55 protein-coding genes and 1 tRNA gene (2 of these 56 only partly in view) are annotated in these 56491 nt (G+C 74.3%); 36 read left to right on the top strand and 20 right to left on the bottom strand.

Annotated features, from left to right (window positions below):
* Window positions 1–738, top strand: partial view of an SDR family NAD(P)-dependent oxidoreductase gene (locus OZ948_11045; protein MEB2345266.1) — the 3' portion only. Its footprint begins 141 nt before the window's first position; the window shows 738 of its 879 coding nt (coding positions 142–879); the start codon falls outside the window, past its left edge; the stop codon is at window positions 736–738.
* Window positions 739–789: 51 nt separating this feature from the next.
* On the opposite strand, the gene gyrA is transcribed toward OZ948_11045, so the two are convergent.
* From gyrA to dnaN, 3 genes are all read right to left on the bottom strand, one after another.
* Complete coding sequence (gyrA, locus tag OZ948_11050; GenBank protein ID MEB2345267.1) at window positions 790–3327, bottom strand: DNA gyrase subunit A; 2538 nt, start codon at window positions 3325–3327, stop codon at window positions 790–792.
* 10 nt (window positions 3328–3337) lie between these two features.
* Window positions 3338–5791 carry a DNA topoisomerase (ATP-hydrolyzing) subunit B gene (gene gyrB, locus OZ948_11055; protein ID MEB2345268.1) on the bottom strand — a complete coding sequence of 818 codons (2454 nt, stop codon included), beginning with the start codon at window positions 5789–5791 and terminating at the stop codon, window positions 3338–3340.
* Window positions 5792–5959: 168 nt separating this feature from the next.
* On the bottom strand, window positions 5960–7075 hold the full coding sequence (dnaN, locus tag OZ948_11060) for a DNA polymerase III subunit beta (GenBank protein MEB2345269.1): 1116 nt from the start codon (window positions 7073–7075) through the stop codon (window positions 5960–5962).
* Between the two features lie 363 nt (window positions 7076–7438).
* Here dnaN and rpmH point away from each other — a divergent pair, with 363 nt between their 5' ends.
* From rpmH to atpC, 15 genes are all read left to right on the top strand, one after another.
* Window positions 7439–7588, top strand: a complete 150-nt coding sequence (rpmH, locus tag OZ948_11065; GenBank protein MEB2345270.1) for a 50S ribosomal protein L34 — start codon at window positions 7439–7441, stop codon at window positions 7586–7588.
* Between the two features lie 376 nt (window positions 7589–7964).
* Complete coding sequence (yidD, locus tag OZ948_11070) at window positions 7965–8186, top strand: membrane protein insertion efficiency factor YidD (GenBank protein ID MEB2345271.1); 222 nt, start codon at window positions 7965–7967, stop codon at window positions 8184–8186.
* 9 nt (window positions 8187–8195) lie between these two features.
* Window positions 8196–9914: a membrane protein insertase YidC gene (gene yidC / locus OZ948_11075; protein ID MEB2345272.1), complete on the top strand. Its 1719-nt coding sequence runs from the start codon at window positions 8196–8198 to the stop codon at window positions 9912–9914.
* A 139-nt stretch (window positions 9915–10053) separates the two neighbouring features.
* The gene (locus OZ948_11080) at window positions 10054–11040 is read left to right on the top strand and encodes a hypothetical protein (GenBank protein ID MEB2345273.1); all 987 of its coding nucleotides are present in this window, start codon (window positions 10054–10056) and stop codon (window positions 11038–11040) included.
* Window positions 11041–11148: 108 nt separating this feature from the next.
* Entirely contained in the window at window positions 11149–11835 is a 687-nt protein-coding gene (locus tag OZ948_11085) for a class I SAM-dependent methyltransferase (protein MEB2345274.1), read from the top strand.
* A gap of 24 nt (window positions 11836–11859) precedes the next feature.
* On the top strand, window positions 11860–12654 hold the full coding sequence (locus OZ948_11090) for an AAA family ATPase (protein MEB2345275.1): 795 nt from the start codon (window positions 11860–11862) through the stop codon (window positions 12652–12654).
* Complete coding sequence (locus OZ948_11095) at window positions 12651–13574, top strand: ParB/RepB/Spo0J family partition protein (GenBank protein ID MEB2345276.1); 924 nt, start codon at window positions 12651–12653, stop codon at window positions 13572–13574. The genes OZ948_11090 and OZ948_11095 overlap by 4 nt, the downstream gene beginning before the upstream one ends.
* A gap of 20 nt (window positions 13575–13594) precedes the next feature.
* The gene (locus OZ948_11100; protein ID MEB2345277.1) at window positions 13595–14017 is read left to right on the top strand and encodes a polymer-forming cytoskeletal protein; all 423 of its coding nucleotides are present in this window, start codon (window positions 13595–13597) and stop codon (window positions 14015–14017) included.
* Window positions 14018–14158: 141 nt separating this feature from the next.
* On the top strand, window positions 14159–14674 hold the full coding sequence (locus tag OZ948_11105) for a hypothetical protein (protein ID MEB2345278.1): 516 nt from the start codon (window positions 14159–14161) through the stop codon (window positions 14672–14674).
* Complete coding sequence (locus tag OZ948_11110) at window positions 14674–15267, top strand: ATP synthase F0 subunit B (GenBank protein MEB2345279.1); 594 nt, start codon at window positions 14674–14676, stop codon at window positions 15265–15267. The genes OZ948_11105 and OZ948_11110 overlap by 1 nt, the downstream gene beginning before the upstream one ends.
* 1 nt (window position 15268) lies before the next feature.
* Window positions 15269–15820 carry an ATP synthase F1 subunit delta gene (atpH, locus tag OZ948_11115; GenBank protein MEB2345280.1) on the top strand — a complete coding sequence of 184 codons (552 nt, stop codon included), beginning with the start codon at window positions 15269–15271 and terminating at the stop codon, window positions 15818–15820.
* Between the two features lie 9 nt (window positions 15821–15829).
* Window positions 15830–17374, top strand: coding sequence for a F0F1 ATP synthase subunit alpha (gene atpA / locus OZ948_11120; GenBank protein ID MEB2345281.1), 1545 nt, complete (start codon window positions 15830–15832; stop codon window positions 17372–17374).
* 3 nt (window positions 17375–17377) lie between these two features.
* Window positions 17378–18238, top strand: a complete 861-nt coding sequence (gene atpG / locus OZ948_11125) for an ATP synthase F1 subunit gamma (protein MEB2345282.1) — start codon at window positions 17378–17380, stop codon at window positions 18236–18238.
* A gap of 53 nt (window positions 18239–18291) precedes the next feature.
* The gene (gene atpD / locus OZ948_11130; GenBank protein ID MEB2345283.1) at window positions 18292–19719 is read left to right on the top strand and encodes a F0F1 ATP synthase subunit beta; all 1428 of its coding nucleotides are present in this window, start codon (window positions 18292–18294) and stop codon (window positions 19717–19719) included.
* 3 nt (window positions 19720–19722) lie between these two features.
* Window positions 19723–20151, top strand: a complete 429-nt coding sequence (gene atpC / locus OZ948_11135) for an ATP synthase F1 subunit epsilon (GenBank protein ID MEB2345284.1) — start codon at window positions 19723–19725, stop codon at window positions 20149–20151.
* A gap of 42 nt (window positions 20152–20193) precedes the next feature.
* Here atpC and OZ948_11140 read toward each other — a convergent pair whose 3' ends face one another.
* From OZ948_11140 to OZ948_11150, 3 genes are all read right to left on the bottom strand, one after another.
* Entirely contained in the window at window positions 20194–20595 is a 402-nt protein-coding gene (locus tag OZ948_11140) for a nitroreductase/quinone reductase family protein (protein ID MEB2345285.1), read from the bottom strand.
* An 87-nt stretch (window positions 20596–20682) separates the two neighbouring features.
* The gene (locus OZ948_11145) at window positions 20683–20985 is read right to left on the bottom strand and encodes a hypothetical protein (GenBank protein ID MEB2345286.1); all 303 of its coding nucleotides are present in this window, start codon (window positions 20983–20985) and stop codon (window positions 20683–20685) included.
* A 1-nt stretch (window position 20986) separates the two neighbouring features.
* Entirely contained in the window at window positions 20987–21730 is a 744-nt protein-coding gene (locus OZ948_11150; protein MEB2345287.1) for a hypothetical protein, read from the bottom strand.
* 157 nt (window positions 21731–21887) lie between these two features.
* On the opposite strand from OZ948_11150, the gene OZ948_11155 reads away from it, so the two are divergent.
* Window positions 21888–24116: an ATP-binding protein gene (locus OZ948_11155; protein MEB2345288.1), complete on the top strand. Its 2229-nt coding sequence runs from the start codon at window positions 21888–21890 to the stop codon at window positions 24114–24116.
* Here OZ948_11155 and OZ948_11160 read toward each other — a convergent pair.
* The 4 genes from OZ948_11160 to bioB all read right to left on the bottom strand — a co-directional run bounded on the left by OZ948_11160 (window position 24113) and on the right by bioB (window position 27827).
* On the bottom strand, window positions 24113–24721 hold the full coding sequence (locus tag OZ948_11160) for a hypothetical protein (protein ID MEB2345289.1): 609 nt from the start codon (window positions 24719–24721) through the stop codon (window positions 24113–24115). The genes OZ948_11155 and OZ948_11160 overlap by 4 nt on opposite strands.
* Window positions 24722–24822: 101 nt before the next feature.
* On the bottom strand, window positions 24823–25536 hold the full coding sequence (bioD, locus tag OZ948_11165; GenBank protein MEB2345290.1) for a dethiobiotin synthase: 714 nt from the start codon (window positions 25534–25536) through the stop codon (window positions 24823–24825).
* Entirely contained in the window at window positions 25533–26702 is a 1170-nt protein-coding gene (bioF, locus tag OZ948_11170) for an 8-amino-7-oxononanoate synthase (protein ID MEB2345291.1), read from the bottom strand. Before bioF ends, bioD begins: the two co-directional genes overlap by 4 nt.
* A gap of 3 nt (window positions 26703–26705) precedes the next feature.
* Window positions 26706–27827 (bottom strand): biotin synthase BioB, encoded by a 1122-nt coding sequence (gene bioB, locus OZ948_11175; GenBank protein MEB2345292.1) that lies wholly within the window; start codon window positions 27825–27827, stop codon window positions 26706–26708.
* 186 nt (window positions 27828–28013) lie between these two features.
* On the opposite strand from bioB, the gene radA reads away from it, so the two are divergent.
* The 10 genes from radA to OZ948_11225 all read left to right on the top strand — a co-directional run bounded on the left by radA (window position 28014) and on the right by OZ948_11225 (window position 38578).
* Window positions 28014–29387, top strand: a complete 1374-nt coding sequence (radA, locus tag OZ948_11180) for a DNA repair protein RadA (GenBank protein MEB2345293.1) — start codon at window positions 28014–28016, stop codon at window positions 29385–29387.
* A 101-nt stretch (window positions 29388–29488) separates the two neighbouring features.
* Window positions 29489–30532 (top strand): polyprenyl synthetase family protein, encoded by a 1044-nt coding sequence (locus tag OZ948_11185; protein MEB2345294.1) that lies wholly within the window; start codon window positions 29489–29491, stop codon window positions 30530–30532.
* Between the two features lie 51 nt (window positions 30533–30583).
* Window positions 30584–30889: a helix-hairpin-helix domain-containing protein gene (locus tag OZ948_11190; protein MEB2345295.1), complete on the top strand. Its 306-nt coding sequence runs from the start codon at window positions 30584–30586 to the stop codon at window positions 30887–30889.
* Between the two features lie 68 nt (window positions 30890–30957).
* Window positions 30958–31854 (top strand): helical backbone metal receptor, encoded by an 897-nt coding sequence (locus tag OZ948_11195; protein ID MEB2345296.1) that lies wholly within the window; start codon window positions 30958–30960, stop codon window positions 31852–31854.
* 32 nt (window positions 31855–31886) lie between these two features.
* Window positions 31887–32876 carry an iron ABC transporter permease gene (locus tag OZ948_11200; GenBank protein MEB2345297.1) on the top strand — a complete coding sequence of 330 codons (990 nt, stop codon included), beginning with the start codon at window positions 31887–31889 and terminating at the stop codon, window positions 32874–32876.
* Complete coding sequence (locus OZ948_11205) at window positions 32873–33649, top strand: ABC transporter ATP-binding protein (protein MEB2345298.1); 777 nt, start codon at window positions 32873–32875, stop codon at window positions 33647–33649. The genes OZ948_11200 and OZ948_11205 overlap by 4 nt, the downstream gene beginning before the upstream one ends.
* 33 nt (window positions 33650–33682) lie before the next feature.
* Window positions 33683–34978 (top strand): phosphopyruvate hydratase, encoded by a 1296-nt coding sequence (gene eno, locus OZ948_11210; GenBank protein MEB2345299.1) that lies wholly within the window; start codon window positions 33683–33685, stop codon window positions 34976–34978.
* Between the two features lie 31 nt (window positions 34979–35009).
* The gene (locus OZ948_11215; protein MEB2345300.1) at window positions 35010–35705 is read left to right on the top strand and encodes a hypothetical protein; all 696 of its coding nucleotides are present in this window, start codon (window positions 35010–35012) and stop codon (window positions 35703–35705) included.
* A gap of 45 nt (window positions 35706–35750) precedes the next feature.
* Window positions 35751–36956 (top strand): dihydrodipicolinate synthase family protein, encoded by a 1206-nt coding sequence (locus tag OZ948_11220; GenBank protein ID MEB2345301.1) that lies wholly within the window; start codon window positions 35751–35753, stop codon window positions 36954–36956.
* Complete coding sequence (locus tag OZ948_11225) at window positions 36953–38578, top strand: PfkB family carbohydrate kinase (GenBank protein MEB2345302.1); 1626 nt, start codon at window positions 36953–36955, stop codon at window positions 38576–38578. The genes OZ948_11220 and OZ948_11225 overlap by 4 nt, the downstream gene beginning before the upstream one ends.
* A gap of 48 nt (window positions 38579–38626) precedes the next feature.
* On the opposite strand, the gene OZ948_11230 is transcribed toward OZ948_11225, so the two are convergent.
* The gene (locus OZ948_11230; protein MEB2345303.1) at window positions 38627–39079 is read right to left on the bottom strand and encodes a universal stress protein; all 453 of its coding nucleotides are present in this window, start codon (window positions 39077–39079) and stop codon (window positions 38627–38629) included.
* 107 nt (window positions 39080–39186) lie between these two features.
* Between OZ948_11230 and OZ948_11235 the strand changes: the two genes are divergently transcribed.
* Both OZ948_11235 and OZ948_11240 read left to right on the top strand, forming a co-directional pair.
* Window positions 39187–39262 (top strand) — tRNA-Ala (locus OZ948_11235).
* Between the two features lie 235 nt (window positions 39263–39497).
* Complete coding sequence (locus OZ948_11240) at window positions 39498–39806, top strand: sigma factor (protein MEB2345304.1); 309 nt, start codon at window positions 39498–39500, stop codon at window positions 39804–39806.
* A 10-nt stretch (window positions 39807–39816) separates the two neighbouring features.
* Here OZ948_11240 and OZ948_11245 read toward each other — a convergent pair whose 3' ends face one another.
* Entirely contained in the window at window positions 39817–40317 is a 501-nt protein-coding gene (locus tag OZ948_11245; protein ID MEB2345305.1) for a ribonuclease HI, read from the bottom strand.
* Between the two features lie 26 nt (window positions 40318–40343).
* On the opposite strand from OZ948_11245, the gene OZ948_11250 reads away from it, so the two are divergent.
* Window positions 40344–41048 carry a hypothetical protein gene (locus tag OZ948_11250; GenBank protein MEB2345306.1) on the top strand — a complete coding sequence of 235 codons (705 nt, stop codon included), beginning with the start codon at window positions 40344–40346 and terminating at the stop codon, window positions 41046–41048.
* Window positions 41049–41058: 10 nt separating this feature from the next.
* Window positions 41059–42324 (top strand): MFS transporter, encoded by a 1266-nt coding sequence (locus OZ948_11255; protein MEB2345307.1) that lies wholly within the window; start codon window positions 41059–41061, stop codon window positions 42322–42324.
* Here the strand turns inward: OZ948_11255 and tgt are convergent.
* A complete protein-coding gene (gene tgt, locus OZ948_11260) occupies window positions 42234–43427 on the bottom strand; it encodes a tRNA guanosine(34) transglycosylase Tgt (protein ID MEB2345308.1) in 1194 nt (397 codons plus the stop codon). The two genes, OZ948_11255 and tgt, sit on opposite strands and share 91 nt — an antisense overlap.
* Before the next feature lie 9 nt (window positions 43428–43436).
* On the bottom strand, window positions 43437–43565 hold the full coding sequence (locus OZ948_11265) for a hypothetical protein (protein MEB2345309.1): 129 nt from the start codon (window positions 43563–43565) through the stop codon (window positions 43437–43439).
* Between the two features lie 96 nt (window positions 43566–43661).
* On the opposite strand from OZ948_11265, the gene OZ948_11270 reads away from it, so the two are divergent.
* Both OZ948_11270 and pyrE read left to right on the top strand, forming a co-directional pair.
* A complete protein-coding gene (locus OZ948_11270; GenBank protein ID MEB2345310.1) occupies window positions 43662–44840 on the top strand; it encodes an acyl-CoA dehydrogenase family protein in 1179 nt (392 codons plus the stop codon).
* Window positions 44837–45406: an orotate phosphoribosyltransferase gene (gene pyrE / locus OZ948_11275; protein ID MEB2345311.1), complete on the top strand. Its 570-nt coding sequence runs from the start codon at window positions 44837–44839 to the stop codon at window positions 45404–45406. Before OZ948_11270 ends, pyrE begins: the two co-directional genes overlap by 4 nt.
* Window positions 45407–45490: 84 nt before the next feature.
* On the opposite strand, the gene OZ948_11280 is transcribed toward pyrE, so the two are convergent.
* The 3 genes from OZ948_11280 to OZ948_11290 all read right to left on the bottom strand — a co-directional run bounded on the left by OZ948_11280 (window position 45491) and on the right by OZ948_11290 (window position 47712).
* On the bottom strand, window positions 45491–45739 hold the full coding sequence (locus OZ948_11280; GenBank protein MEB2345312.1) for a hypothetical protein: 249 nt from the start codon (window positions 45737–45739) through the stop codon (window positions 45491–45493).
* Between the two features lie 100 nt (window positions 45740–45839).
* A complete protein-coding gene (locus OZ948_11285) occupies window positions 45840–46718 on the bottom strand; it encodes a pirin family protein (protein ID MEB2345313.1) in 879 nt (292 codons plus the stop codon).
* Between the two features lie 10 nt (window positions 46719–46728).
* Window positions 46729–47712: a LysR family transcriptional regulator gene (locus OZ948_11290; GenBank protein ID MEB2345314.1), complete on the bottom strand. Its 984-nt coding sequence runs from the start codon at window positions 47710–47712 to the stop codon at window positions 46729–46731.
* Between the two features lie 122 nt (window positions 47713–47834).
* On the opposite strand from OZ948_11290, the gene OZ948_11295 reads away from it, so the two are divergent.
* Both OZ948_11295 and OZ948_11300 read left to right on the top strand, forming a co-directional pair.
* Window positions 47835–48689, top strand: coding sequence for a peptidyl-prolyl cis-trans isomerase (locus OZ948_11295; protein ID MEB2345315.1), 855 nt, complete (start codon window positions 47835–47837; stop codon window positions 48687–48689).
* Window positions 48686–49678: a HupE/UreJ family protein gene (locus OZ948_11300; GenBank protein MEB2345316.1), complete on the top strand. Its 993-nt coding sequence runs from the start codon at window positions 48686–48688 to the stop codon at window positions 49676–49678. The genes OZ948_11295 and OZ948_11300 overlap by 4 nt, the downstream gene beginning before the upstream one ends.
* 190 nt (window positions 49679–49868) lie before the next feature.
* Here OZ948_11300 and OZ948_11305 read toward each other — a convergent pair whose 3' ends face one another.
* From OZ948_11305 to OZ948_11315, 3 genes are all read right to left on the bottom strand, one after another.
* On the bottom strand, window positions 49869–51227 hold the full coding sequence (locus OZ948_11305) for a right-handed parallel beta-helix repeat-containing protein (GenBank protein MEB2345317.1): 1359 nt from the start codon (window positions 51225–51227) through the stop codon (window positions 49869–49871).
* A gap of 76 nt (window positions 51228–51303) precedes the next feature.
* On the bottom strand, window positions 51304–53985 hold the full coding sequence (locus OZ948_11310; protein MEB2345318.1) for a LuxR family transcriptional regulator: 2682 nt from the start codon (window positions 53983–53985) through the stop codon (window positions 51304–51306).
* 105 nt (window positions 53986–54090) lie between these two features.
* Window positions 54091–55428 (bottom strand): hypothetical protein, encoded by a 1338-nt coding sequence (locus tag OZ948_11315; GenBank protein MEB2345319.1) that lies wholly within the window; start codon window positions 55426–55428, stop codon window positions 54091–54093.
* A gap of 161 nt (window positions 55429–55589) precedes the next feature.
* Here OZ948_11315 and OZ948_11320 point away from each other — a divergent pair, with 161 nt between their 5' ends.
* Window positions 55590–56491 carry the 5' portion of a long-chain fatty acid--CoA ligase gene (locus tag OZ948_11320; protein ID MEB2345320.1) on the top strand. Its footprint extends 598 nt past the window's final position, so only the first 902 of its 1500 coding nucleotides appear in the window; the start codon lies at window positions 55590–55592; its stop codon lies beyond the right edge, outside the window.

Below are 56491 nucleotides of genomic sequence, written 5' to 3' on the forward strand. Positions count from 1 at the left end.
GGCGACCTCGTCCTGGTGGCGCGCCGGCGCGAGGAGCTCGAGCGGGTCGCCGGGGAGTGTCGCCGGCGCGGCGGCCGGGCCGAGGTGCGCCCGGCGGACCTAGCCGACATCGGCGCGGTCCGCGAGCTCACGGAAGCGCTCGGGCGCGAGGAGCGAGCGGTCGAGGTGCTCGTCAGCAACGCCGGTGTCTCGCTGCGCCGCCCGCTCGCCAGCCACCGGCCCGAGGACCTCGAGCGCCTGGCCGCCGTGAACTACCTGGGGCCGGCCGCGCTCACGCTCGGGCTCCTGCCCGCCATGCTCGCGCGGGGCGCCGGCCACGTCGTCCACGTCTCCACGATCGGCACCCAGACCGGGGCGCCGCTTTTCGCAGCCTACGTGGCGGCCAAGGCCGCCTGTGATCACTTCCTGCGGACGCTCCGCCTGGAGCTCGGCGAGCGCGGCATCGCCGTCACCGCGGTCCACATGCCGCTCGTGCGCACCCCGATGATGGCGCCCTCGCGCATCTACGAGCTCTTCCCCGCGCTCACCGCCGAGCGCGCCGCGCGACGCATCGGCTGGGCCGTCGTGAAGCGCCCGCTCCGGGTGGCGCCGCGCTGGGCCACCGCGCTCGAGCTCGGCCACGTGCTGGCCCCGCGCCTCGTGCAGCGGGCCTTCGCGTGGGGCCACGAGCCGCTCCACGGCTGGTTCGGGCGGCGCCTCGCGCGCCGCGACCGGCTCCGCGCGGGGCGCGATCGCTAGGAGGGCGGCCGGGACGGGAGGCAGCGGCGCGAGCCGGGCGAGCCCTGCGGTCTACTCGCCGCCGGCGTCGCGCTCCGCCAGGCGCGTGATCGACACGAGCTTCTCGCCCTCGGCGAGGTCCATGAGCGTGACCCCCTGGGTGGCGCGGCCCATGGTCGAGATGCCCGAGACGCGGCAGCGCAGCACCTTGCCGCCGTCGGTGATCAGCATGACCTCGTCGTCGTCGGTCACCTGCGCCACGCCGATCACCGGGCCGTTCCGCTCGCTGGTGCGGATCGTGATGATGCCCTGGCCGCCGCGCTTCTGGAGCCGGTAGTCGTCGAGCGGGGTGCGCTTGCCGTAGCCGTTCTGGGTCACCGACAGGATCGTGGCGCCCGGCGAGAGGATCTCCATGCCGACGACGAGGTCGTCGCCGACCAGGCTGACGCCGCGCACGCCCATCGCCGCGCGGCCCATCGGCCGCACGTCGGTCTCCTCGAAGCGCACCGACTTGCCGCTGCGGGTCGCGATCAGCACCTGGTTGCTGCCGCTCGTGCGGGCAGCGGCGATCAGCTCGTCCTCGGAGTCGAGGTGGATCGCGATGATGCCGCCGCGGCGCGGATTCGAGAACGCCGAGAGATCGGTCTTCTTGATCACGCCGTGGCGCGTGCAGAGCAGCACGTAGCCACCCTGCTGATCCGGAGGCCCCGCCGCCTCGCGGCCGGCGTCGTCGAAGCTGCGCACGGGCAGCGTCGCCTGCACGCGCTCACCCTCGGCGAGCGCCAGCAGGTTCGCGAGCGAGCGGCCCTTGGCCGCGCGCCCGAGCTGGGGCAGCTCCCAGACCTTCTTCCAGTGCACGCGCCCGCGGTTGGTGAAGAACAGCACGTAGGCGTGGGTCGAGGCCACGAAGAGCCGCGCGACGAAGTCCTCCTCGCGCGTCTCCATCCCGCGCAGGCCCTTGCCGCCGCGCCGCTGCGCCCGGTACTCGGTGATCGCGTTGCGCTTCACGTAGCCGAGGTGGGACACGGTGACGATCATGTCCTCCTCGGCGATCAGGTCCTCGGTGGCGATCACGTCGACGGCGCCCGTGATCTCGGTCCGGCGCGCGTCGCCGTAGGTCTCGCGGATCTCGGCCAGCTCCTCGAGCACCACCTCGAGCACGCGCGTGTCGCTGGCGAGCAGGCCGCGGAGGTCCTCGATCCGCGCGCGCACCTCCGCCAGCTCGTCCTGCACCCGCTGGCGCTCCATCGCGGTGAGCGCGCGCAGGCGCATCTCGAGGATCGCGTTCGCCTGGCGCTCGCTCAGCCCGAAGCGCTCCATGAGGGCCGCGCGCGCCCCGGCCGTGTCCTCGGCGGCGCGGATCAGCGCGATCACCTCGTCGAGGTTGTCGAGCACGAGGGCCAGGCCCTCGAGGATGTGCGCGCGCGCCTCGGCCTGGCGCAGGTCGTAGATCGCGCGCCGGATCACCACCTCGCGCCGGAACTCGAGGAAGTGGCGCAGCACCTCCTTGAGCGAGAGCGTCTCGGGGCGCCCGTTCACGAGCGCCAGCATGTTGACCCCGAAGGTGGTCTGGAGCGGCGTCTGCTTGTAGAGCTGGTTCAGCGTGACGTCGGGCGTGGCGTCGCGCTTGAGCTCGATGACCACCCGGATGCCCTGACGGTTGCTCTCGTCGCGCAGGTCGGAGATGCCGTCGATGCGGCCTTCGCGCACGTGCTCGGCGATGCGCTCCTGGAGCGAGGCCTTGTTCACCATGAACGGGATCTCGGTGATCACGATCCGCGCGCCGCGCTTGGTCTCCTCGACCTCGGCGCGGCCCCGCACGGTGACGAGTCCGCGGCCGGTCGCGTAGGCCTGGCGGATGCCGTCGGTGCCGCAGATCAGGGCGCCGGTCGGGAAGTCCGGGCCCGGCATCTTCTCGAGCAGCTCGTCGAGCGTGCAGTCGGGGTTGCGAGCCTCGAGCACCAGCGCGTCGACCAGCTCGCGCAGGTTGTGGGGCGGCACGTTGGTGGCCATGCCGACGGCGATCCCCGCCGAGCCGTTCGCGAGCAGGTTCGGAAGCCGCGTCGGGAGCACCAGCGGCTCGCTGGTCGAGCCGTCGAAGTTCGGCACGAAGTCGACGGTCTCGCGGTCGATGTCGCGCAGGAGCTCCTCGGCGACGCGCGCGAGCCGGCTCTCGGTGTAGCGGTAGGCCGCCGGGGGGTCGCCGTCGATCGAGCCGAAGTTGCCCTGCCCGTCGATCAGCGGATAGCGGAGCGAGAAGTCCTGCACCATCCGCACGAGCGCGTCGTAGACGGCGGTGTCGCCATGCGGGTGGTAGTGCTTCAGCACCTCGCCGACCACGCCCGCGCACTTCGAGTACGCACGCGTCGGGACCAGGCCCTCCTGCTGCATCGCGTACAGGATCCGGCGGTGGACCGGCTTCAGGCCGTCGCGCACGTCGGGCAGCGCGCGGCTGATGATCACCGACATCGAGTAGTCGAGGAAGGAGGAGCGGACCTCGTCCTCGATCGCGACCGGGACCGGCTCCGCGCCGGCTCCGCCGGATCCTCCCGGCGGGCCGGGAGGAGCGCCGGGGGTCGGCTCGTCCGGAGGCGGCGTCTCGTCGGCCATCGCCGGGCCCCTAGATGTCCAGGTTCTGGACGTTCAACGCGTTCTTCTCGATGAACTCCCGGCGCGGCTCGACGTCGTCACCCATCAGGGTCGAGAACACCAGGTCGGCCTCGACCCCGTCCTCGATCTTCACCTGCAGGAGCGTCCGCGAGCGGGACTCCATGGTGGTCTCGGCGAGCTGGTCGGGATTCATCTCGCCGAGGCCCTTGTAGCGCTGGATCGAGAGGCCCTTCTTGGCCAGCTCGAGCAGCCGCTCGAGCAGCCGCGTGGCGCTCGCCACCCGCTCCGGCTCGGACCCGGCGCCGTCCCCGGTCTCGATGCGATAGCCGCCCCGGCCGCCGATCGTGGCGATCTGCGCGGCCAGGGCGGTGAGGCGCGTCCAGTCCGCGGAGCGCAGGAAGGTGGCGTCGAAGGAGCTGCGGTGGGTCACACCCGCCCGCCGCGTCGTCGCCACCAGCCGGTGTCCGCCGTGCTCGGGATCGGCGGTCACGCTCCAGGCGATCTCGCGGGCCTCCGGGTCGGCCGCGCGGTAGCGCTCGGCGATGCGCGGGGCCACGCGCTCGCGCAGCGCCTCCTCGTCGCGCAGGTCGTCCTCGACGATCGCCTCGGTGGCCACCGCGGCGTCGATCACGCGGTCGTCGAGCCGGCGCCGGGCCAGCATGCGCAGGAGCTTGCCGTACTCGCTCGCGTGGCCCGCCAGCTCGCGCACCGCCTCGGGCGCCAGCGCCGCGCCCGCTGCGGCGTCCTCCGGCGCGACGCGAGCGGTCACCAGCGCGAGGTCGAGCAGATAGCTCTCGAGCGCCTTCTCGTCCTTGATGTAGCGCTCCGCCTTGCCCTTCTTGACCTTGTAGAGCGGCGGCTGCGCGATGTAGAGGAAGCCGCGGTCGAAGAGCGGCCGCATCTGGCGGTAGAAGAAGGTGAGCAGCAGGGTGCGGATGTGGCTTCCGTCCACGTCCGCGTCGGTCATGATGATGATCTTGTGGTAGCGCGCCTTGTCGGCGTCGAAGTCCTCGCCGATGCCGCAGCCGATCGCCGACACGATCGCCTGGATCTCGGTCGAGGAGAGCATCTTGTCGAGGCGCGCGCGCTCGACGTTCAGGATCTTGCCCCGGATCGGCAGGATCGCCTGGGTCTCGCGCGAGCGGCCCTGCTTCGCGGTGCCCCCGGCCGAGTCCCCTTCGACGATGAAGAGCTCGGAGCGTTCCGGAGCGCGCTCCTGGCAGTCCGCGAGCTTGCCCGGGAGGCTGAAGTCCGAGAGCGCACCCTTGCGGCGCGCGAGGTCGCGCGCCTTGCGGGCGGCCGCGCGGGCGCGCGCCGCGTCCACCACCTTCGCGACCACCAGCCGCGCGACGCCGGGGTTCTCCTCGAGGTGCGACGAGAGCTGCTCGTAGACGAGCTGCTCGACGAGGCCGCGGACCTCGCTGGTGCCGAGCTTGGTCTTGGTCTGGCCCTCGAACTCGGGCTGCGGGAGCTTCACCGAGATCACGGCGGTGAGCCCCTCGCGCACGTCGTCGCCGCTCACCGACTCGGCCTCGCCCTTGCCGTTCTTCTTCTGGGCCGTCAGGTACTTGTTGAGCGCGCGGGTGAGGGCGCCGCGGAAGCCGATCAGGTGCGTCCCCCCCTCGACCGTGTTGATGTTGTTCGCGAAGGAGAAGACGCTCTCGTTGTAGGTCTCGTTGTACTGGAGCGCGACCTCGATCGAGACCGGGGTCTCGCCGCCATGGCTCTCGAACTTGCGCTCGCCGGACACGAAGATCGGCGGCTGGTGGAGCGGCGTGCGCGCGCGGTTCAGGTGCTCGACGAAGGAGACGATCCCGCCCTCGTAGCAGAAGTCGTGGGACTTCTCGCTGCGCTCGTCCTGGATCTGGATGCGGATCCCGGCGTTCAGGAACGACAGCTCGCGCAGGCGCTGCGAGAGCACGTCGAAGCTGAAGTCGGTGGAGGCGAAGATCTCGCCGTCGGGCCGGAAGCTGACGACGGTGCCGGTGCGGTCGGTCGTGCCGATCGCCGCGATCGGGGCCGCGGGGACGCCGCGCACGTAGGTCTGGCGCCAGACCCGCCCGTCGCGCCGGATCTCGAGCTCGAGCTTCTCGGAGAGCGCGTTCACGACCGAGACGCCCACCCCGTGCAGGCCGCCCGAGACCTTGTAGGTGGACTCGTTGAACTTGCCGCCGGCGTGGAGCGTGGTCATCACGACCTCGGCGGCCGAGCGCTTCTCGCTCGGGTGCTCGTCGACCGGGATCCCGCGCCCGTCGTCCTCGACGGTGACGCTGTTGTCGGCGTGGATCGTGACCTGGATGCGCGTGCAGTAGCCCGCCAGTGCCTCGTCGATCGAGTTGTCCACGACCTCGTAGACGAGGTGGTGGAGGCCGTCGGGACCGGTGGTCCCGATGTACATCGCCGGGCGCTTTCGGACGGGCTCGAGGCCTTCGAGGACCTCGATCGCACTCGCGTCGTAGGACAACGCCTCTCCCTTGCCGCAAGCCACGGGGGCCGAGCCGGCGGCGGGCCGCCGGCTCGCCGGGAGGCCTGCGCGGGGGGTGGGGATCGCGGCACGCCCGGCTCGCGACGGACGGACTCTAGGCAATCCCTAAGTACCCGTAAAGGCTTCGGGATCGCTCCTGCTCGAGACTCAGAGGCGCATCGGCATCACGACCGCGAGGCTGTCGCCGTCCTCGATCGGGCGGACGAGCGCAGGTGCCAGCTCGTCCTCGAGGGCCAGCTCGACCTCCTTGGCCTTGAAGGCGGCGAGGCAGTCGGCGAGGTAGCGGGCGTTGAAGCCGATCGCGAGCGCGTCGCCCTGGTAGTCGACGTCGAGCTCCTCGAGCGCGTCGCCGAGGTCCGGGTTCGTGGACGAGATGCGCAGGACCCCCGGCTCGAGCTCGAGCCGGATCGCCTTGCTGCGTTCGATCGAGACCAGCGAGGCGCGCCGCACGGCCTGGGCGAGGGCATCGCTGGGGACCGCCACGCGATGGCGGTTGCCCTTCGGGAGCACCTGGCGGTAGTTCGGGAATTCGCCCTCGACGAGGCGCATCACGAGCGTGACCTCGCCCTTGCGCGCGAGCGCCGAGTTCCCCTCGAAGCCGAGGTCGATCTCGTCGGCGTCCTCCTCGTCGACGAGCTTCTTGAGCTCGGCGAGCGCCTTGCGCGGCAGGATGACACCGCTTGCAAGGCCGGCGGCCTCGGCGCCGACCGTACGCTCCGCGATGGCGAGGCGATGGCCATCGGTCGCCACCATCCGCAGCCGCGCAGAGTCCTCGAGCAGCTCGAAGTAGACCCCGTTCAGGTTGTAGCGGGTCTCGTCGGTGGAAGCCGCGTAGATGGTGCGTTCGATCATGCTCGAGAGCACGGCGGCCTGGAGACGCCCCATCGTTCCGGGTACGAGCGCCGGCATGGTCGGGAACTCCTCGGCGGCCGTGCCGGCGATCGTGAAGCGGCTGCGCGCGCACTTGAGCTCGAGGTAGGCATTCGCCGTGGCCGTCAGCTCGACGGGCTCCTCGGGAAGCTCGCGGGTGATCTCGAAGAGCTTGCGTGCGGAGACGGTGAGGGCGCCGGGCTTGGTCACCTGCGCCGGATGGACGCCACGGATGCCGATCTCGAGATCGGTCGCGGCGATCTCGAGCTTGCCGTCCTTGCTCGCCGTGAGGAGGGCATTGGCGAGAATCGGCATCGAGTTGCGCTTCTCGACGATCGACTGGATGCGACCCAGTCCGCGCACGAGCTCCGCTCGCGGGATCGACGCCTGCATCGTGTCGTCTCCTTGTGACGGTCTGGATCTCCTGCTTGCCTGCTCACCGGATGAGGAGATCGGGAAAGACATGGCAGGAGAGGGCGACGAGGCCGACGAACCCCCCGGAAGCCACCGTCGCGCCTGCGAAAGTCCTGTCGGAGCGAGCGCGGGAGAGCCAGCGGCCCGATCGCGCGCGCGCCGAGCGGTGGCATCTTACCACGCAGCGTGGTGCCGTCGGCGGTGCGAGGACGACAATCTTGCGCGCGGGTCGTGGCGGTTGCGGGGTGCGATCCGGCTGCTTGACATGGGGTTCCTCCGCTGGCTAGCCTGCGCCGCTCCCGTTCGGGCCCGTCAGGGGTCTCGAGGGACGGATCCCGAGCCATGAAGCGTACCTATCAACCGAGTCGCATCCGTCGCCGGCGGACCCATGGGTTCAGGTCTCGCATGAAGACCCAGGGCGGGCGGACGGTGCTCGCGCGGCGGCGGGCAAAGGGCCGCAAGCGCCTGGTGGTCTCGACGCCCTCGAAGTGACGGTCGCTGGTGGGAGCGAGCGCTTTCGCCGAGCCGACCGCCTCCGCTCCTCCAAGGACTTCCGCCGGGTCTCGCGAGAGGGGACGCGCATGGCGTCACGGTCGTTCGTGCTCCTCGTCGCGGATCAGGGCGGGAGGAGCGGTGGGGCAGCGACCCGCCTTGGGATCACCGTCAGCCGCCGCGTGGGTGGGGCCGTCGTGCGAGCGCGCGTGAGGCGTCGGCTGCGCGAATGGTTTCGGAAGAACAGGGTTGTTTTCCCCACAGGAAACGACTACGTCGTGATTGCTCGCCCGATGGCCGCCAGGATCACCGCCCAGGAGCTCGGTCGGGAGCTCGAGTCCATGCTGGCCCGTCTCCACGGGTCGAGCCCTGCCACGTGAGCACCCGACTCGCGTACTGGCTCCCGGCCCTGCTGCGCGGCTATCACCGCTGGCTCTCGCCCGCACTGCCTCCCGCGTGCCGCTACTGGCCGAGCTGCTCGGAGTACACCGCGAGCGCGATCGAACGCCATGGCCCGTGGCGGGGAGGCTGGCTTGGCCTCCGGCGCCTCGCCCGCTGCCATCCCGGCCATCCGGGCGGCCCCGATCCGGTTCCGTAGCGAGCCGCCGTGGACCGCAACGCCTTTCTTGCCTTCGCGCTCTCGTTCCTGGTCCTCAGCGCCTGGATGACCTGGGAGGCGAAGAACCGGCCGGAGCCGGCGCCCGAGCCTGCCATCGCCGAGCGCGGGGCAGCCAGCGCGCCGGTCCAGCAGGCGGAGCCCCCCGCGCTGCCCGCCGGGGGCGCGCCACCTCCCCCCGATGCTCCGGCGCAGGGACAGGCGCTGGTGCCGGACGGGTCGACGACGCCCGAGGCCCAGGGCGAGGAGCTGCACTTCGCGAGCCCGGACGTCCGCGCGACCCTCTCCTCGCGCGGCGCCGGCATCACGCGTTGGGAGCTGCTCGGGTACCTGACGCCGCCCGCGGAAGGCCGCCAGCCGGTTGCACTCATCGACACCACTGCGGGTGACGCGCCGGCCCTCGCGACACCCTTCCCCGAGCTCGGCCTCGGGGACCTCTCGACAGCCGTCTTCGAGGTGACCGAACGAGGGCCGCGCAGCTTCAGCTTCCAGCTCGCGCGCGGCGGGCTGATCGTGCGCAAGCGGATCGAGCTCGAGGAGGAGGGCTATCGCGGGCGCCTGCGGATCGAGGTCGAGAACGGCACCCGGGCGGCGCTCGAGCCCTCGTTCTCGGTGGCGCTCACGGAGCGCGTACGCGACGGCTCGGACTTCCGCGACCTCGCCCTGATCGCGCTCGCCGATGGCAGCGTGGAGCGCACGCCGGTCGCGTCGTTCGCAACGCCCGGGCTCGTGTCGTCGCTCTTCGGTGGCGGCGCCGAGCGCGAGCGCGCGTTCCCGGCGGCGGTCGAGTGGATCGGCGGCGACTCCAACTACTTCCTCGCAGCGATGATGCCCGACGTCTCGCGCGAGGCGCGGGGACTCTGGGTTGCGCTCGATCCGGGACACGTCGCTCTCGCGTCGCTCGCACGGCCCGCCTCGCTACCGCCGGGTACGACCCTCACGCGTGAGGTGCAGCTCTACCTGGGACCGAAGGAGCCCGATCGGCTCGAGGCGATCGGCGCGCAGCTCGAACGTTCGATCCAGCTCGGCTGGTCGTGGATGGCGCCGGTGACGCGCGCCTTCAGCAAGCTGCTCACCGCCAGCTACCAGATCGTCCCCAACTACGGCGTCGCGATCATCCTGCTCACGGTGCTCGTGCGGCTCGTGACGGCTCCGCTCACGCACAAGCAGATGGAGTCGATGAAGCGCCTCGGCACGATGCAGCCGCGCATGAAGGAGATCCAGGAGAAGTACAAGAACGACCGGGACCGCCAGTCGCAGGAGATGGCGAAGCTGATGCGCGAGACCGGCTGGAACCCGCTCGGGGGATGCCTGCCGATGCTGCTCCAGTTCCCGGTGATGATCGGCCTGTACTATGCGCTGCAGAGCTCGATCGCGTTGCGCCAGGCGCCGTTCATGCTCTGGATCGACGACCTGTCGCGTCCCGAGACGCTCTTCACGGTCCCTGGCTTCGAGCTGCCCGTGCGCTTGCTGCCGATCCTGATGGCGGCGAGCATGGTCATCCAGCAGAAGCTGACGCCGAGCACGAGCATGGACCCGACGCAGCAGCGGATGATGATGGTGATGATGCCGCTGATGTTCGGCTTCCTCTTCTACACCTTCCCGTCGGGTCTCGTGCTGTACTGGCTCGTGAGCAACCTCCTGGCGATCGCGCAGCAGCTCTGGATGAACCGCCGGAGCAAGCTCCAGACGCAGGCGGCAAAGTCGTGATCGAATGAACCGGAGGGCCAGGCGCTGCGCGCCATGCCCGATGACCCCAGAGGGCCAGGCGCTGCGCGCCATGCCCGATGACCCCAGAGGGCCAGGCGCTGCGCGCCATGCGTGTGGGCCCGATGAAGAAGGAGAGGCCGTGTACGACCCGATGTCGGAAGCCCATGAGTTCGTTGGAAGAGACCGCGGCGAGGCGGTCGCGAAGGCGACTGCGTTCTTCGACGCCGCGGAGGCGGATCTTGCGATCAGCGAGGTCGATGCAACACGGGCCTCGGGGATCGGCACCCGGTTCGTGCTGGTGGCCTATCTGCGCTCGGCCGGCGCACCTTCGCGCCGGCCGTCGAACGGCGAGGGCCGGCAGGGGCGCGAGGCGCGGGGTGATCGCGGGCATCGCGAAGCGCGGGGCGGACGGGATCGGGAGCGCGGGGGCAGGAATCGGGACAGGGACCGGGATTGGGATCGGGGGGATCGCCCGGAGCGTGGTGAACGAGGCGAGCGCGGAGACCGCAACGAGCGCGGGGGCCGTGGTCGCCCGCGCCGCGAGGAGGAGCCGCGGGGCGCACGCCAGCACGCGGCGCCCGCAGAAGCCTCGGGCCCGTCGACCGGGATCGCGACCGGTCCGCTTGGCGAGATCGGGCAGTTCGTCTCCGGCCTGATCGAGCGGATGGGGGCCGGACCCTTCGAGATCGCCGAGTCCAGCGAGGCGGAGGGACTGATCGTGGTCCAGATCCGTGGGCAGGCGGTGTCGCGGCTCGCGTCCGGCGACGGGCGCGCGGTCGACGCGATCCAGCTCCTGGCAAACCAGGCCTCGCTCCGGGCTGGTGGGGACGATGCCAAGCGGGTGGTGGTCGAGGTGGAGGGAAACACCGACCAGCGCACGGCATTCCTCGAGAAGATCGCCGACCGCGCGGCCGAGCGTGCGCGCGAGACCGGGCGGCCCGTCGCACTCGAGGCGATGAGTCCGAAGGAGCGACGCGTCGTCCACATGGCGCTGCGCGAGGTGGATGGCATCGCGACGATGAGCGTCGGCGAGGGGCGCTACCGGCAGGTTGTCGTGGTCCCCGAGAACGCTCCCGAGTACGAAGAAGCGAAGCGCTACGAGTCGCATTCTCGCGACCGCGACTGATCCCAGTTCCACGTGGAACGTTCCACGTGGAACGACGCGCCCAGGAGCCCCGGATGTTCCACGTGGAACATCGGCCCAGGGCGCGAAGCCTCACCGTCAGCGTTCCACGTGGAACACGTCGAGCAGACCCCTGCAGCCCGCACGGTCCTCGAGAGCGGCCTGCGCGAGCTGTCGCTGGACGAGGCGTTGGCCCCTCGGCTCGCAGCCCTGGCCCACCTGCTCGCTCGCTGGGCCTCGCGCATGAACCTGACCGGCCATCGGACACCGGAGGCCATCGCCCGGCGCCTGATCCTGGATGCCCTGGCGCTTGGAGCGGCCCTTCCGACGCAGCCCACCTCGCTCGCCGATCTCGGTAGCGGCGCAGGATTCCCGGGCCTTCCGATTGCGATCAGCCACCCGAGCTGCAAGGTCCTGCTCGTAGAGGCCCGCGAGCGCCGCCACCACTTCCAGCGCGCGGCAGTGCGAACGATCGGTCTCGTGAACGTCGAGGCACGGCGCGGGCGCATCGAGGAGATCGAGCCCACGGCCCACCAGGTGGTCGTCGCGCAGGCTCTCGCCCGGCCGATCGAGGCCGTGTCCATGATGCTGCGCTGGGTCGCCCCAGGCGGGTGGCTGGTGCTGCCGCGAGCGGCCGAGGCGGATCCCCTTCCAGCGATCCCGGGTCTGGAGGACGTTCGCACCACCCGGTACGAAGTTCCGGCCGGAGGCCCATCACGATCGCTGTGGGTGGCGCGCAGGCCGCTGGACGCATCGTCCGGGCCTGTGGTACGAACAGGGCGCCCCCCCGATCTCTAGTGTCCCCTTGGGGAAACCTCGCGGATGCGCCTTCGAAGCCGCGTCTTCGCCGTCGCCAACCAGAAGGGCGGCGTCGGCAAGACCACCACCGCCGTGAACCTGGCTGCGTCGTTCGCCGTCTCGGAGCGCCGCACCCTGCTCGTCGACATGGATCCGCAGGCCAACGCCTCGAGCGGCTTCGGGATCCACGCTCCGGCGACACACGTCTATGACGCGCTGATCGGATCGTGCGGGATCAAGGACGCGAGCCAGCCGAGCGAGCTCGAGTACCTCCGGATCGTGCCGGCCGGCCCGGACCTGGTCGGCGCCGAGCTCGAGCTGGTCGACGCCGAGGCGCGCGAGCACCGCCTCGAGCGGGCGCTCGCCGACGTGCGCGCCGACTTCGAGATCATCGTGATCGACTGCCCGCCCTCGCTCGGGCTGCTCACCTTGAACGCGCTGGTCGCCGCCGACGCGGTGATCGTGCCGCTCCAGTGCGAGTACTACGCGCTCGAAGGGCTCGCGCGCCTGCTCGACACGATCGAGCGCGTGCGCGAAGGACTGAACCCGCGCCTCACGCTGGAGGGTGTCATCCTGACGATGATGGACGCGCGCAACAACCTGAGCCGGCAGGTCGCCGACGAGGTGCGCGAGCACCTCGGCGCGCGCGTCTTCGAGACCGAGATCCCGCGCAACGTGCGCCTCTCCGAGGCGCCGAGCCACGGCCGGCCGGCGCTCCTCTACGACGTGCGCTCGAAGGGGGCGCTCGCGTACCTGCGCGTGGCCGAGGAGATCCTGCGCCGCCTGGAAGCCGGATCGGCGCCCGAAGGAGACCGATGAGCACTCCTCCCCGACGCGGCCTCGGCCGCGGCCTCGGTGCGCTGATCCCGGGCGCCGCGGTGGCGCCGCGTCCGACCAGCGCCGCGCCGGCCGATCCGCTTCCCGCTCCCGCTGGACCCCCCGAGGCTCCGGGCCCGGCCGTGATCGCGATCGAGCGCATCCGCCCGAACCCGGAGCAGCCACGCCGCGTCTTCGATCCCGGCGAGCTCGGACGCCTCGCGGCGTCGATCCGGCAGCACGGGATCCTGCAGCCCGTCGTGGTTCGCCAGGCCGACGGCGGCGACTACGAGCTGGTCGTCGGCGAGCGGCGCTGGCGCGCCGCTCGCCAGGCCGGTCTTCCCGCCATCCCGGCGGTCGTCGCCGACGTCGCGCCGCGCGATCGCCTCGCCGTCGCGCTCGTCGAGAACGTCCAGCGCCACGATCTCAACCCGATCGAGCTGGCGCACGCCTTCGAGGCGCTGGCGGCCCAGGGTGCGACGCAGGAGGAGATCGGGACGCGCGTCGGCTTCGAGCGCGCCACGATCGCAAACCACCTGCGGCTGCTCGAGCTCTCGCGCGAGCTCCAGCAGGACGTCGAGGGCGGCACGCTCACGCTCGGGCACGCGAAGGCACTGCTCTCGGTCGCGAGCCCCGAGCGACGCCGCACCCTGCGCGACCGCATCGTTGCCGAAGGGCTCTCGGTACGGCGCGCGGAGGAGGAGGCGCGCACGCTCGGCGCCGCGGTGCGCCCGGCGCGCAAGGCGCGTCGGGCAGCCGACGTCCTCGACGCCGACACCGCGCGCGTCGTCGACGCGCTGCGGACCCGGCTCCAGACCAAGGTGCAGCTGCGCGGCAACGCGGCGCGGGGGCGACTCGAGATCGAGTACTACGGCCCCGAGGAGCTGCACCGGCTCGTCGAGCGGATCCTGGGGGCGTCGTGAGGCCGCGGGAGCAGGGGGGCATGGTCCGCGAGGAGCCCGAGGTCGCGATCGAGCCCGACGGCCAGGGTTCCGGCGCGACGCCGGCCGGCCTGGTGGCCGTCTGCGCCGTGGGCGCCGGCGCGCACTTCGAAGGCCTGCTCTCGTTCTGGGGGGCGGCGCGCGTCGAGGGCGCGCTCGAGGGCGAGGTCGCCTCGCGCGGCACGCTCGAGGTGGGCCCGGCGGCATCCGTCACGGGGCGCGTCGAGGTCGACGTGCTGGTGGTCGAGGGCGCGGTGGCAGGGGAGGTCTTCGCCCGCGAGCGGGTCGAGGTCCTGCCCGGCGCACACGTGACGGCGACGATCCGCACCCCGCGCCTGGCGGTCGCCGAGGGAGCGCATTTCGAGGGCCGCCTCGACATGGTGAAGGCACCCGCTGCGGGGGCGCCCGCGGCCCCCGTTGCGTGAGCGGAGGCCCTTGATCCCCTCCCCGACTTTGTAAGAATCCCGCCGCCCTGCAGCCCGCCGGCCTGCCGCCGCGGCCCCGTGCAGCGGCACCATCGAGCCGCGCCCGGGGCCCGTTCCGTCCCTCTGGAGTGAGGCAGCGCCATGATCCGCCACCTCCGCGCTCCGGCCGTGCTGGGCGCCGTCGCCCTCGTGGCCGGGCCGGCGCGGGCGTCCGAGGGCGGCCTCACGCTCGTGCCCGAGCCGCAGCGGCTGATCTTCCTGCTGGTGCTCTTCCTGGTGCTGGTGCCGCTCCTGAACGCGCTGCTCTTCAAGCCCCTCCTCGCGGTGCTCGAGGAGCGCGCCCGAAGGATCGAGGGCGCGCGAGCCCGAGCGGCCGAGCTCTCCTCGCGCGCCGCCGCGCTGGTCGCGCAGCACGACGCCGCGGTGCACTCGGTTCGCCAGGCCGCCCAGCACGAGCGCGCGCAGTTCGTCGAGCAGGCGCGCCGCTCCCACCAGGGGGCGATCGGCGCCGCGCGCGGCGAAGCGGAGCGCCGGCTCCTCGCGACGCGCGCCGAGATCGACGCCGCCCTCGATGCCGCCCGCACGCAGCTTCGGGGTGCCGCCGCGCCGCTCGCACGCGAGGCAGCCGAGCGCTTGCTCGGCAGGAGCCTCTCCTGATGCGCGCCGCCCGCCTGCTCGCGCTCGCGCTCCTGGCCGCGCTGCTCCCGATCGCCGCCCGGGCCGCCGGGGACGGCGGCCACGGTGCCGGCGCCACCACGATCTTCTGGCACGCCTTCAACCTGCTCGTGCTGATCGGGGTGCTCGTCTACTTCGCGCGCGCACCGATCGCGAGCTACCTGGCCGAGCGCCGCTCCCAGATCGAGGAGGGCATCGAGAGCGCCGGCCGTGAGCTCGCCGAGGCCGAACGCCGGCTGGCGGCCTGTGAGCAGCGCGCCGCCTCGCTCGAGGGCGAGCTCGACGAGATCCGCCGGGTCGTACGCCAGCAAGCGGAAGGCGAACGCGATCGCCTGCTCGCCGAGGCCCAGGCGACCGCCGAGCGGATCGAGCGCGACGCGGTCGCCGCCGCCGAGCAGGAGGTGCGGCATGCCCGCGAGCGGCTGCGCGCCGAGACCGTCGATCTCGCGATCCAGATCGCCGGCGAGACCCTCCGCGGGCAGGTGACCGACGCCGATCGGGCCCGGCTGGTGGACGACTTCGTGCAGCGCATCGAAAGGTCCGGCTCCGGCACGGGCTCCCTGGCGAGGAGCTGAGATGGCCGCTCGTGGCTCCGCCGCCGCCGAACGCTACGCGCGCGCCCTCTTCGGGCTGGCCCGCGACCAGGACCGGGTCGACGCGGTGGGCCAGGAGCTCGCGACCGTGATCGAGGCGATGCGCCAGGTCCCGGCGCTGCGCGACGTGCTCCTGCGCCCGCTCCATCCGGCCACGGAGCGGCGCGCTGCGCTGCGCGCCGTGGGCGAGCGGCTCGGGCTCTCGCCGCTCCTCCAGCACTTCGGCTCCTTCCTGATCGACCAGCGCCGCACCCGCGACCTCGAGGCGATCCACGACTGCTACCAGCGCCTCGCCGAGGAGGCCGCCGGCCGGGTGCGCGGGGAGCTGGTGTCGGCGGCGCCGCTCGAGAGCGCGCAGCTCGAGCGGCTGCGCGCGGCGCTGGCGCAGCGCACCGGGCGGAGCGTGGATCTCGAGGTCCGGGTCGACCCGGCGCTGCTCGGCGGCGTCGTGGCCCGGGTCGGCGACCTGGTCTTCGACGGGAGCCTGCGAACCCAGCTCGCGCAGCTGCGCGCGAGCCTCACCGGAGAACGTTGAGCGATGCCCCTGGACATCAAGCCGGGCGAGATCACCGACATCCTGAAGCGCGAGATCGCGTCCTACGGGCGCGAGATCGACGTCGCCGAGACCGGCACCGTACTCTCGATCGGCGACGGCATCGCGCGCGTCTACGGGCTCGAGAAGGCGATGGCCGGCGAGCTGGTCGAGTTCCCGGGCGGCACCAACGGGATGGTCCTGAACCTCGAGGACGACAACGTCGGCATCGCCGTGATGGGCGAGTACGAGCACGTACGCGAGGGCGACCTCGTACGCCGCACCGGGCGCATCGTCGAGGTGCCGGTCGGGTTGGGGCTGCTCGGCCGCGTGGTCGACGCGCTCGGCAACCCGATCGACGGCAAGGGGCCGATCGAGGCCACGGAGACCCGCCGTGTCGAGGTGAAGGCGCCCGGCATCGTGACGCGCAAGAGCGTCAACGAGCCGATGGCCACCGGCATCAAGGCGATCGACGCCATGACGCCGATCGGGCGCGGCCAGCGCGAGCTGATCATCGGCGATCGCCAGACCGGCAAGACGGCGATCGCCATCGACACGATCATCAACCAGAAGGGCGGCGACGTCTTCTGCATCTACGTCGCCACCGGCCAGAAGCAGTCGACCGTGGCCCAGGTGGTCGAGAAGCTGACCCAGTTCGGCGCCATGGAGTACACGATCGTGGTGGCGGCGACGGCCAGCGAATCGGCGCCCCTCCAGTACATCTCGCCCTACTCGGGCTGCGCGATGGGGGAGTGGTTCCGCGACAACGGCAAGCACGCGCTCATCATCTACGACGACCTCTCGAAACAGGCCGTCGCCTATCGCCAGCTCTCGCTCCTGCTGCGCCGCCCGCCGGGCCGCGAGGCGTACCCGGGCGACGTCTTCTACGTCCACAGCCGGCTGCTCGAGCGCGCGGCCAAGATGAGCGACGAGCTCGGCGGCGGGAGCCTGACGGCGCTGCCGATCATCGAGACCCAGGCCGGCGACGTCTCGGCCTACATCCCGACCAACGTGATCTCGATCACGGACGGCCAGATCTTCCTCGAGACGGATCTCTTCAACTCGGGCATCCGGCCCGCCGTGAACGTCGGCATCTCGGTGTCACGCGTGGGCGGTGCGGCCCAGACCAAGGCCATGAAGACGGTGGCGGGCAAGCTCAAGCTGAACCTCGCCCAGTACCGCGAGATGGCCGCCTTCGCGCAGTTCGGCTCCGACCTCGACAAGGCCACCCAGGAGCAGCTCGCGAACGGCGAGCGGCTCACCGAGATGCTGAAGCAGCCCCAGTACCAGCCGATGCCCATGGAGGAGCAGGTCGTCTCGATCTTCTCGGCCACGCCGCCGGAGGGCCGGGCCTCCTGGGTGCGCGAGTACCCGGTCTCCGACATCGGCCGCTACGAGCGCGAGATGCTCGCCTACGTGCGCAGCGAGCACCCCGAGATCCTGGCCGCGATCAAGAGCAGCGGGAAGCTCGAGGACGACACCCGCAAGAAGCTCGAGCTGGCGCTCGATGCCTTCGGGAGGGTCTTCGCCCCGACCCGCCGCGAGGCCGCCGCGTAGCCGATGCCGAGCCTCAAGGACATCCGGCGCCGGATCACGAGCGTCAAGAAGACGCAGCAGATCACGCGCGCGATGCGGATGGTCGCGGCCGCGAAGCTGCGCCGCGCCCAGATCGCCATCGAGTCGGCGCGCCCCTACGCGGACCGGATGCGCGAGACGCTGCGCGAGGTGGCGGCTGCCGGCGCCGAGCACCCGCTGCTCGTGGCGCGCGAGCGCGTCGAGCGGGTCGACTTCGTCGTCGTGACCTCGGATCGTGGCCTGTGCGGAGCCTTCAACTCGAACGTGCTCAAGCGCGCGCAGGCCGAGGTGGCCGAGCGCGAGAGCGAGGCCCTGCGGGTCGCGATCCTGCCGGTCGGGCGCAAGGCGGCGGAGCTGTTCCGGCGCCGGCGGGCCGGGCAGGTCGCCAAGGCCTTCACCGGCATCACCCGCGTCGACTACACGCACGCGGCCGAGATCGCAGACCTCGTCGGCCGGCGCTTCCTCACCGGCGAGACCGACGAGGTCTGGCTGGTCCACAGCGAGTTCGTGACCACCATGACGCAGAGGCCCCGCGCGTCCCGGCTGCTGCCGATGGCACCCGAAGCCGACGGCACCGCCGGTGCCGACAAGCCCCCCTACGCGATCGAGCCCGACGCCGAGCGCCTGCTGCGCGTGTTGGTCCCGAAGGCCCTCCAGGTCGAGATCTTCCGGGCCCTTCTCGACAACCAGGCCGGTGAGCACGCCGCGCGCATGACCTCGATGGAGAGCGCGACGCGCAATACCGAGGAGATGATCGCCGCGCTGACACTTCAGTACAACAGGGCCCGGCAGGCGGCGATCACGAAGGAGCTGGTCGAGATCGTTTCGGGGGCAGAAGCCCTCTAGTCGAGACGACGGGACGCGGCGCAGGGAGCCGCAGGCGAACGGAGATCACGAGAATGGCAGGTGCCAACGGTCGCGTGGTGCAGGTGATGGGTCCGGTCGTGGACGTCGAGTTCCCGCCCGGCGAGCTGCCCGAGGTCTACACCGCGCTGCGGCTCACCAATCCCGCCCTCGACGAGCGCGAGAACAACCTCGTGATCGAGGTGGCCCAGCACCTCGGCGAGAACACCGTGCGTACGATCGCCATGGACTCGACCGAGGGCCTGACGCGCGGCCAGGCGGTGGTGAACACGGGCGACGGCATCCGCGTCCCGGTCGGTCCGGCCACGCTCGGCCGCATCATGAACGTGATCGGCGAGCCGGTCGACGAGCGCGGCGCGATCGGGACCCAGGAGAGCGCGCCGATCCACCGGCCGGCGCCGGCCTTCGTCGAGCAGGCCACCTCGGCCGAGCTGCTCGAGACCGGCATCAAGGTGGTCGACCTGCTGGCGCCCTACCCGAAGGGGGGCAAGATCGGCCTCTTCGGCGGCGCCGGCGTCGGCAAGACGGTCGTGATCCTCGAGCTCATCAACAACATCGCCAAGCAGCACGGCGGCTACTCCGTCTTCGGCGGGGTCGGCGAGCGCACCCGCGAGGGCAACGACCTCTGGCACGAGATGGCCGACGCCAAGCTCTCCGACGGCACCACCGTGCTCCAGAAGGCGGCGCTCGTCTTCGGCCAGATGAACGAGCCGCCGGGCGCGCGCGCGCGCGTCGGCCTCTCGGCCCTCACCGTCGCCGAGCACTTCCGCGACGCCGAGGGCAAGGACGTGCTGCTCTTCATCGACAACATCTTCCGCTTCACCCAGGCAGGCTCCGAGGTCTCGGCGCTGCTCGGCCGGATCCCCTCGGCGGTGGGCTACCAGCCGACGCTCTCCACCGACATGGGAGAGCTCCAGGAGCGGATCACCTCGACCAAGCGCGGCTCGATCACCTCGGTGCAGGCCATCTACGTCCCCGCCGACGACCTCACCGACCCGGCGCCGGCGACGGCCTTCTCCCACCTCGACGCCACGACCGTGCTCTCGCGGGCGATCTCCGAGCTCGGCATCTACCCGGCCGTCGACCCGCTCGACTCGACGAGCCGGATCCTCGACCCGCAGGTGCTCGGCGAGGATCACTACGCGGTGGCGCGCGGCGTCCAGCAGGTGCTCCAGAAGTACAAGGACCTGCAGGACATCATCGCGATCCTCGGCATGGACGAGCTCAGCGAGGAGGACAAGCTCACCGTCGCGCGCGCACGCAAGCTCCAGCGCTTCCTGTCCCAGCCCTTCAGCGTCGCCGAGCAGTTCACCGGCACGCCGGGCGTCTACGTCCGCCTCGAGGACACGATCCGCGGCTTCAAGGAAGTGCTCGAAGGCAAGCACGACGACCTGCCCGAGCAGGCCTTCTACATGGTCGGCACCATCGAGGACGCCATGGAGAAGGCCAAGCGGATGGCCTAGGCCGTGCCCGTCAATCTCACGATCGTGACGCCCGAGGGCGTCCGCTACGACGGCGGGGTCGACAGCGTCGTCGTGCCCGGCACCGAGGGTGACTTCGGCGTGCTGCCGGGCCACGAGCGCTTCCTCGCTCCGGTCCGCATCGGCGAGCTCGAGGTGCGCGGCGGCAACGACCCGGCGCGGCGCTGGGCCGCCGTCTCCGACGGCTTCGCCGACGTGAGCGCCGAACGCGTCGTGGTCCTCGTGGACACCTGCGAGTTCGCCCCCGACATCGACGAAGCGCGGGCGGAGCGTGCGCGTGCCCGAGCCGAGCGCGAGCTCGACCGCCTGCGACAGGACCGCAGCGAAGCGCTCGACTTCAAGCTCGAAGAGGCGGCGCTGCAGCGCGCGGTCATCCGGATCCAGGTGTCGAAGAAGCGGGGGATGGCGGCGTAGCGTACCCGAGCGCCGGGGCGGTCCCCCCGGCGCTCTCGACGCTCAGCCCGGATCGAGCCGCAGGAAGTGGCGCGGCGGGAAGCCGGTAAGGACCCGGAACACCAGTGGGTGTCCGTGCTCGGCCATCAGCCGGTCGTGCTCCGGGCCGCTGACGGGCACCGCCGTGTAGGGGCCGCTCCGGCCGTCGATCGCGACCTCGACCTTGGGGTGCGCGAGCGCCTGCTCGTACCAGGCGCGCGGCCAGTGGTTCGCCGAGACGTAGAGCCTGCCGTCGCTCCAGACGCTCGAGACGACCCGTGCGCTCCGGTGCCCCGCGTCGTCGGCGGTCGTGATCACGATCGTCCCCGCGCTGTCGGGCTGGAAGAAGCCGAGCAGCGACTCGAAGGCGATCACGATCCCGACGTAGACGGCGGCGACGACGAGCAGGATCCGGAGGACTCTCACGCGGCGCCCTCCTCGCGGGAAGCAGCCGCACCCATCCTACCAGAGCCGGCCGCGAATCCGGCCCGGCAAGGCGCCGGGGCCCGGCTCTCAGCCCCCGAGCCGCCCGAAGATCGCCTCGGGTGTGTCCCCCGAGCGGGCGCTCTCCTGGAGCCGCGCCGCCCCGCTGCGGATCTCGCCGCACAGCGTCTCGCCGTTCTCGATCCCGCGCGACGCCAGCGCCCCGGGCAGCAGGCGCTCGAGCACGACCTGCATCTCGCGCACGCTGACGCCCGCGCCCAGACCGGCCTCCTTGAGCGCGAGGCGCACGGTGCCCCGCGCTTCCAGGCGGCCCAGGGAGGTGCGGCGCTCGAGCTCTCCGCACACGAACTCGAAGACGGGGGAATCGGCCATCTCAGCTCTCCATGCCGGCCGCGCGGCGCACGCGCGCGAGGTAGGCGGCCGGCGGCACGAAGGCCAGCAGCAGACAGGCGCCCGCGACGGCGGCGATGGCGCCGGTCAGCGTCATCCCGACGACGGTGCCGGCCACGGGAACCCCGAGCGCCTGGCAGATCGCGAGCGTGGTCGCGCCGGCGACCGCGGCGCCCATGCAGAGCGCCCACAGGCGCATGCGATTCGTCACGACGGGATCAGCGAGCCCGAGCGCGCGCCGGCGCACCTGCATCCGGTCCTGACGCCACGCCTCGCAGGCAGCCCACAGGTAGGTCGCGACGCCGACCCACGAGGCCAGCACCCACGGCCCCTGCTCGCTGCGCGCGTAGTCGACCCAGCCCGCACCGCTTCCCTGGACGGCGAAGCAGGCGACGAGCGCCAGCACGAGGGCGCCCGTGAGCGCCGCCGCCCACGCCGCGTGGGGCCGGTAGACGCGCCAGTTGAAGAGCGCGAGGCTGCTCATCCCGGCGACGGCGCAGACGGCGCCTGCGGCGACGAGCGTGCCGCGGACCGGATCCGGGAGCCCCGGCGCCTGCCGCCCGATCGCCACCAGCGGGCTCCAGCAGCCGCCCGCGAGGAACAGCGTGAGCCCGAGCAGCAGCTCGGGGAGCTGGCGCGTACGCCGTGCGAGCAGCACGAGCCGCCCGCCGACGAACCAGCTCGTGAGGACCGAGAAGAGGCCGGCCAGGGCCGCAAGGATCACCATCGGAGCCCCTCGGAGGGGACCCCGCCTGCGGCCCCCCTGCCGCTCCTCTCGGCGGCCGGCTGCCACGGCTTGAGCGGGTCGCCGCGGCCCACGCCCGTCCCGAGCCGCCCCCCGCCCTGGGCTAGAGTCGGCGATCTCTCCCCGGGAGAGGTCGCTCGTGGCACGTCGTCGCCCCCGCATCCGGATCCGCACCCTGCTCGCGGTCCTGGTCTTCTCGGCCACGGTTCCGCTCGGGCTCTTCGGGGGCTGGCTGGTCTACCGCTCGGGGCAGCACCAGCAGACCCTCGCCGACCGCCAGAACAGCGAGACGGCGCGGGCGATCGCGGTCACCGTCGACAAGACCATCGAAGGCACGATGGCCGCGCTCCGCAGCCTCGCCGCGCTCGAGGAGGAGCTGGCGATCGCGCGCTTCGCCGGCTTTGCCGCGCGGGTGCTCCCGACCCAGCCCACCTGGCACGCGCTCTTCCTCAGCGATCGCTCGGGGCGCGACCTGGCAGGAACCGCACAGGGCTTCGGTGACGTGGAGGCGCGCCGGCGCTGGGCGAGCCGGATCGTGGACACGGGCCACGCCGCGGCATCGGATCTCGCCCGGGATCCGGCAACCGGCGTCTTCTACGTGACCGTGGGAGTTCCCGTGCCCGGCCCGGAGGGTGCGCAGCGGGTGCTCGGCGCGCGCATCCTCGCCAGCACCTTCAGCGCGCTCCTGCGCCAGCAGAACCCGCCGCCGAACGGTGTCGTGACCCTCCTCGACGCGCGGCGCCGGATCGTGGCGCGCACCCGCCACGAGGAGCGCTACCTGGGCGGTCCTCCGAGCCCGGGCTTCGAGGAGGCCGCGGAGCGTATGGCGGAGGGCAACTGGACCGAGATCCTCCTCGAGGGGATCCCCGTCCACGCCGCCCTGAGCCGCGCACCGCTCAGCGGCTGGACGGTGGGGCTCGGCCTCCCGCGCGCGGAGATCGACGCCCCGATCCGCCGCTCGCTCGCCGAGCTCATGGCCGTCGGGCTCCTGGTCCTCGGAGCCGCCACGCTCTCGGCGCTGGCCTTCGGCGGCCTGATCTTCCGCTCGCTCGCGCAGGCGTCGCGCGCAGCGCGGGCACTCGCACGTGGTGATCCGGTGGCGGTGCGGCGCTCCCGCGTCCAGGAGCTCGACCAGCTCTGGCACGGGCTCGGCGAGGCGTCCAGCGTGCTCCAGCGCCTGCTCGAGAAGGAGCGGACGGCGCGGGCCGAGGCCGAGGCCGTGAACCGCAGCAAGGACGAGTTCGTCGCCATCGTGTCGCACGAGCTGCGGACGCCGCTCGGTGCGATCACGGGATGGGCGCAGCTGCTCGAGAGCGGATCGCTCGACGAGGCCCAGAGCGCGCGGGCGCTCGAGATCATCACGCGCAATGCGCGGCTCCAGGCGCAGCTCCTGAACGACCTCCTCGACGTGTCGCGCATGGTGACGGGCAATCTGAGCATCGAGCTGGAGCCGGTCGAGATGGGGGCGGTGGTGGCCGCCGCGGTCGACGCGGTGCGTCCCGAGGCCGAGCGCCGCCAGGTGGCGATCCACTTCGCGCGGCAGCCGTCCGTCGGGCTCGTGGAGGGCGACCCGGATCGCCTCGAGCAGATCGTCTGGAACCTGCTCTCGAACGCGATCAAGTTCACGCCGGCGGACGGGCGCATCGACGTCGGGCTCGAACGCGCGGGCAAGGAGCTGGTGCTTTCCGTGAGCGACACGGGCGCGGGGATCGCGCCCGAGCTCCTGCCGCACGTCTTCGAGCGCTTCCGGCACGGCACCTCGTCCGTGTCGCGCAGCCAGGGCGGGCTCGGGATCGGGCTCGCGCTCGTGCAGCACCTGGCGGAGCTGCACGGCGGCCGGGTGGAGGCCGCGAGCGGGGGCGTGGGGTGCGGCGCACGCTTCACGGTGTTGCTGCCGGCCTGCGAGCCGGTGGCGGTCCGCAGCGGCCGGGCCGAGGGATCCGCGGCAGCAGCCGAGACCGGCCGCCTGCTGGCGGGCCTGAGCGTGCTCGTGGTGGACGACGACGACGACGCGCGCGAGCTCGTCGCCACCGTGCTCGCGCGTGGTGGCGCGCGGGTGGCGAGCGCCGCCTCGACGCCGGAGGCGCTGCTCCGCATCGACCAGCAGCGGCCGGACGTGCTGGTGAGCGACATCGCGATGCCGGGCGTGACCGGCCTCGACCTGATGGAGGAGGTCCGCTGCCGTCCCGGCCCGCCGCTACCTGCGATCGCCCTTTCGGCCCACGGGCGGATCGAGGACCGGGAGCGGGCGCTCCGCGCGGGCTTCGACCTGTACCTCGTGAAGCCGGTCGACACCGGTGCGCTGCTCGCCGCGGTGGGGAAGGCGGCGGCGCTGTCACATCCCGGCGAGGACCGCTCGCCCGGCTAGGACGCCTTCACGGGCGTCGCCTTGAGCTTCGCCTTGCCGGCCTCGACGACCACCCGGAAGCGCACGTCGTCGCAGCCGTACTTCTTCTGGATGGCGGCGCGTTGCTGCGCGACGAGCTGGTCGAGCTTCTCGCGCGTGAGGCCCGACGGGTCGTCGCCACACTCCCGCCGCGCCCGGCAGTAGGCCTCGAACAGGTCGGTCCCGCCGCCGGTCGTCTCGTCGCGACGCGCCTTCGCGTGGCTGCCAGCGCCCCCGGGCTCCTCCACGCCCCGCTCCCGCTCGTGCAGCTTCGCCTTGAACAGGTGCGGCTTGTAGGTGCCTTCCTCGATCTGTTTGAGGATCCCGTCCCACTGCCGCCGCAGCGCGTAGTAGCGCGCGCACAGGTTGTTGAACTTGAAGCGCAGGGCCGTGTTCTGGATGCCGGTGTTCGAGTAGCGCGTCACGATCTTCTGGACGTCGCCGCGTAGCATCACGGGCTCGCGCGGCCGGCCGCCCATGAAGTACTGCTCGTACTCGAACTTCAACTGCTTGATCTTGTTGTCGAGGACGACGAGCTCCTCGGAGATCGACTCCGTCGTGTGGGTCGTCGGCGGGGGGAGCGGCACGCCGGGGGGATCGGAGCTCCGCAGCGCACCCTTGAGGCGCCCGGGAGGGAGCGCCGGCAGCAGCCGTCCCTGACGCAGGACCCGTCTGCGTCATTCTCGCGTCATGATGACGCATCTCGACGCGCGGCTTGCACCGCCCGCTCCGCCGCGGCGAGCAGGCGGCCCAGGTCGAGCGCGCCGGGCGGGGTGCTCGCGCCGGGGTGGAGCGGGGGCAGCTCGCCGAGGAGCAGGGGGCCGAGCAGCCGCCGCAGGGCCCCGAGATTCGCGGCGTCGGCCGGCGACAGCGGGGTCGGACCGTGCGAGACGACGACGCCCGCGACCGGCAGCCCGCGCGCCGCCGCCACCTCGAGGGTGAGCCGCGTGTGGTTCACGGTCCCGAGCCGGCCCCGCGCCACGACGAGGAGCGGCAGGCCGAGCTCCCGGGCGAGCTCCGCCATCGAGTACCCGGCCGTGATCGGCACCAGGAGCCCGCCGGCGCCCTCGACGAGCAGCAGCGCGTGGCGCGCGCGCAGCGCCGCGAAGGCCGCGCGGATCGCCCCGAGGTCGATCGCGCGCGCCTCGGCGGCGGCCGCGACGTCCGGGGCCGCGGGCAGCGCGAGCCGCACCGGGCAGATCCGCGCGAGCGGGTCGTCGGCCCCGGCCGCCTCGGCGAGCGCGATCGCGTCGAGCGGCCCCTGCGGCCCCACCCCCGTCTCGATCGGCTTCATCACGCCGACGTCGACGCCGCGGGCCCGCAGCCGCTCGGCGAGCGCACAGGCGACGACCGTCTTGCCCACCCCCGTGTCGGTGCCCGTGACGAAGAGGCCGGGGATCATCGCGCCAGCGCGCCGGCCACGGCGGCGGCCAGCGCGTCGATCTCGGCCTCGGCGTGGGTCGCCATCGGCGTGATGCGCAAGCGCGCGCTGCCCTCCGGCACCGACGGGTGTCGGATCCCCTGCGCGTAGAAGCCCCGGGCGAGGAGCGCCTCGCAGGCCGCCATCGTAGACGCGTTGTCCCCGATCCGGACCGGGACGATGTGGGTGTCGCTCGGTGCGGTGGAGATGCCACGGGCAGCGAGCCCGTCGCGCAGGCGCGCGGCGTTGCGCTGGAGCTGCTCGCGGCGCCAGGGCTCGCGCCGGACCAGCGCGAGCGCCGCGCGCGCGGCCGCCACCTGCGGCGGCGCCAGCGCGCAGCTGAAGATGAAGCTGCGCGCCGCGTTCACGAGCAGCTCGCGGAGCGCCGCGGGCCCCGCCACGAACGCGCCGAAGGAGCCGAGCGCCTTGCCGAGCGTGCCGACCAGGACGTCGAGCGCGCCCGCCGCGACCCCCGCCGCCTCGGCGCTGCCGCGCCCGCCCGCGCCGAGGCAGCCGATCCCGTGCGCGTCGTCGAGCAGCACGAGCGCCCCGTGGTGGCGGGCCGCGGCGAGCATGGGCGCCAGCGGCGCGCGGTCGCCGTCCATGCTGTAGACCCCGTCGAGCACCACGAGCGTCCGGCGGTGCCCGGGGGCGACCCCGGCGAGCGCCTCGTCGAGCGCCGCCGGATCGCCGTGCGCGAAGACCCGCACCGCCGCTCGCGAGAGCCGGCAGCCGTCGATGATCGAGGCGTGCACGAGCGCGTCCGAGACGACCGCGTCGCCGGGCCCCACGAGCGCGGGGATCACGCCGAGGTTGGCCTGGTAGCCCGTCGCGAAGACCAGCGCGGCCTCGACGCCGAGGAACGCGGCCAGCTCCGCCTCGAGCGCCTCGTGGAGGGTCAGGTTGCCGTTGATGAGCCGCGAGCCACCGGCCGCGCAGCCCCAGTCGCGGGCGGCGCGCGCGGCGGCCTCGCTCACCTCGGGATGGGCCGCGAGGTCGAGGTAGTTGCTGCCCGCGAAGAGCAGCACCTCGCGGCCGTCCACCTCCATGCGCGGCCCCTGCGCGCCGGCCAGCACGCGCATGCGCCGGTGGGTACCGCGGGCGCGGATCGCCGCCAGCGCCTCGGCGGCGACCGCGGTGACGCCCACGCGCTAGGGCCGCGCCCCGCGCGGCGCCACGCCGCGCACCGGCGCGGCGATCTCGGGCTTCAGGATCCCGCCGCCACCGCCACCGCCACCGCCACCGCCGCCGAGGCGGAAGGCGGTGCCACGCTCGCGCTCCTCGGCGTCGTAGAGCGGATTGCCGCCGATCTCGAAGCCGGCGTCGGCGATCATGCGATAGGTCTCGTTCACCGCGTCGCCGCGGGTCGTGAGATAGCCCTCGACGAAGAGCGAGTTGGCGGGCCAGAGCACGAGTGCGCCGAGCGATCGCAGGTGGCCCTCGCGCCCGCCCGCGGCGCGCACCTCGGCGCGCGGGTTCACGAGCCGCATCAGCGCGAGCGCGCGCAGGCAGCGCTCGGGGGTGAGCGAGCCGTCGGACACCACCGGGTTGCCCTCGATCGGGACCAGGAAGTTCACCGGGATCGAGGGCACCTCGAGCGCGCGCAGCCGGAAGGCGACGTCGAGCACGTCCTCGCTCCGCTCCCCCATCCCGAGGATGAAGCCGCTGCAGGTCGCGATGCCGTGGCGATGGGCCGCCGAGAGCGTGGCGAGGCGGTCCGCGTAGCTGTGGGTCGAGCAGATCTCGGGGTAGTGGCGCTCGCTCGTGTTGAGGTTGTGGTTGAGCCGGTCGAGGCCCGCCTCGGCCAGGATGCGCGCCTGCTCGTCGTCGACGAGCCCGACCGACAGGCACACGGCGATCGGGAAGCGCTCCTTCACCTCGCGGATCAGCCGAGCGAGCTCGCGGGTGCGCTCGAGGGTGGGGCCCCGGCCGGAGAGCACCATGCAGTAGCGCGTGGCGCCGGCGCGGGCCGCGCGCTCGGCCTCGGCGAGGATCTCCTCGCGCGGCTTCATCGCGTACTTGCGGATCGGCGCCTCGGAGTCGCGCGACTGCGAGCAGTAGCCGCAGTCCTCGGGGCACAGGCCGTTCTGCACGTTGTTCAGCACCTGCACCTGCACGCGGCGCCCGAAGTGCTTCTCGCGGGGCAGGTAGGCGGCGTGGAGCAGCGGGAGCAGCGCCACGTCCGCGCCGTCGAGGATCCAGAGCGCCTCGTCGCGCGTCGGGGGCTCGTCCGCGAGGGCGCGCTCGGCGAGTCGGGCATAGCGGTCGAACACGGGGCACCTCCGGCTGGGCGCGGGCCCTGCCCTGGTGGGCGCTGACGCAGGCCCGGTGGGCGCGGGCCCTGCCCAGCGGGCGTTGACCCTGTCCCAGGGCCGGGAGGCTGTCAACCGCCGGAGACAGGACCGGTTGACGATCGCTCCGGCTAGATTCCCGCCTCCCGATCCAGGAGGGCCCGCGGCGTGGCGAAGGCGCGCTCGCACTACGCCTGCACGAGCTGCGGAGCCCGGTCTCCGCGCTGGGTCGGGCGCTGCCCGGACTGCGGGGCGTGGTCCACGATGGTGGAGGAGCCCGATGCCCCGAGCCGTGCCTCGCGCCCCACCCGTCCGGGGGTCGAGGCGCCGAGCGGCGCGATCCCGCTGCGCCACGTCCCCGCCGAGGCCCGCCCCCGCATGGCCACCGCCCTCCCCGAGCTCGACCGTGTCCTCGGCGGTGGCCTGGTCCCGGGCTCGGCGGTCCTGCTCGGCGGCGAGCCCGGGATCGGCAAGAGCACCCTCGCCCTCCAGGTCGCCGCCGCCCTCGCCGCGCCCGCGAAGCCCGCGGCGGGCCCCGTCCTCTACGTGAGCGGCGAGGAGAGCCCGGAGCAGATCCGCCTGCGCGCCGCGCGGCTGGCGGCGCTGCCCGACGCGCTGCTGGTGCTCGCCGAGACCCGCGTCGAGGCGATCGCCGACGCCTGGCGCGCGCACGCGCCCGCGCTGGTGCTGGTCGACTCGATCCAGACGCTCCAGAGCGAGCGCGTCGACTCCGCGCCGGGCTCCGTCGCGCAGGTGCGCGAGAGCGCCGCGGAGCTGATCGCGCTCGCCAAGCAGACCGGAGCCGTGCTGCTCCTGGTCGGCCACGTGACCAAGGAGGGGCTGCTCGCGGGCCCGCGCGTGCTCGAGCACCTGGTCGACGTGGTCCTCGCCTTCGAAGGCGACCGCGGCCACGCCTTCCGCCTGCTGCGCGCCACCAAGAACCGCTTCGGCTCGACCCTCGAGGTGGGGGTCTTCGCGATGGGCGAGCGCGGCCTCGCGGGGGTCGAGAACCCGAGCGAGCTCTTCCTCGCCGAGCGGCGCGGCGAGGCGCCCGGCTCGTGCGTGACCGCGGTGCTCGAGGGCACGCGGCCGCTGCTGCTCGAGGTGCAGGCGCTGGTGGCGCCGGCCGGCTACGGCACTGCGCGGCGCACCGCGATCGGATTCGACGACGGGCGGCTCGCCCTGCTGCTCGCGGTCCTGGCGCGGCGCGGCGGGATCGACGTGCTCGGCATGGACGTCTACCTGAACGTGACCGGCGGGATGCGCATCGGTGAGCCGGCCGCTGATCTCGCCGTGGTGTTGGCGCTGGCGTCGAGCCGGCTCGACCTGCCCCTGCCGCCGGGTGCGGTCGCGATCGGCGAGGTCGGGCTCGGCGGCGAGGTGCGCCGCGTCGGGCGGCTGGACGCGCGGGTGCAGGAGGCTGCGCGCCTCGGCTTCACGCGCGCGCTCGTCCCGCGCGGCCCGCACCACCCGCTCGAGCCCTTCGAGCGGGTGCCGGTCGAGGACGTCGCCGAGGCGGTGGGATGGCTGCGCAGGGGCTGATCCCGGCGCCTCGAGAGGCGCCGATTCACGTTTGATGTCGGGCGTTTCCGCGTGTTCTCGGGTTGACGGCCCCGGTCCGCCGTGGCTAGCCTGCGCGGCAAATGCGGCCCCCCTCCTCCTCGGCGCTGGCCTCCGCTCCCTCCTTCGCGCGCGCGCTCGAACGCATCACGCCGTCGCTCGAGCTCGTCGAGCGCAGCATGCGCGACCAGCTCGCCTCCGAGAGCGAGGTGATCGCGGCCGTCGGTGACCACGTGCTCGGCTCGGGGGGCAAGCGCGTGCGCCCGGCCCTGCTGCTCCTGTGTGCCGAGCTCTGCGGCTACACGGGACCGCGTCGGGTCCAGGTGGCCGCGGCGGTCGAGCTGCTCCACACGGCGACCCTGCTCCACGACGACGTCGTCGACTTCTCCGCGCTGCGCCGGGGCAAGCCGTCCGCGATGGCGCTGTGGGGCAACCGGCGCGCCGTGCTGGCGGGGGACTTCTTCTACGCGCGCGCCTCCTCGATGATCGTCGAGGACGGCGATCTCGACGTCCTGTGGGTGTTCTCGAACACGATCCGGCTGATGGCCGAGGGCGAGATCCTCCAGCTCCAGCGCAGCTTCGACCCCGAGGTGACCGAGGCCCAGTACTACGCCGTGATCGACCGCAAGAGCGCAGCGCTCCTGGCCGCGGCTTGCGAGGCCGGGGCGATCCTGGGCGGTGTCACGCGCGCCGAGCGGCGCCAGATCGCCGAGTTCGGTCGCGAGCTGGGTCTCGCCTTCCAGATCCGCGACGACGCCCTCGACTACGAGGCCGGCGCCGAGGTGCTCGGCAAGCCGCCCTGGACGGACCTGCGCGAGGGCAAGGTGACCTTGCCGCTGCTGCTCGCCCTCAAGCGCTCGACGCCGGCCGAGCGCGCCGCGGTCGCCGCCACGCTCAAGGGCCTGGCCCGGCGCGACGCGCAGGACGGCGAGGCCGGCCCCGTCACGCAGGAAGAGCTCCGGCCCGCGCTCGAGATCGTGGCGCGCTACCGCGGCGTCGAGGACGCCGTGCGGCGCGCCGGGGAGCACGTCGAGCGGGCGCGCAGCGCGGTGGCGCCCTTTCCCGACGGTCCGGCGAAGGAGGCGCTCGCCACCGCGGCCGATTTCGCGGTCGTGCGCGATCGCTAGGCGCGCACCGCACCGCTCCGGTTCACCCCACGGTCCCGTGGGAGTCTCTCGATGGATGGCAAGAAGCTCGTGGCCGCGCTGCTGCTCGGGGCGGCGTTCGGCGCAGGAGTGCCGGGCGCCGGCGTGGCCGAGGAGCGGCCGGGCGTCGTCGACCTGAACAGCGCGACGCTCGACCAGCTCGTGGCGCTGCCGGGCGTCGGCGAGAAGACCGCGCAGGCGATCCTCGACGCCCGCAAGGAGCGGGGCGGCTTCGAGAGCGTCGAGGAGCTGCTCGACGTGCGCGGGATCGGCGCCGCGAACCTCGAGAAGCTGCGGCCGCACCTGCGGCTGGGCGGCCAGGGCGGCGCGGCCCGCTAGCCGCGCATCCGGGTGCCGGGGGCCGCGCAGCCCCCGGCACCGATCCCGGGCCGCTACCGTGGCCCGCCATGGTGCGGATCGGGACGATCGGATCCGCGCAGGGCGGGCGCCCTGCCGCGGCGGGCCTCCTGCTCGTGCTGGCTCTCCTCGGCGGGGCCTCCGCGCGCGCGGAGGTGCAGGCGCCGGCGCGGCGGATCGTGTCGCTCAACCCCTCGCTCACCCGGATCCTCGTGGCGATCGGGGCGCGCGAGGCGCTGGTCGGGGTGGACGACTTCTCGGCGCGCGCCGAGCCCGCGGTGGCCGCGCTACCCCGGGTCGGCGGGCTCTACGCGCCGAGCCTCGAGGCGGTGGTGGCGCTCGCGCCGGACCTCGTCGTGCTGGTGCCGAGCGTCGAGCAGGAGGCCTTCCGCGACCGGATCGAGGGGCTCGGCGTCGCGGTCCTCGCGCTGGCCGGCGATCCGGTCAGCTTCGACGGCGTGCTCGCCGCGATCGAGACGCTCGGCCGGCGCACCGGGCACGAGGCGGCGGCGCGCGCGCGCGTCGAGATGATCGAGGGCGCGCGCCGGACGGTGCGCCGCGCGACGGCGGGCCGGGCACGCCCGCGCACGGTCTTCGTGCTCCAGCGCGAGCCCCTCTTCGTGGTCGGGCGCGGCAGCTTCCTCGACGAGATGATCGGCCTGGCCGGGGGCGAGAACCTGGGTGCCGCGCTCGGTGAGCCCTGGCCGCGGGCGTCGCTCGAGTGGCTGGTTGCGCAGGCCCCCGAGGTCCTGCTCGACAGCGACGACGACGCCGAGCCGGCGGCAGACTTCTGGAGCCGCTGGCCGTCGCTGCCGGCCGTGGCGGGCCACCGCGTCGTCGTGGTCGAGAGCATGGTCACGCTGCCGGGCCCGGATCTCGACCGTGCGCTCCTGCGCCTGGCCCGGGCGCTGCACGGCGACGGGCTCGCCGTGGAGGGCGCGCACTGAGGGCGCCGCTCCGGCCCGCGCGCCTCGCGGCGGTGCTCGTCACGCTCGCCGCCCTGCTGGCCGCGGCGCTGGCCGCCGGCCTGGTCGTCGGGCCGAGCGCGCTCGGGCCCGGCGAGGCGCTGCGCGCGCTCCTCGACCCCGGCGCCGCGGGCCCCGCCGGCGACATCGTGCGCCGCATCCGGCTCCCGCGCGTGGCGGCGGCGGCGCTGGTCGGCGCCTCGCTGTCGCTCGCCGGGGTCTGCTTCCAGGCGCTCCTGCGCAATCCCCTCGCCGACCCCTTCGTGCTCGGCATCTCGGGCGGCGCGGCGCTCGCCGGCGTGGCCGTCCTGAGCCTCGGCGCGGCGATCGGGGCGGGCGCCGGGCTCGTGCCGATCGCGGCCTTCGCGGGCGCGCTCGGCGCGACGGCGCTGCTCTTCGGCGTGGCCGGCTGGCGCGGCCGGCTCTCGGCGACGACGCTGCTCCTGACCGGTGTCGTCTTCAACGCCTTCGCGTCCGCGGCGATCGTCTTCCTGGCCTCGCTCGGCGGCCTGAGCGAGGGCACGAGCATCTTCCTGTGGCTGATCGGGACGCTCGCGGCGGCGCCGCCGCAGCTCCTCGCGGCGCTCGCCGGGCTGCTCGCGGCGGGCCTCGCCTGCGCGCTCCCGCTGGCGCGCGCGCTCGACCTGCTCGCGCTCGGCGAGGACGGCGCGGCGCAGCTCGGGGTGGCGGTCGAGCGCACGAAGCGGCTCGTGCTGCTCGCGACGGCGCTCGTGGTGGGCGGCGCCGTCTCGGTGTCGGGCCTGATCGGCTTCGTCGGCCTCGTCGTGCCGCACGCGCTGCGCCTGCTCTTCGGCCCCGACCACCGGCTGCTGGTGCCGGCGTCGGTGCTCGGCGGGGGCGCCTTCCTGGTCGCCTGCGACACGCTGGCGCGGACCCTCCTGCCGGGCCGCGAGCTCCCGGTCGGTGCGATCACCGCGCTCCTCGGGGGCCCCCTCTTCCTGGTCCTCCTGCGCCGCCAGGGCGGCCGGGGCTTCCTGCCGTGAGCGGCCCGCGGCTCGCGCTCGAGGGCGTGGCGCTCCGGCTCGGGCCGCGCGCGGTGCTCGCAGGGGCCGACCTCGCGCTCGCGCCGGGCGAGGTGGTGGGCCTGCTCGGGCGCAACGGCGCCGGCAAGACGACGCTGCTGCGCGCGGCGGCCGGGCTCGTGGCACCGGACGCGGGCACGGTGCGGCTCGAGGGGCGGCCCCTCGCCGCCTGGGGCCGCCGCGAGCGCGCCCGGGCGATCGCGCTCGTGCCGCAGGAGACGCACTTCCCGTTCCCGTTCACGGTGGCCGAGGTGGTGCTGATGGGCCGGGCCCCCCACCTCGGCTGGATCGGCTTCGAGGGCCGCCACGATCTCGACGCAGCCCATGACGCGATGAGGCAGGTCGGGATCGAGGCCCTGGCCGGGCGCTCGGTGCAGACGCTCTCGGGCGGCGAGCGCCAGCTCGCCGTCGTGGCGCGGGCGCTCGCCCAGGAGCCGCGCCTCCTCCTCCTCGACGAGCCGACCGCCTTCCTCGATCTGCGCCACCGCCTCGACGTGCTCGCCCGGGTGCGGGCCTTCGCGGCGGCCGGCGGCAGCGCGCTCGTCGTCTCGCACGACCTCGGCCTCGCGGCGCGCGCCTGCGATCGCCTCGCGCTGCTCGCCGGGGGCAGGATCCTGGCGGCCGGCCCGCCGGCCGAGGTGCTGGTGCCCGCGCTCCTGCGCGAGGCCTTCGCGATCGAGGCGGAGGTGGCGGCGGGGCCCGACGGCGCGCCCGTCGTCGTCGCGGTTCGCTAAGGTCCGCGGCCTTCACCGGCCGGGAGGCGTGGGATGGCGAAGCTCACGATCGCGCGGGTCCTCGGGCGCGAGATCCTCGACTCGCGGGGCAACCCGACGGTCGAGGTGGAGGTCACGACCTCGACCGGCGCGGTCGGCCGTGCCGCGGTCCCGTCCGGCGCCTCGACCGGCTCGCGCGAGGCGCTCGAGCTGCGCGACGGCGATCCCCGGCGCTACCGGGGCAAGGGCGTGCGCCGGGCCGTCGAGCACGTGAACGGTGAGATTGCGAACACGATCGCAGGGGTCGCCCTGGGTGGGCTCGACGAGCAGGCAGGGCTCGACGGCGCGCTGATCGCGCTCGACGGCACCGACACCAAGAGCCGGCTCGGCGCCAACGCGATCCTCGGCGTCTCGCTGGCGGCGGCCCATGCCGCCGCGCGCGGCGGGGGGCTCCCGCTCTACCGCTGGGCGGGCGGCGACGGGGCCACCCTCCTGCCGGCGCCGATGATGAACGTCGTGAACGGCGGGGCCCACGCCGACAACAACGTCGACTTCCAGGAGTTCATGATCTACCCGCTCGGGGCCCCGAGCTTCGCCGAGGCCCTGCGCTGGGGAGCCGAGGTCTTCCACGCGCTCGCGAAGGTGCTGCACGAGAAGGGCTACTCGACGGCGGTCGGCGACGAGGGCGGCTTCGCGCCGAACCTGTCGAGCAACCGCGAGGCGATCGAGCTGGTGCTCCGCGCGATCGAGAAGGCCGGCTACCGGCCCGGCGCCGACGTCGCCGTCGCGCTCGACCCCGCCGCGTCCGAGTTCCACCGCGACGGCCGTTACCACCTCGAGGGCGAGGGCCGCGTGCTCACGAGCGACGAGATGATCGCGTTCTGGGCCGACTGGTGCGGCCGCTACCCGATCGTCTCGATCGAGGACGGGCTCGGCGAGGGCGACTGGGCCGGCTGGGCCCGGCTCACCGAGCAGCTCGGCGGTCGCACGCAGCTCGTCGGCGACGACCTCTTCGTGACGAACCCGGCGATCCTCGAGAAGGGCATCGCCGAGAAGGTCGGCAACGCGATCCTGGTGAAGGTGAACCAGATCGGGACCCTCACCGAGACCCTCGAGGCGATCCGCGTCGCGCGCGCGGCCGGCTATGCGGCGGTGATGTCGCACCGCTCGGGCGAGACCGAGGACACGACGATCGCGGACCTGGCCGTGGCGACCGGCGTGGGCCAGATCAAGACCGGCTCGGCGAGCCGTACCGACCGGATCTGCAAGTACAACCAGCTGCTGCGGATCGAGGGCGAGCTCGGCAGCCGCGCGCGCTATGCGGGGGCCAGTGGGCTCGCCCGGCGCTGAGGCAGCGGGATCCCGGCCCGCGTCATGGTTCGTGACGCGCGTCATGCTGGGCGTGCTGGCAGTGCTCGCCGCCGCCCCGAGGCCCGCCGTCGCGGTGATCCCCTCTGCGGAGGCGGTGCGCAGCGAGGTCGCGCGCACGAACCGCCAGGCCGGCCGCAGCCAGCCGCTGGTGCTCGAGGTGGCGGTGATCGGGGAGGACGGGGAGCCGGTGGCGAGCGGCCGGGCGATCCTCGACCCGGTCCGCCCGTCACGCCTCCAGCTCACCCTGGCCGACGGCCGCCACGAGTTCCACGAGCGGAGCGGCGAGCGCTACACCGTGACCCGCGACGACGTGCCGGTCGAGCGCGCGATGCCGCTGCTCCCGCCCTTCGCGCTCCTCCAGGCCGGCAGCGAGGCCGAGGTGGCGGCGGCGCTCGCGGCCCTCGGCGGCGAGCCCGAGCGGGTCGACCTCGGCATGGACGGGAGCGCCGACTGCTGGGTGCTGGGGGGCCGCGACCCGGGCCCCTTCGACCACAACGGCCGGCCCTCGTACTGGTTCGACCAGGACGGCCGCCGGCCGGTGCGCATCGACGAGGCAGGCGGCGTGCGCTTCCGCTTCGGGCCGCCGGCCAAGCACGCACCGGCGATCTTCTTCCCGGCCTCCTACACCATCGAGGCGCCGGGCTGGCCGCGCTGGCGGGTCGAGGTGCGCAACGGGACGGCCGGCCATCCCGCCTCCGCACCCTGAGCCGGCGGAGCCGGCCCCGGAGCGCTCCGCGCGTGACCGGGCCGCGTGCGTCTGGCATCCTTGCCCTCGCCGAGGCCGAGCCGCTGGCGACGAGGGGGACTGGCGCTGCGTTCCGTCGAAGACACCCATCCGCGCAAGGGCCTCTCGGTTCCGGTCGTGACCGTCCTCGACGAGGACGCCGCGCTGCTCGAGGAGGACCAGCGCGCGGTCGTCCGCTACGTGATCCAGGACGGCAGCGGAGCCGACGTGATCTTCGCCGCGGGCACCACCGGCGAGTGGGACCGGGTCGGCAACGAGATCCGCCAGCGCGTGATCCAGGTCTGCGCCGAGGAGGTCGCCAAGGCCAACGCGCAGCTCGCGGGCTCCGCGCGGCTCGGCGGCCGGGAGGTCGAGCTGTGGGCCGGCATCACCGCGCCGAGCCCCGAGGAGACGCTCGAGAACCTGGACCTCGCGATCGCCTGCGGCGCCGACGCCGCGGTGCTGGCGCCGCTCTCGATCGTCGGCGTGGACGACCCGGTGCGCTTCGTGGCCCGCGAGATCGCCGAGCTCCTCGACGCGCGCTCCCGGCGCATCCCGGTGTACCTCTACGACAACGCCGACATCGCGATCGACCCGAAGGTGCCCCACATCCGCACGCGCCAGGTGAAGGCGCTCTCGCGGCTCGACTTCGTGCGCGGGATCAAGGTCTCGGCGCCGCGCAAGGTGCTCGGCAACTACACCAAGGCGGCGCGCCACTTCAACGACCGCGGCGAGTTCGCGATCTACGTCGGCGACGCGATGCTGATCTTCGACCTGTTCCGCCCGCGCAGCGGCCCCTGGGGCACGCTCGTAGACCACTGGAACCGCTGGCGCCTGCACGGAGCCGTGCCGGCGGGCGTGGTGGCCGGCCCGGCCAACGCGCTGCCGCGCGAGTGGGCGCGGGCCTGGCAGGTGTGCCGCGCCGGCGATCTCGAGCGCATGGAGCAGGTCCGCGAGGTGCTGGCGGACTTCCGCTCCGGCACGCACTCGACGAGCGGGCGGCGCACGATCGCCTGCCTCAAGCGCGCGCTCTTCCACCTCGGCGTGATCCGCAGCGACGCCGTGGCGCCCGGCACGCCGAAGCTCGCGCGCCCCGATGCCGAGCGCTTCGACGAGGTCTTCGCGCGGGTGCGCGAGAAGGCCGCCCGGACGATCCGCGCGCCCTGGGTGAGCGTGGCGCCGGCCGCGCCTCCGCTCGGTGTCGAGCGCGAGAGCGGCCTCCGAAGCGTGTGAGCCGCGACTCGGCACGCCGGCCGGGCCGCGACCGGCTCCAGCTCGTCGGGCTCGGCTCGATGGTGGTGGACCGCGTGCACCGCGCGGCGCGCATCGTCGGCCCCGACGAGAAGGGGGCGCTCCTGCGGCTCGCCGGGGGCGGCTCGGTCGCGAGCTTCGTGGGCGGGGTGATCCTGAACCAGCTCGGCTGGGCGAGCGCGCTCGGCGTGCGCACGGGGATCTTCGGCAAGCAGGGCGACGACGAGGCCGGCCGCGTGCTGCGCGGCGCGATGGACCGCGCCGGCATCGAGCACCAGTTGACCCTCGACGGCGGCGCCAGCTCGGTCGCCGAGATCTTCCTCGACGCGAGCGGCGAGCGCGCGATCTACTTCGACCCGGCCGGGACCGCGGAGCTGACCGCCGGTGAGGTGCGGGCGCGCCACGCCGACTTCCTGCGCCGGGGCGCGCGCTTCACCACCGAGGTGCACCAGGTGCCGCTCGCCGCCGTCCACGAGGCGCTGCGCATCGCGCGCGAGGCGGGGCTCGAGACCGTGGTGGACCTCGACGTGCCGCCCTCCGGCGCGGTGCCGGCGCTCGGCGACGAGGCGACCCTGCACGCGGTGCTCGCGATGGCCGACCTGCTCAAGCCCGGCAAGCGCGCCGCCCGCGAGCTCCTGGGCACTCGCGACGCCGACCCGCTCGGGCTCGCGCGCGCGCTGCGCGCGCGCTTCGGCTCGCAGGCCGTGGTCGTGACCGACGGCGAGATCGGCTGCGCGGTCTCGTCGGGCGAGTTCGAAGGGATCGTGGCCGCGCCGCGGGTCACGGTCGTCGACGCCACCGGGGCGGGCGACGCCTTCCTCGGCGGGCTGCTCGCCGGGCTGCACCAGGGCCTCGGCCTCGCGGACGCGGCGCGCCTCGGCAACGCCTGCGGCGCGGCCTGCGTCGAACGGCTCGGCGCCTTCCCGGCCGACGCCGCCTGGGCGCGCACGCGCGCGCTCGAGCTCTACGACGGCGCTCCCTTCGTCCTGGCGCCGCCGCCCCCCGATCCGACCCTCGCCGAGATCGCGGGCGCCTTCGACATCGCGCTCGAGGAGCTCGGCGCCCTGCGCCGGCGGCTCGCGCCCGAGTCCTACGCCGACGCGCTCGCGCTGATCCGCGCCGCCGAGGCCACCGGCGGGCGCGTGCACGTGACCGGCGTCGGCAAGCCCGAGCACCTGGCGCGCTACGGCGCCTCGCTGCTCGCCTCGACCGGCACGCCCGCGCAGTTCCTGCACGCCACCGAGTGCGTGCACGGGAGCGCGGGGCAGATGGTGGCGGGCGACGTCGTGATCGCGATCAGCAACAGCGGCGCCACCGGCGAGCTGCTCGCCGCGGTGGCGACCCTGAAGGCGCTCGGCGGCCGCGTGATCGCGATCACCGGCGGCCTCGACTCGCCGCTCGCGAAGGCCGCCGACGTCACGCTCGACGCCGGCGTCGCGCGCGAAGGCGGCGGCCTCGGTCTGGCCCCGCGCGCCAGCATCGCCGCTGAGCTGCTGGTGCTGGCCGCGCTCTCGACCGGCCTCGAGACCGCGCGCGGCTTCACCCGCGCCGACTACCACGCCCGCCACCCCGGCGGCCGGCTCGGCCAGCTCTCGAAGGGCTGACGGGCCTCGTCCCGGCGCCCCGGCGGCGCCTCCCGTCCGCGCTCCCGATCAGCTCTCCTCGCGCGCCTTCACGGTGAGGACGGCGCAGGGCGCCTTCTGCACGACCCGCTCCGCCACGCTGCCGAGCAGCAGGTGCTTGAGCCCCGTGTGCCCGCGCGTGCCGATCACGATCAGGTCCACGTGGCGCTCCTTCGCCTCCTCCTCGATCACGCTCGCCGGGTAGCCCTCGCGCAGCACGGTCTCGACCCGCAGCCCGCGCGTGCGCAGGCCCTGGGCGTGCTTCTCGAGGTTGGCGCCGGCGTCGCTCTTCACCTGCGCCCAGAAGTCCGGGGGCAGGTAGGCGCCCTCGAGCTGCTGGAAGTCGACCGGCAGGTGGTAGGCGTGGAGCAGGACCAGCGGGCAGCCGTGCTCCTCGGCCAGGTGGGCCGCCCAGTCGAGGACGGTGGCGGCGTTCGCGGAGAAGTCGATCGGGACCAGGATGGAGCGGATGTCGATCGTCATGCGCCTAGCCTGCACGGATTCCCAGGATGCGGCAAGGCCACCGGAGGTCGTTCGGTTGACGCCCCAGGACCCCGGCTCTACCGTGCGGAGCCGGTTTTCCAGGTCCCGGGGCCGTAGCTCAACTGGGAGAGCGCCTCGTTCGCAACGAGGAGGTTGGCGGTTCGATCCCGCTCGGCTCCACCACCCTGGTCCGCGACCTGCCGGACGCCCCGGGGAGGCGCGAGGGATCGCCGCGTGCGCCGGCCACACCGGCCGCCGTCACGACGTCTCCCGCAAGACACGCGGGAACCTCTCGCCGGGCCGGGGCCACCTACTCCGCGTCCCCCGGCCGGCCGCGGGAGCGGGTGCTGACCGAATGGCCGGAGTCGGTCCAGGGAAATCCTTGACCGATCGTGCGGAAGCTGGCAGAGGCTCCATCGTGCGGGTTGCGGCCGACACCGATCTCACCCAGCGCGCCGCCGCGGGCGATCGCGACGCCTTCGAGCAGGTGTTCGCCGACTGCCTGCCCTCGATCTGGGCCTTCGTCGGCCGGCGCACGCGCGGGCGCGCGGCGGCAGAGGCGCTCGCGAGCCGGATCCTGCGCCGTGCCTTCGCGGAGCTCGACGACTACGACGGGCAGGTGCCCTTCGCGGCCTGGCTGCTCGCCGTGGCCCGGCGCGTCGCGAGCACGAACGCGCCGCATCCCGCCAGGCCCTCCGGCTCGCCGCGCCATACGCACCACGCGTAGGCCGCCTGCGTCAGGCGCTCGGGGAATGCAGGTAGGTGGTGGCGAGGGCGTCGGCGTACTCGTTCCAGCGCGAGCCGTCGTGGGCCGCGATCCAGACCAGCTTCGCGCGCGGATGGGCGCGGGCGAGCGCGTAGAGCTCCTGGACCAGCTCGAGGTTCGCGATCGGGCCGGTCTTGCGCCGCCAGCCTCGCGCCGCCCAGCCCGGCGCCCACTCGTTCACGGTCTTGACGCAGAGCTGGCTGTCGGAGTGGATCGTCACCGCCGCGTCGGGCGGCAGCAGCTTGTAGGCCTCGATCAGCGCGCGCAGCTCCATGCGGTTGTTGGTCGTGCTCGGGTCGGCCCCGTGGCGCTCGGCGACGACGCGGTCCTCCTCGACCCAGACGACCCCCCAGCCGCCCGGGCCCGGATTGCCCTCGCAGGAGCCGTCGGTGAAGACGCCCGTGGTCGGCCCGCCGCGATGGCGCGCGAGGACCTGCTCGGGCGTCAGGAAGCTGCCGCGTCGCTCTGCCATGGCGGCGCAGGGTAGGGGCGTCCGCGATGCTCCGCCCGGAGGCCCCCGCCCTGGCGCTCGAATCGACGGCCCGTCCCGCTCGTCCGCCCGGCCGCATGCGGCCTCCGGCGGCGCTTGCTCTCGGGTTCCTCGTTCCGTTCGCGCTCGGCGCGGCGCGGCCGGCCGACGAGGTGCGGCGCAGCTATGCCGCGCTCGAGCGCGCGCTGGTCGCGCGCGATGCGGGTGCGGCGCTCGGGCTCGTCTCCGAGGCGTCGATCGCCGAGTGGGCGCGCCTGCGGCAGCTCGCCCTGCACGGCCCGGTCACGGAGGTGGCGGCGCTCGCGCCGGGGCCGCGCCTTGCCGTGCTGGCGCTCCGCCACCAGGCCCCCGTCTGGCTCCTGCGCGACGGCCCGCCGCGCGAGCTCGCCGCGCAGGCGGTGCGCGCCGGCCTCGTCGACCGCCGGGCCGCCCGGCAGGTGGAGCTCGCCGACGTCGCCGTCCTCGACCCGGCGCGCGCGCTCGGCCAGCTCTACGCCGCCGGCCTGCCCTCGGGCTTCCGGGCCGGCTTCGTGCGCGAGGCGGGTGCCTGGAAGCTCGACCTGCCGGTGACGCTGACCGGCGTCGGCCGCGTGGTGTCGCAGGTGGCGCGCACGACGGGCGCCTCCGAGGACGCCGTGATCGTGAACCTGCTCGCGGCCGCCACCGGCGAGCCCGTGGGCGGGGCGGTCTGGCGGCCGCTGCTGGCGGAGTAGCATCGACCCCGTGCGGGGCCCCGGACACACGCTCCTGCCGGCCAGCGCCGGGCCGGTGGCCGGGCGGCTCGTGGCGGCGCGCGCGCTGCGAGGCTTCGCCGACGGCTTCGCGAGCGTGTGCCTGGCCGCCCATCTCGCGGCGCTCGGCTTCTCGGCCACCGCGATCGGCGCGATCGCGACGGCGGCGCTGCTCGGCTCGGCCGCGCTGACGCTCGCGGTCGGCCTCGCGGCCGACCGGCTCGCGCCGCGCGCCGTGCTGCGGGCCGCGAGCCTGCTCCTGCTCGCGACCGGCGCAGGCTTCGCGGTCCTGACCGGCTTCTGGCCGCTGCTCGTGCTGGCCTTCGTCGGCACCCTGAACCCGACCGGCGGCGACGTCAGCGTGTTCGCCCCGACCGAGCAGTCGCTGCTCGCCGGCCAGGCGGCGGCGCGCGACCACACCGCCCTCTTCGCCCGCTACAACCTCGGCGGGGCGCTGCTCGGAGCCCTCGGCGCGCTCGCGAGCGGCGTACCCGGGCTCGCCGCGGGCCCGCTCGGCGTGTCGCTCGAGTCCGCGCTGCGCGCCGGCTTCGCGCTCTACGGCGCGGCGGCGTTCGGCCTGCTCGTGCTCTACCGCGCCGTGCCGCCCGCGGCCCCGAAGCCCGCGGCGCCGGGGCCCCACCGGCCGCTGGCCCGTTCGCGGCGCGTCGTGCTCGAGCTCGCGGCGCTCTTCAGCCTCGACGCCTTCGGCGGCGGCTTCGTCGTGCAGTCGCTCCTCGCGCTCTGGCTCTTCCAGCGCTTCGACCTCTCGCTCGCGGCCGCCGGGGCCGTGTTCTTCGGGGCCGGCGTGCTGGCGGCCTTCTCGCAGCTCGCCTCGGCCTGGCTCGCCGCGCGCATCGGGCGTGTCCGCACGATGGTGTACACGCACGTCCCGGCCAACCTGTTCCTGGTGCTGGCGGCGCTCATGCCGACGGTCGAGGGGGCCGTCGCCTTCCTGCTCCTGCGCATGGCGCTCTCGCAGATGGACGTGCCGGCGCGCCAGTCGCTGGTGATGGCGCTCGTGCCGCCCGAGGAGCGGGCGGCGGCGGCGAGCGTCACGAACGTGCCGCGCGCGCTGGCCGCGGCGCTGGCACCCCTGCTGGCGGGCGCGCTGCTCGACGCCTCGGACCGCGGCTGGCCGCTGATCGCGGCCGGCGGGCTCAAGCTCGCCTACGACCTGCTCTTCTTCGTGCGCTTCCGCGGCGTCGAGCCGCCGCTCGCACCGGAGCCCGGCTCGTCGCCGGCGGACTCCGCGCCGTAGTCGGCCAGGAACCCGCGGCGCCAGTCCTCGTAGCGCCCGGCGGCGATCGCCTCCCGCGCGCGCTGCACGAGGCGCTCGTAGAAGCGCACGTTGTGGATCGAGAGCAGGATCGCGGAGAGGATCTCGTTGGCGGCGAAGAGGTGGTGCAGGTAGGCGCGCGTGAAGCCCCCCGTGCAGGCCGCGCAGTCGCAGGAGGTGTCGATCGGGTAGCCGTCGCGGCGATAGCGACGGTTCGTGAGGCGCACGCGCCCGCGGCTCGTGAAGGCGACCGCGCTGCGCGCGTAGCGGGTCGGGATCACGCAGTCGAAGAGGTCCATGCCGTAGCCGATGGCGGCCACCAGGTCCTCGGGAAGGCCCACGCCCATGAGGTAACGGGGCTTGTCCTCGGGGAGCAGCGGCGCGGTGAAAGCGGTGATCCGGCACAGGAGCTCGTGGCCCTCGCCGACCGAGACGCCGCCGATCGCGTAGCCCCGGAGGTCCATCGCGACCAGCGCCTCCGCGCAGCGCCGGCGCAGCTTCTCGTAGACGCTGCCCTGCACGATCCCGAAGAGCGCCTGGTCGGCGCGCGAGTGGGCGCGCAGGCAGCGCTCCATCCACGCGAGGGTGCGGCGCACGCCGGTGGCGGCGAGCGGCTCGTCGGCCGGGTACGGCGTGCACTCGTCGAAGGCCATGATCACGTCGGCGCCGAGCGCGTTCTGGATCTCGATCGAGCGCTCCGGGGTGAGCTCCATCGCCTCGCCGCTCAGCTCGTTCTCGAAGCGCACGCCGCGGTCCGAGATCTCCTTCCGGGGCAGCGAGAAGACCTGGAAGCCGCCGCTGTCGGTGAGGATCGGGCCGGGCCAGCGCATGAAGCCGTGCAGGCCGCCGAGCTTGTGGACGAGCCCCTCGCCCGGGCGCAGCGCCAGGTGGTAGGTGTTGGCGAGCACCATCTCGGCGCCGGCCGCCGCGACCTGATCCGGCGTCATCGCCTTCACCGCGCCGTGGGTGCCGACGGGCATGAAGGCGGGCGTGTGGACCGGGCCGTGGGGCGTCTCGAGCACGCCGGCGCGGGCGGCGCCCGCGCGGGCCTCGACGCGGAACGCGAAGGCGGGCGCTGCCGCCATCGGCGGAGGCTACCGGTAGGTCTTGCGGTGCCCGGAGCTCATGCGCTTGCGGGCGCGCTGCTGCTTGGCCTTGAGCTTCGCCCGGTAGCGCCTGGTCTTCGTGCGCTTGCGATGGCTCAGGTCGGCGTTCTGTTTCACGGCGGTCTCCGGGCGGGGGCGATGCGAAGGGGGGCTTCGCCGGGGCGCCCAACCTAGGGGAGTCGCCCGCAGACGTCCAGGCTACCCTGCCGCCCGATGCCGAACCCCCTCGACCGCGTGATGGACTTCGACCTCGGCGAGGAGCAGCGCCTGGTGCGCCGCACGGTGCGGGCCTTCGCCGAGCAGGAGATCCTCCCGCACGTCGAGGAGCACGAGCGCGCGAAGCGCTACCCGCTCGAGCTGATCCGCAAGCTGGTTCCGATGGGCCTCATGGCGCCGATGATCCCCGAGCGCTGGGGCGGCTCCTTCACCGACGTCGTCACCTACGGCCTGATCTGCGAGGAGCTGGCGCGGGTCGACTGGGTGGTCGCGAGCGTCGTCTCTGTCAGCAACTCGCTGGTCGCCGGCTCGATCCTGCGCTTCGGGAGCGACGCCCAGAAGGAGCGCTGGCTGCCGCCGATCGCGCGCGGCGAGTGCCTCACCTCGGCGTGCCTCACCGAGACCGGCGGCGGGACCGACCTCGGCAACCTGGCGACCACCGCCACCCGCACCGACGGGGGCTGGCGCCTCAGCGGCACCAAGGTCTTCATCTCGCACGCGGCGCACGCCGGGCTCTTCTTCGTGGTCGCCTCGATCGACCGCAGCCGCAAGCACCGCGGCGTGACCGCCTTCCTGGTCGACCCGAAGGCCACGCCCGGGATCACGATCGGCGAGTTCCCGATGCGCACGCTCCAGCGCGACAACCTGGCCGAGGTGCACTTCCAGGACGCCTTCGTGCCCGACGCGGCCGTGCTCGGCGAGCCCGGCCAGGGCTTCCCGATCCTCGGCGCCGCGCTCGACATGGGCCGCTTCTCGGTGGCGGCGCGCTGCGTCGGCCAGGCGCAGCGCTGCCTGGACCTCACGCTGCCCTACGCACTCGAGCGCGAGGCCTTCGGCCAGAAGATCGGCGAGTTCCAGCTGATCCAGCAGAAGATCACGGCCATGCTCTGCCGCGTGCAGCAGGCCCGGCACGTGGTCTACCAGCTCGGGCGCATGAAGGACGCCGGCGTCGAGCGCTGCTCGATGGAGGCGTCGATGGCGAAGCTGCTGGCGAGCCAGGCGGCCGTGCAGAACGCGCTCGACGGCATGCAGGTCTTCGGGGGCTACGGGGTGTCGGCGGAGTACGAGATCGGGCGGCTCCTGCTCGAGGCGAAGTCGCTCGAGTTCGGCGAGGGCACGAGCGAGCTGCACACGAAGCTGATCGCGGAGTACGCGCTCGGGATCCGCAAGCAGTGAGCGCCCCCGCCGGCGCCGAGCGCCGCGAGCTCCTCGCCCTGATCCTGCACCACTCCTTCGAGCGCCGCCGGGTCGTGCTCGCGAGCGGCCGCGAGAGCGACTTCTACCTCGACCTGCGCACCACGATGATGCGCCCGCGCGGCATCGAGCTGGCCGGCCGGCTCCTCTTCGAGCGGCTCGCGGCCGGGCCGCGCGTCGAGGCGGTGGGCGGGATGGTCGTGGCGGCGGTGCCGGTGGTGTCGGCCGTGCTGCTGGCCGCCGCGACCCGGGGTGGCGCCGCGTGGGCGGAGCTGGCCGGCTTCTTCGTGCGCAAGGAGGCCAAGCAGCACGGCCTCGGCAAGCGCATCGAGGGCGGCTTCCGCGCCGGCCAGAGCGTGGCGCTCGTCGAGGACACCATGACCACCGGAGGCTCCACGCTCGAGGCGCTCGACGCCGTCACGGCGGCGGGTGGCCGGGTGGCCCGCGTCCTCTGCATCGTCGACCGCGGCGAGGGCGCGGCCGACGCCTTCGCGCAGCGCGGGCTCGCGCTCGAGGCGCTCTACACGCGGGCGGATCTGCCGCTCTAGAGCCCCTCTCGTGGACCCCGGGTGGGAGCGGGTCCACGAGAAGGGTTCCAGCCCGACCGCGGCGGGCGCCCGCAGCCGGCCCGCTCAGAGCCCCGGCAGCTCGCCGTCGTGCGCGTGGCCGATCGCCCGGCACAGCCGCTCGTCGAGCTTGCGGCAGTCGAAGACCACCTTCTGCGAGTGCACGGCGGCGACCGCGTCGAGCGGGACCCGGAACTCGCCGGCGTTCTCGACGTAGACGACGAGCCCGTCGGGGTGTACCTCGCGGATCGCCCCGAACTCCTCGCTCCCGTCGGACGCGAAGGCCTGGAAGCCGACCTCGATCCGTTCGCGCATGACCCCTCCCGGAGGCCCCCTCGCGGGGCATAGCCGATCCGGGCGCGACGACACGCCCGCGGTCTCGAGCGGAGGAGGCCCCGGCGTGCCTCCCTGGTGTTCAGGACAGGTGCCCCATCCGGCCGCTCTGGTAGTCGCGAACGGCCTCGTCGATCTCCTCGGGCCGGTTCATCACGAACGGTCCGTGGCCGACGATCGGCTCGCCGATCGGTTGGCCGGCGAGCAGCAGCGCGGTCGTGCCCTGGGCGGCGTCGATGCGCAGGAGCGTCCCGGCGCGGTCGAAGACCGCGACCTCGGCCTCGCGGATCGGCTCCGCGCCGCCCGCGCGCAGCGAGCCGCGCAGCACGGCGAGCGCCGAGGTGTAGCCGTCGGGGATCGTGAGCTCGACGGGGCCGCCCGCGAGGCGCAGGTCCCAGAGCTGGATCGGCGTGAAGGTGCGCGCCGGGCCGCGCGCGCCGGCGAGCCCGCCGGCGATCACGCGCGCGCTCCCGCCCCCGCCCAGCAGCTCGGCGCGCGGGATGTCGCGCGCGAGCAGCGCCTGGTAGCCGGGCGCGGCCGTCTTGTCGCGCGCGGGCAGGTTCACCCAGAGCTGCACCATCTCGAAGGGCCCGCCGCGCCGCGCCCACTCGCGGCCGTGGAACTCCTCGTGCACGAGGCCGGAGGCAGCGGTCATCCACTGCACGTCGCCGGGGCCGATGTGGCCGCCGCCGCCCGACGAGTCGCGGTGCTCGACCTCGCCGTCGTAGACGATCGTCACGGTCTCGAAGCCGCGGTGCGGGTGCTCGCCGACGCCGCGGCGCGCGGCGGTCGGCGGGAACTCCGCGGGGCCGGCGTAGTCGAAGAGCAGGAACGGGTCGAGCAGCCGCCCGTGTTCCGAGTAGCCGAAGAGGGAACGGACCGGGAAGCCGTCGCCCACCCAGTGGCGGCCGTGGGGGCGCAGCACCGTGCGCAGGGCCTTCGTCGAGGTCGGGTTCGTCATGGGCAGGAGCCTATGACCGGGGAGCGCTCCCGGGAAGCCGGCTCCCGGCGGACGCCGCGTTCGCCGGATGCGAACGATCGCCCGGCCGCGTCCAGGGCGCCGGATGCCGGAGCTCGCCGGCCAGATGGTCGATCGCGGCCCGCAGCTTGCGAGGCACGTGGCGCGAGGGCGGGTAGAGCGCCGCGATCGCATAGGGCAGCGGCTCCTCGCCGGGCAGCACCCGCACGAGGCGACCCGCGCGCAGGGGCTCTGCAGCCAGGAAATCGGGCAGCAGCACGAGGCCCAGGCCCTCGATCGCGGCGTCGCGCATGGCTTCGCCGTTGTTCGCGACGACGCGCCCGCGCATCGCCACCGCGCGCGGCTGGCCGCCGCGCCGCGCCGGCTCGAAGCGCCAGAGCCGGCTCCCATGCACGTGTGCGTAGTCGATGCAGGGATGCGCGGGCAGATCCTCGAGCGAGGCGGGCACGCCGTGCGCGGCTGCGTAGGCCGGGCTGCAGCAGACCATGCGCCGGCTCGTGCAGAGCTTGCGCGCGACCAGGCTCGAGTCGGCGAGCCGGCCCACCCGCACCGCCAGGTCGTAGCCGCCGCCCACCAGGTCCACGATGCGGTCGTCGAGGTCGAGCGCCAGCTCGAGGCGCGGGTGCGCGGCCGCGAAGCGCGCGAAGCTGCGCGCCAGGTAGAGGGTCCCGAGGCTCATCGGCATCGTGACCCGCAGCCCTCCGTGCAGCTCGCCCTCTCCGGCGCCCTCCTCGACGGCTTCGTCGAGCTCGCGCAGGAGGGGACGCATCCGCGCGTAGAGCGCCTGGCCCCGCTCGGTCGCGACGACGCGCCGCGACGAGCGGCGCAGCAGCTCGACGCCGAGCGCTTCCTCGAGGTCGTGGACGCGCTTGCTCACCACCGACTTCGAGAGCCGCAGGCGCCGCGCCGTCCCGGTCATGCTGCCGGTCTCGACGACGTCGAGGAAGGCGAGCATGTCGTCGAGGCGCCAGCGCACGGGCGCGAGTCTATCCCAGGGCCCGCTTGCCGGAGGCCGCCACCGGGGCTACCTGCTCGCCCAGGACGGAGCGAGAGGGGCGACAGGCGGCGCCTCGCGAGCCCCTCGGCCGGAGGGTGGGCATGGGCAAGCTCTTCCGCGAGCCGCTCCTGCACTTCCTCGTGCTCGGTGCGCTGCTCTTCGCGCTCTACGGCGGGATCGGGAGCGGCGGCGCGGAGCCCGGCGGCGAGATCGTGGTCGACGCCGGGCGGATCGCGAGCCTGGAGGCGCAGTTCGAGCGGCTCTGGCAGCGGCGGCCGAGCGCGGCGGAGCGCGCCGGCCTGGTCGAGACCTTCGTGCGCGAGGAGGTGCTCTACCGCGAGGGCGTGGCGCTCGGCCTCGACCGCGACGACCCGGTGATCCGGCGCCGGGTCGGCCAGAAGATGGGCTTCCTCGCCGACGGGCTCGCGCCCGAGGCACCGACCGACGCGGAGCTCCAGGCCTGGCTCGACGCGCATCCCGCCGACTACGAGAGCGAGGCGCGCACGAGCCTCGAGCAGGTGTTCTTCGATCCGTCGCGGCACGGCGCCGCGCTCGACGGCGAGCTGGCGAGCGCGCAGGCGGCGCTCGCGCAGGGCGCGGCGGCGCGGGCCCTCGGCGACCGCACGCTGCTGCCCGCGGCGCTCGAGCGGGCCCCGGCCTCCGAGGTGGAGCGCCAGTTCGGCCGCGCCTTCGCAGCGGCCGTGGCAGAGCTCCCGGCCGGTGCGTGGGAGCCCGTGCGCTCCGGCTACGGCGTGCATCTGGTGCGCGTGACGGCGCGCGAGGGCGCGCGCCGGCCGGCGCTCGACGCGGTCCGCGCCGAGGTCGCGCGCGATCTCCTGCACGAGCGGGCGCAGGAGGCGAACGAGGCGTTCTACCAGGACCTTCGCGCGCGCTACACGGTGCGGATCGAGGGTGCGGGCGCAGGGCCGCCCGGCGGCGCGGCGGAGCGGCCGTGACGCGCCGGCTCGGCGCGGCGTGTCTGGTGGCGCTGGCCTGCTGGGCGGCGCCCGCCCGTGCCGACGTGTTCCGTCCTGCCTACCTCGAGCTGCGCGAGGCCGGCGCGGGCCGCTACGACGTGCTCTGGAAGGTCCCCGCGCAGGGCGAGAGCCTGCGCCTCGCGGCCGAGGTGCGCTTCCCCGAAGGCACCGTCGAGACGAGCCGCGCGCCGGCGCTCTTCGCCGCCGGCGCGCACGTCGAGCGCTGGCGGATCGAGCGCCCGGGCGGGCTCGTCGGCGAGACCGTCCGCATCGACGGGATCGCGGGCGGCGCCACCGACGTGCTGGTGCGGGTCGAGCGCGCGGACGGCACGAGCCAGGTCGAGCGCCTGCTGCCGGAACGCCCGCAGTTCACCGTCACGGAGCCGGCCGGGCTCGGCGAGGTGGCGCGCTCCTACCTCGTGCTCGGCGTCGAGCACATCCTGGGCGGCGTCGACCACCTGCTCTTCGTGCTGGCGCTGCTGCTCCTGGTGCGCGGCGGCCGGCGCATCGTCGCGACCGTCACCGCCTTCACGGTGGCGCACAGCCTCACGCTCGTGGCGGCGACGCTCGGCTGGGTGCGCGTGCCGACCGCACCGGTCGAGGCCGTGATCGCGCTCAGCATCGTCTTCGTCGCGGCCGAGGGGGTGCACGGGCTGCGCGGGCGGCCGGGCCTCACGGCGCGCGCGCCGTGGGTCGTCGCCTTCACCTTCGGCCTGCTGCACGGCCTCGGCTTCGCCGGCGCGCTCGCCGAGGTGGGCCTGCCGCAGCGCGCGATCCCGCTCGCGCTCCTCACCTTCAACGTCGGGGTGGAGGTGGGACAGCTCCTCTTCGTCGCCGCCGTCCTCGCGCTGCGCCGCCTGCTCGCCGGCGCGCCGCTCCCGGCGCCGCGCTGGGCCCCCTACCTGCCGCCCTACGCGATCGGAGCGCTCGCGACGATGTGGGTCTTCGAGCGGATCGCAGCCTTCTAGTGTCCGGTGTCGGAAGTTCGCCGTCGAAGTCTCGAGCCGTCGCGGGCGGCTGGGTGGGCACCGAGATCGCGGCTACGGGCCGCTCGCAAGGCGCGCGACCGAGCCATGGCCGTCGCCATGGGGAGGGAGCGCAACGCTGCGAGCGGCCCGTAGCCGCAATCGAATGCAGGCGAGCTTCCGAGACGGGGCACTAGCTGCGTCTCCTGCTGCCCGTGAAGCGCCAGCGCGCGAGAGCGGCGAGCGCGAGCGCAGCGCCTGCCGCCGAGGCGGCGGGCCCGGGCGCGGGAACCTCGACGGCGCCGCGATCGCAACGCGCCTCGCCGTTGCCGTCGCCGTCGCGCGGGCGCGCGAAGCCGCGCTGGTCGCTCGCGAGCGGGCCGTCGTAGCCGGGGCAGGCGCTCGCGCCGCTGTCGACGGCGGCGCTGTACGCGAAGGGCGCGTGGGTCGCGGTCGGCCCGCCGTTGTCGGCGAGCGGCCCCAGGTCGGGCGGGGTGGCGGGGAGGTCGTCGGGCTCGTCGAGCGCGCAGCTGTCGTCGTTCGCGAGGTTGTGGCCGAGCGAGACGACGGGCTGGCCCCCGCAGTTCACGTTCGGCTCGCCGCTCGCGAGCACGACGTGGGACAGGCGCAGCGGGAAGTCGGCGGGGTCGCCGCTGTAGATCGGGACGAAGAGATTCGCGCCGCCGTTGTCGACGAAGGTCGAGTGGTAGACCGATGCGCTCGGGCCGGGCCCGTCGGCGTTGACGAGCGCGAGGCCGGTCGCCTGGTTGCCGCTCACCGTCGAGCTCTCGATCACGATGGCGCCGGCGCCCGTGATGCCGCCCACGCCGATCCCCGCACCGGGGTTCGAGTCGACCAGCACGCGCGTGAGCCGCGTGCCGCCCATCCCGACGTAGAGCGCGCTCGCGGTGCAGCCGGTGAGGCGCGCGTCGCGGATCGTGAGCGTGCCGAGCGCGTAGACGCAGCCGCCCGTGCCCGGCTCGTAGGAGCTGGCGCCGGAGTTGCCGTCGCGGATCGTCAGGCCCTCGAGCACCACCCCGCCGCCGAAGGCCTGCGCCAGGAAGACGCGCACGAGCCCGTCGCCGCTCACCGCGAGCTGGTCCGCGCCGGGCCCACGGATCGTGAGCTCGCTCGTCAGGAACGGCAGCTCGCCGGCTCCGACGTGGATCACGCCCGCGAGGCCGCGCAGGTCGATCAGGTCGGCGCCGCTGCCGGCGGGACAGCTCCCCGCCGGCGCGTCGGCGTTGGCGGCGTCGAGCGCGTCGCGCAGGCCGCACGCGCCGCCCGGCGCCGGGTCCGCGGCCGTCGTGACCGGGATCGTCGCGGCGCGCGCACCCGGCACGAGCGCGGCCGAGAGCAGCAACGCGAGCACGGCGGCCCGCGCGCCCGCGCGCGCCCCCGGCTCCGGCACGCGCTGCCCGGCGATCGCGCCGGCGAGGGCGCTGGACGCGAAGCGGTGCAGGCCGTCCGGGCTCACGGGGACGGGCCGTGCGGCCACCCCCGGCGCCGCGAAGGCGAGCCCGAGCCGGCCGCGAAGCAGGGATCGACGCATTCCGCCCTCCCCTTCCCGGTCACACCGTAGGAGCGGGACACGCTCTGGCGCATCGGCGAAATCGCCTAGGCCGGGCTCAGCGGCGGCCCCCTTCGGTCGCGACGCGCAGCACCAGCTCGCTGCGACTGTGCAGGGCCAGCTTGCGGAAGATCGCGCGCAGGTGCGCGTCGATCGTGCGCACCGACAGCACGAGCTGCTCGGCGGCGGCGGCGTTGGTCGCGCCGCGGCCGATCAGCATCGCGACGCGCAGCTCGGCGTCGGTGAGCTGCTGCGCGAGCGAGGAGGCGCCTTCGCCGGCGGCGCCCGAGAGCGCGCGGGCGCGCGCCGCCCACGGCCGCGCGCCGAGCCGTTCGAAGTTCGCGAGGGCCGTGGCGAGCCCGGCCGCGTGTGCGTCGAGGCGCTCGTGCTCGACCAGGGCGAGGCGGGTACGCGCCTGCTCGAAGGGCGCGTCGAGTGCGTCGGCGGTGCGGATCGCGTCCTGCGCCGAGCCGCGGCCGAGCAGGGCGCGGCCACGCGCCGCCACCGCGGCCGCCCAGCGCCCGCCGGTCGCCTCGGCGCTCCGCGCGACGTCGCGCACCACCTCGGCGGCCTCGCTGCGCCGGCCCGCGCCGAGCAGGGCCTCGATCCAGTCGCCGTGGTACCAGACCACGCCCGGCTCGGCGACGCCGCCGCGCAGGCGGATCTCCCAGACCACGCCCAGCTCCTCCGCGGCCGTCCTGGGGTCCCCGCGCGCCAGCGCCGCGGCGCCGAGCGCGGCGCGCGCGAAGGCCGTGATGCTCGCGAGGCCGGCGCGCTCGGCGCCCGCGAGCGCGTGGCGCGCGCGCTGCTCGCAGCCCTCGCCGTCGCCGAGGTGGGCGAGCACGTGCGCGGCGATGCTGTGGCCGAACCCGGGGCGGCCGGCGTCGCTGTTCTCGGCCAGCGTGATGTCGATCGTGGCACCGGTCAGCGCGTCGAGCCAGCGGCCGCGCCGGAAGTCGAGCTCGGCGAGCAGCGCGCTCGAGAACGCCTCCACCGAGGCGATGCCGCGGCGCGCCGCCGAGGCGATCACCGCGCGCAACGCGTGCTCGGCGTCCCCCCAGCGCTCGCGCACGAGCAGCCCGTAGCCGGCGAGTTGGAGCAGCTCGAGCGCGTCGTCGTCGAGCCTGTCGGGGGCAATGGCCCCGAGCCCCTCGAGGATGCGGATCGCATCGCCCCCGGAGCCGTCGCCCCGGTGCAGCGCGGCGTAGCCGCGCAGCGCGCGGGCGGCGGTGAGCCGCACGTCGTCGCCGGCCGCAGCCGCCTCGGCGCGCCGGCCGAGCTCGAGCCCGAGCGTGGCGTCGGCGGCCAGCAGCGCCGCGACCGTCGCCTCGGTGAGCAGCGGCAGCTCGAGCTCCGCCACCCGGTCGCGCACGCGATCCGCCTCGGCGCGCAGCGCCACGGCGGCGCCCCGCGCGTCCTCGCCGAAGGCGCGGATCTTGTTGCGCAGCAGCACGGCCTCGGCACGCGTGCGCTCGTCGGGAAGCCGGCCGATCGCGCGATCGAGCAGCGCCGCCGCCGCGCCGCCCATCGCGGCGTCGTGGAACGCGCGCGCCGCCGCGAGCTCGCGCGGCAGCCGGGTGGCGTCGCTCGCGGAGAGGCGCGCGGCGTCGCTCCAGGCACGCGCCGCCATCGCCGGCAGCCCGCGCGCGGCGCAGCGGCGCGCGAGCGCGTCGAGATCGCTGGCGATCGTCTCGTCGGCGCGCTCGGCCGCGGCGGCACGGTGCAGGGCCGCCCGGTCCGGGTCGGCGCTGTGATCGGCGAGCGCGCGGTGCACGCGCCGGCGCACGGCCGGGCCGACGACGTCGAGCACCGCCGCGCTCCAGAGAGGATGGGAGAGCCGCGGCGGCCCGAGCGCGGCGACCCCCGCCTCCTCGGCGGCCGCGAGGTCCGCCTCGCGGGCGCCGACGGCAGCCAGCACGTCGGCGAGCCGGTCGCCGCCGCCGGCGCCGGCGGCGAGGACGGCCAGCGCGCGCAGCGTCGCGCCCGGCAGCGCGGCGAGCCGCGCGGCGAAGACCTCGTGCAGGCGCGCGGGCAGCGTCTCGACGCCGTCGATCGGGCGCTGGCCGCTCCGTTGGTCGGCGCTCAGCGCGTCGCACAGGTGGAGCAGGGCGAGCGGGTTGCCGCCGGTCAGCTCGATGCAGCGGTCCGCCACGTCTGCGCGCAGCGGCTGGCGCGTGCGCAGGAGCGCGTGGCACTCGTGGCGGCCGAGCCCACCGAGCGCGAGCCGCCGGGCGCCCGGGAAGCACGGCGGGCACCCGGGGCGTTGCGCCGCCACGATCGCGACCGGATCGGCCGCGAGCCGGTGTGCGGCGAACGCGAGCGCTTCGGCGGAGGGCGGATCGAGCCACTGCGTGTCGTCGACCAGCACGAGCAGCGGCGCGCGCTCGCCCCGGCCCGTGAGCAGTGCGTGCAGGGCGGACCCGGCCGCCACCCGGCTGCGCGGCGCTCCGCCCGCGATCTCGCGCGCGAGCGCCGGCGAGCCGCCGCGCGGGTGGGCCAGCAGGAGGCTTGCGAGGCCGGCCCAGGCGAGATCCGCCTCGGCCTCGAGCGCCGCGATCCGCACCTGCTCGAAGTCGGGCGCCCGGCGCGCGACGGCGTCGAGCAGGGTCGTCTTGCCGATCCCGGGCGGGCCCGTGATCACGAGCGTGCCGGCCGTACCCGTGCGCGCGCCCGCGAGCAGCTCGTCGAGCGCTTCGAGCTCGGGGCCGCGGCCCAGCAGTGCCGGCTCGCCGGAGATCACGGCGGCGCATGGTAGGGGAGGCGGCGAGGGGCAAGCGAGCGGAGCGAGCGCGCATGCGCAGCCGGGCGAGGTCGATCGCGCTGGTCGGTGCGTGGAACGCGCCGGCTACGCGCGCCGCGAGCGCCGCCGGGCCGCGACGGCCAGGGCGGCGGCCGCCGTGAGTCCGGCGCCCGACACGCCCGGCTCGGGCACCGCCACGAACACGTCGGGCGAGCTGTTCGTGTCGTCCGGGACGAGGTCCGAGGCGTCCGAGTCGAAGACCATCACGGAGCCGTCGGCGCTGATGCTGCTGTAGGTGGCGGAGACGCCGTTGCCGGGACCGGCGGTCAGCGACGTGCTCAGCTGGTAGAGCGCGTCCTCTCCGGCGTGGTACAGGAAGGCCTGGGCGTTGCACTGGGCGACGATGTCGCCCCGATCGGAGACGCGCGGACCCTCGCAGCTCGCCGTGCCCGGCGGCAGCGGCATGTTGGCGGTCACGCCCTGCTCGCGGTCGCGCCGGTAGATCCGGCTGCCGCTCGGACTCGCCACCAGGTTGCTCGAGAACGACCGGAAGACGACGAAGCGCCCGCTCGGCGAGATCGCGGCCATGTCCGAGGAGCTGTTCCCGGCCACGCCGGCGCTGCTCTTGCTGACGAGGCTCGTGGTGCCCGCCTGGCGGTCGCGGACGAAGACGTCCTCGAGCGTGCCGGCATTCGAGCCGTCGATCGAGATCGGCGTGTCCACGGCGAAGGCGACGTAGCGGCCGTCGGCCGAGATCGCGCTCGGCGAGAGCGCGCGGCTCGGGCCGTCGATCTGGGTGCCGGCGCCAGTCACGCTGACCCGCTCGGGTGTCGAGAAGCCGTCGTTCTCGTCTGCGACGAAGACGTCGGGCTGTCCGTTGGTGTCGGAGCCCACCAGGTTCGAGGCATGGGACAGGAAGGCCACGAAGCGGCCATTCGCCGAGATCGACGCGTTCTGCGAGGCGCCGTTCGGCGCCGCACCGCCGAGGCCGCGGCTGACCAGCAGGGTCTCGAAGCCGAAGGCGCCCCCGCCGAGGGCGACGGTGCCGCTGTAGAACACGTCCGTCACGTCCGACGTGCCCGAGACGACCAGGTCGTTCGCCAGGGACTGGAATGCGAGCGCGAGCCCGTCCTCGCTGATCGAGGGCGCCGTGCTGTTGCCGCTGCCGAGCCCGGCGGTCGCGAGCTCGAAGACGTCTTCCTGGAGGTCGTAGCGGTAGACGTTGGTCGAGCCGTTGAAGGGCACACCCAGGTTGTCGGAGCTCGACACGAAGGCGACCCAGCGCCCGTCGGGCGAGAGCGAGGGCGCCAGCGCGCCGTCGCCGAGCTGCTCGCCGACGCCGGTGGTGGTGAGCCGGCCGAGCAGCACGACGTCGGCGCCCGCGGGCGCGGGCACGAGCGCACCCGCAGCGGCGAAGAGCAGCACGAGGAACGCAGGTCGCATCGCGAGGACCCCCTCGCGATCGAGGCTAGGTGTACGCCCCGCGCGGCCGCATCGGCGAAATCGCCTAGAACCCATCTCCTGAACCCCGGACGGGAGCGGGTTCACGAGATGGGTTCTGGATCCCGCGAGGAGCTACGCTCGCCCGCCGGGAGGCGCCCCCCATGGCCCTGAACCTCGGCACGATCCTCCAGGCGAGCGCGACCGAGCGCCCGGGGCACCCCGCTCTCCGGTTGCACGAGCGCGCGCTCACCTACGCCCAGCTCGACCGCGCCGCGCGCGGCGTCGCGAGCGCGCTGCGCGCGCGGGGCATCGCGCCCGGCGACCGGGTGGCGCTCCTGATCCCGAACGTGCCCGAGTTCACGATCGCCTACTTCGGCGTCCTCTACGCGGGCGCCGTCGTGGTCCCGATCAACGTGCTCGCCGCCGGACCCGAGATCCACTACTTCCTCGAGGACTCCGGGGCGAAGCTCCTGCTCGCCCATCCCTTCTTCACGGAGTCCGCGCGGCGGGGCGCGGCGGACGCCGGGGTGCCGCTCGTCCTGGCGGGCGGCGGCGCCGGGAAGGACACCCTCGAGGAGATGCAGGAGGCCGCGCCGGTCGAGGCCCTGCACGCGACGGGCGCCGACGACACCGCGGTGATCCTCTACACCTCGGGCACCACCGGCAAGCCGAAGGGCGCCGAGCTCACCCACTCGAACCTGTTCCTGAACTGCGCCTTCGTGGTGCCGCGGCTGCTGCCCCCCATCGCCCCGGACCGCCTCGTCACGATCGCGTGCCTGCCGCTCTTCCACTCCTTCGGCCAGACCTGCATCCAGAACGCCACGATCGCGCGGGGCGGCACCTTCACGCTGCTGCCGCGCTTCGGGCCCAAGGAGGCCTACGAGATCCTGGAGCGCGACCGGGTCACCCTCTTCGCCGGCGTGCCCACCATGTACTTCGCGCTGCTCCACCACCCGCCCGGGCGCGACTACGACCTCTCGGCGCTCGAGCTGTGCATGTGCGGCGGCGCGCCGATGCCGGTCGAGGTGATGACCGCCTTCGAGAAGCGCTTCGGGGTGCCGGT

Source organism: Deltaproteobacteria bacterium (assembly GCA_035063765.1).
Lineage (GTDB): Bacteria > Myxococcota_A > UBA9160 > UBA9160 > PR03 > CAADGG01.

Excerpts from the sequence above, each read along its gene's own strand:
- OZ948_11305 (MEB2345317.1), bottom strand. The coding sequence starts at position 51,227 with ATGCGTCGATCCCTGCTTCGCGGCCGGCTCGGGCTCGCCTTCGCGGCG.
- gyrA (MEB2345267.1), bottom strand. The coding sequence starts at position 3,327 with ATGGCCGACGAGACGCCGCCTCCGGACGAGCCGACCCCCGGCGCTCCT.
- OZ948_11195 (MEB2345296.1), top strand. The coding sequence starts at position 30,958 with ATGGTGCGGATCGGGACGATCGGATCCGCGCAGGGCGGGCGCCCTGCC.
- OZ948_11145 (MEB2345286.1), bottom strand. The coding sequence starts at position 20,985 with ATGGCCGATTCCCCCGTCTTCGAGTTCGTGTGCGGAGAGCTCGAGCGC.
- OZ948_11315 (MEB2345319.1), bottom strand. The coding sequence starts at position 55,428 with ATGCGACCTGCGTTCCTCGTGCTGCTCTTCGCCGCTGCGGGTGCGCTC.
- OZ948_11295 (MEB2345315.1), top strand. The coding sequence starts at position 47,835 with ATGGGCAAGCTCTTCCGCGAGCCGCTCCTGCACTTCCTCGTGCTCGGT.
- OZ948_11110 (MEB2345279.1), top strand. The coding sequence starts at position 14,674 with ATGCGCGCCGCCCGCCTGCTCGCGCTCGCGCTCCTGGCCGCGCTGCTC.
- OZ948_11250 (MEB2345306.1), top strand. The coding sequence starts at position 40,344 with ATGCTCCGCCCGGAGGCCCCCGCCCTGGCGCTCGAATCGACGGCCCGT.
- bioD (MEB2345290.1), bottom strand. The coding sequence starts at position 25,536 with ATGATCCCCGGCCTCTTCGTCACGGGCACCGACACGGGGGTGGGCAAG.
- atpG (MEB2345282.1), top strand. The coding sequence starts at position 17,378 with ATGCCGAGCCTCAAGGACATCCGGCGCCGGATCACGAGCGTCAAGAAG.
- OZ948_11105 (MEB2345278.1), top strand. The coding sequence starts at position 14,159 with ATGATCCGCCACCTCCGCGCTCCGGCCGTGCTGGGCGCCGTCGCCCTC.
- OZ948_11285 (MEB2345313.1), bottom strand. The coding sequence starts at position 46,718 with ATGACGAACCCGACCTCGACGAAGGCCCTGCGCACGGTGCTGCGCCCC.
- tgt (MEB2345308.1), bottom strand. The coding sequence starts at position 43,427 with ATGGCGGCAGCGCCCGCCTTCGCGTTCCGCGTCGAGGCCCGCGCGGGC.
- OZ948_11280 (MEB2345312.1), bottom strand. The coding sequence starts at position 45,739 with ATGCGCGAACGGATCGAGGTCGGCTTCCAGGCCTTCGCGTCCGACGGG.
- OZ948_11095 (MEB2345276.1), top strand. The coding sequence starts at position 12,651 with ATGAGCACTCCTCCCCGACGCGGCCTCGGCCGCGGCCTCGGTGCGCTG.
- atpH (MEB2345280.1), top strand. The coding sequence starts at position 15,269 with ATGGCCGCTCGTGGCTCCGCCGCCGCCGAACGCTACGCGCGCGCCCTC.
- OZ948_11270 (MEB2345310.1), top strand. The coding sequence starts at position 43,662 with ATGCCGAACCCCCTCGACCGCGTGATGGACTTCGACCTCGGCGAGGAG.
- OZ948_11100 (MEB2345277.1), top strand. The coding sequence starts at position 13,595 with ATGGTCCGCGAGGAGCCCGAGGTCGCGATCGAGCCCGACGGCCAGGGT.
- eno (MEB2345299.1), top strand. The coding sequence starts at position 33,683 with ATGGCGAAGCTCACGATCGCGCGGGTCCTCGGGCGCGAGATCCTCGAC.
- OZ948_11230 (MEB2345303.1), bottom strand. The coding sequence starts at position 39,079 with ATGACGATCGACATCCGCTCCATCCTGGTCCCGATCGACTTCTCCGCG.
- rpmH (MEB2345270.1), top strand. The coding sequence starts at position 7,439 with ATGAAGCGTACCTATCAACCGAGTCGCATCCGTCGCCGGCGGACCCAT.
- OZ948_11245 (MEB2345305.1), bottom strand. The coding sequence starts at position 40,317 with ATGGCAGAGCGACGCGGCAGCTTCCTGACGCCCGAGCAGGTCCTCGCG.
- OZ948_11185 (MEB2345294.1), top strand. The coding sequence starts at position 29,489 with ATGCGGCCCCCCTCCTCCTCGGCGCTGGCCTCCGCTCCCTCCTTCGCG.
- atpD (MEB2345283.1), top strand. The coding sequence starts at position 18,292 with ATGGCAGGTGCCAACGGTCGCGTGGTGCAGGTGATGGGTCCGGTCGTG.
- OZ948_11150 (MEB2345287.1), bottom strand. The coding sequence starts at position 21,730 with ATGGTGATCCTTGCGGCCCTGGCCGGCCTCTTCTCGGTCCTCACGAGC.
- OZ948_11090 (MEB2345275.1), top strand. The coding sequence starts at position 11,860 with ATGCGCCTTCGAAGCCGCGTCTTCGCCGTCGCCAACCAGAAGGGCGGC.
- OZ948_11190 (MEB2345295.1), top strand. The coding sequence starts at position 30,584 with ATGGATGGCAAGAAGCTCGTGGCCGCGCTGCTGCTCGGGGCGGCGTTC.
- dnaN (MEB2345269.1), bottom strand. The coding sequence starts at position 7,075 with ATGCAGGCGTCGATCCCGCGAGCGGAGCTCGTGCGCGGACTGGGTCGC.